The organism is Cutibacterium sp. KB22876 (assembly GCF_059728865.1).
Genome location: NZ_AP040858.1, coordinates 1 through 57,671 on the forward strand (window position 1 = coordinate 1; position 57,671 = coordinate 57,671).

53 protein-coding genes, 4 tRNA genes and 1 pseudogene (1 of these 58 running past the window's edge) are annotated in these 57,671 nt (G+C 63.4%); 15 read left to right on the plus strand and 43 right to left on the minus strand.

The genetic code is table 11. The features are described 5' to 3' along the window. Nucleotides 1–459 precede the first annotated feature (459 nt). From rpsQ to rpsJ, 11 genes are read right to left on the minus strand one after another with little or no spacing between them, the layout of a single operon-like run. Nucleotides 460–732, minus strand: a complete 273-nt coding sequence (gene rpsQ / locus AC6I1W_RS00005; protein WP_004809048.1) for a 30S ribosomal protein S17 — start codon at nt 730–732, stop codon at nt 460–462. A 2-nt stretch (nt 733–734) separates the two neighbouring features. Further along, complete coding sequence (gene rpmC, locus AC6I1W_RS00010) at nt 735–983, minus strand: 50S ribosomal protein L29 (protein WP_004809049.1); 249 nt, start codon at nt 981–983, stop codon at nt 735–737. Beyond that, nucleotides 983–1,402 (minus strand): 50S ribosomal protein L16, encoded by a 420-nt coding sequence (gene rplP, locus AC6I1W_RS00015; protein WP_002516060.1) that lies wholly within the window; start codon nt 1,400–1,402, stop codon nt 983–985. Before rplP ends, rpmC begins: the two co-directional genes overlap by 1 nt. Before the next feature lies 1 nt (nt 1,403). Then, complete coding sequence (rpsC, locus tag AC6I1W_RS00020; protein WP_497743510.1) at nt 1,404–2,213, minus strand: 30S ribosomal protein S3; 810 nt, start codon at nt 2,211–2,213, stop codon at nt 1,404–1,406. 1 nt (nt 2,214) lies between these two features. After that, nucleotides 2,215–2,676, minus strand: coding sequence for a 50S ribosomal protein L22 (gene rplV, locus AC6I1W_RS00025; RefSeq protein WP_021107861.1), 462 nt, complete (start codon nt 2,674–2,676; stop codon nt 2,215–2,217). A gap of 17 nt (nt 2,677–2,693) precedes the next feature. Continuing rightward, nucleotides 2,694–2,975 (minus strand): 30S ribosomal protein S19, encoded by a 282-nt coding sequence (rpsS, locus tag AC6I1W_RS00030; RefSeq protein ID WP_002544164.1) that lies wholly within the window; start codon nt 2,973–2,975, stop codon nt 2,694–2,696. 15 nt (nt 2,976–2,990) lie between these two features. Beyond that, entirely contained in the window at nt 2,991–3,827 is an 837-nt protein-coding gene (gene rplB / locus AC6I1W_RS00035; protein ID WP_015582163.1) for a 50S ribosomal protein L2, read from the minus strand. Nucleotides 3,828–3,853: 26 nt separating this feature from the next. Beyond that, the gene (rplW, locus tag AC6I1W_RS00040) at nt 3,854–4,162 is read right to left on the minus strand and encodes a 50S ribosomal protein L23 (protein ID WP_004809053.1); all 309 of its coding nucleotides are present in this window, start codon (nt 4,160–4,162) and stop codon (nt 3,854–3,856) included. Further along, a complete protein-coding gene (gene rplD, locus AC6I1W_RS00045; protein ID WP_065673151.1) occupies nt 4,159–5,064 on the minus strand; it encodes a 50S ribosomal protein L4, sunset domain variant in 906 nt (301 codons plus the stop codon). The genes rplW and rplD overlap by 4 nt, the downstream gene beginning before the upstream one ends. Next, nucleotides 5,061–5,732 carry a 50S ribosomal protein L3 gene (gene rplC / locus AC6I1W_RS00050; RefSeq protein ID WP_015582162.1) on the minus strand — a complete coding sequence of 224 codons (672 nt, stop codon included), beginning with the start codon at nt 5,730–5,732 and terminating at the stop codon, nt 5,061–5,063. The genes rplD and rplC overlap by 4 nt, the downstream gene beginning before the upstream one ends. Before the next feature lie 11 nt (nt 5,733–5,743). Continuing rightward, a complete protein-coding gene (rpsJ, locus tag AC6I1W_RS00055; protein WP_002514870.1) occupies nt 5,744–6,055 on the minus strand; it encodes a 30S ribosomal protein S10 in 312 nt (103 codons plus the stop codon). 560 nt (nt 6,056–6,615) lie between these two features. Here rpsJ and AC6I1W_RS00060 point away from each other — a divergent pair. After that, nucleotides 6,616–8,520, plus strand: a complete 1,905-nt coding sequence (locus tag AC6I1W_RS00060; RefSeq protein ID WP_065673152.1) for a 6-carboxyhexanoate--CoA ligase — start codon at nt 6,616–6,618, stop codon at nt 8,518–8,520. Nucleotides 8,521–8,577: 57 nt separating this feature from the next. On the opposite strand, the gene gltX is transcribed toward AC6I1W_RS00060, so the two are convergent. Beyond that, nucleotides 8,578–9,996 (minus strand): glutamate--tRNA ligase, encoded by a 1,419-nt coding sequence (gene gltX / locus AC6I1W_RS00065; protein WP_249361329.1) that lies wholly within the window; start codon nt 9,994–9,996, stop codon nt 8,578–8,580. 128 nt (nt 9,997–10,124) lie between these two features. Between gltX and AC6I1W_RS00070 the strand changes: the two genes are divergently transcribed. The 3 genes from AC6I1W_RS00070 to AC6I1W_RS00080 all read left to right on the plus strand — a co-directional run bounded on the left by AC6I1W_RS00070 (nt 10,125) and on the right by AC6I1W_RS00080 (nt 15,776). Then, on the plus strand, nt 10,125–11,822 hold the full coding sequence (locus AC6I1W_RS00070; RefSeq protein ID WP_117189709.1) for a glutamine--tRNA ligase/YqeY domain fusion protein: 1,698 nt from the start codon (nt 10,125–10,127) through the stop codon (nt 11,820–11,822). 103 nt (nt 11,823–11,925) lie between these two features. Further along, entirely contained in the window at nt 11,926–13,899 is a 1,974-nt protein-coding gene (locus AC6I1W_RS00075; RefSeq protein ID WP_493536990.1) for a bifunctional metallophosphatase/5'-nucleotidase, read from the plus strand. 215 nt (nt 13,900–14,114) lie between these two features. Further along, nucleotides 14,115–15,776, plus strand: a complete 1,662-nt coding sequence (locus AC6I1W_RS00080; protein ID WP_081302615.1) for an alpha/beta hydrolase — start codon at nt 14,115–14,117, stop codon at nt 15,774–15,776. A 160-nt stretch (nt 15,777–15,936) separates the two neighbouring features. Here the strand turns inward: AC6I1W_RS00080 and tuf are convergent, their stop codons facing one another. From tuf to AC6I1W_RS00125, 9 genes are all read right to left on the minus strand, one after another. Further along, nucleotides 15,937–17,130 (minus strand): elongation factor Tu, encoded by a 1,194-nt coding sequence (tuf, locus tag AC6I1W_RS00085; RefSeq protein ID WP_069102500.1) that lies wholly within the window; start codon nt 17,128–17,130, stop codon nt 15,937–15,939. Nucleotides 17,131–17,859: 729 nt separating this feature from the next. Beyond that, a complete protein-coding gene (gene fusA, locus AC6I1W_RS00090; RefSeq protein ID WP_016666118.1) occupies nt 17,860–19,953 on the minus strand; it encodes an elongation factor G in 2,094 nt (697 codons plus the stop codon). 132 nt (nt 19,954–20,085) lie between these two features. Beyond that, complete coding sequence (rpsG, locus tag AC6I1W_RS00095; RefSeq protein ID WP_004809065.1) at nt 20,086–20,556, minus strand: 30S ribosomal protein S7; 471 nt, start codon at nt 20,554–20,556, stop codon at nt 20,086–20,088. A 3-nt stretch (nt 20,557–20,559) separates the two neighbouring features. Continuing rightward, nucleotides 20,560–20,931, minus strand: a complete 372-nt coding sequence (gene rpsL / locus AC6I1W_RS00100) for a 30S ribosomal protein S12 (RefSeq protein WP_004809066.1) — start codon at nt 20,929–20,931, stop codon at nt 20,560–20,562. Between the two features lie 332 nt (nt 20,932–21,263). Further along, nucleotides 21,264–21,815: a hypothetical protein gene (locus AC6I1W_RS00105; RefSeq protein ID WP_489687019.1), complete on the minus strand. Its 552-nt coding sequence runs from the start codon at nt 21,813–21,815 to the stop codon at nt 21,264–21,266. A 436-nt stretch (nt 21,816–22,251) separates the two neighbouring features. Further along, entirely contained in the window at nt 22,252–26,133 is a 3,882-nt protein-coding gene (locus AC6I1W_RS00110; protein WP_117189704.1) for a DNA-directed RNA polymerase subunit beta', read from the minus strand. 167 nt (nt 26,134–26,300) lie between these two features. Then, entirely contained in the window at nt 26,301–29,780 is a 3,480-nt protein-coding gene (gene rpoB, locus AC6I1W_RS00115; protein ID WP_004809074.1) for a DNA-directed RNA polymerase subunit beta, read from the minus strand. 179 nt (nt 29,781–29,959) lie between these two features. Continuing rightward, nucleotides 29,960–31,144, minus strand: a complete 1,185-nt coding sequence (locus AC6I1W_RS00120) for a hypothetical protein (protein ID WP_138774622.1) — start codon at nt 31,142–31,144, stop codon at nt 29,960–29,962. A gap of 4 nt (nt 31,145–31,148) precedes the next feature. Next, nucleotides 31,149–31,361: a hypothetical protein gene (locus AC6I1W_RS00125; RefSeq protein ID WP_138774621.1), complete on the minus strand. Its 213-nt coding sequence runs from the start codon at nt 31,359–31,361 to the stop codon at nt 31,149–31,151. A 31-nt stretch (nt 31,362–31,392) separates the two neighbouring features. Here AC6I1W_RS00125 and AC6I1W_RS00130 point away from each other — a divergent pair, with 31 nt between their 5' ends. Beyond that, complete coding sequence (locus AC6I1W_RS00130) at nt 31,393–31,566, plus strand: hypothetical protein (RefSeq protein WP_171048663.1); 174 nt, start codon at nt 31,393–31,395, stop codon at nt 31,564–31,566. 245 nt (nt 31,567–31,811) lie between these two features. Here the strand turns inward: AC6I1W_RS00130 and rplL are convergent, their stop codons facing one another. The 16 genes from rplL to AC6I1W_RS00210 form a co-directional block, all read right to left on the minus strand. Further along, the gene (gene rplL, locus AC6I1W_RS00135) at nt 31,812–32,207 is read right to left on the minus strand and encodes a 50S ribosomal protein L7/L12 (protein WP_016666124.1); all 396 of its coding nucleotides are present in this window, start codon (nt 32,205–32,207) and stop codon (nt 31,812–31,814) included. Between the two features lie 13 nt (nt 32,208–32,220). Then, nucleotides 32,221–32,835 carry a 50S ribosomal protein L10 gene (rplJ, locus tag AC6I1W_RS00140; RefSeq protein ID WP_015582149.1) on the minus strand — a complete coding sequence of 205 codons (615 nt, stop codon included), beginning with the start codon at nt 32,833–32,835 and terminating at the stop codon, nt 32,221–32,223. A gap of 461 nt (nt 32,836–33,296) precedes the next feature. After that, nucleotides 33,297–33,995, minus strand: coding sequence for a 50S ribosomal protein L1 (rplA, locus tag AC6I1W_RS00145; RefSeq protein ID WP_117189702.1), 699 nt, complete (start codon nt 33,993–33,995; stop codon nt 33,297–33,299). Nucleotides 33,996–34,069: 74 nt separating this feature from the next. Next, the gene (gene rplK / locus AC6I1W_RS00150) at nt 34,070–34,501 is read right to left on the minus strand and encodes a 50S ribosomal protein L11 (protein ID WP_016666126.1); all 432 of its coding nucleotides are present in this window, start codon (nt 34,499–34,501) and stop codon (nt 34,070–34,072) included. 235 nt (nt 34,502–34,736) lie between these two features. Then, nucleotides 34,737–35,639, minus strand: coding sequence for a transcription termination/antitermination protein NusG (gene nusG / locus AC6I1W_RS00155; protein ID WP_065673162.1), 903 nt, complete (start codon nt 35,637–35,639; stop codon nt 34,737–34,739). A gap of 23 nt (nt 35,640–35,662) precedes the next feature. After that, nucleotides 35,663–36,322, minus strand: coding sequence for a preprotein translocase subunit SecE (gene secE / locus AC6I1W_RS00160; RefSeq protein ID WP_065673163.1), 660 nt, complete (start codon nt 36,320–36,322; stop codon nt 35,663–35,665). A gap of 93 nt (nt 36,323–36,415) precedes the next feature. Beyond that, nucleotides 36,416–36,488: transfer RNA gene (locus AC6I1W_RS00165), tRNA-Trp, on the minus strand. Nucleotides 36,489–36,596: 108 nt separating this feature from the next. Beyond that, complete coding sequence (locus AC6I1W_RS00170) at nt 36,597–37,793, minus strand: LCP family protein (RefSeq protein ID WP_065673164.1); 1,197 nt, start codon at nt 37,791–37,793, stop codon at nt 36,597–36,599. A gap of 132 nt (nt 37,794–37,925) precedes the next feature. Further along, nucleotides 37,926–39,191, minus strand: a complete 1,266-nt coding sequence (locus tag AC6I1W_RS00175) for an aspartate aminotransferase type Ic (RefSeq protein WP_117189701.1) — start codon at nt 39,189–39,191, stop codon at nt 37,926–37,928. A gap of 101 nt (nt 39,192–39,292) precedes the next feature. Beyond that, the gene (locus AC6I1W_RS00180; protein ID WP_065673166.1) at nt 39,293–40,423 is read right to left on the minus strand and encodes a UDP-N-acetylmuramate dehydrogenase; all 1,131 of its coding nucleotides are present in this window, start codon (nt 40,421–40,423) and stop codon (nt 39,293–39,295) included. Beyond that, complete coding sequence (locus AC6I1W_RS00185; RefSeq protein ID WP_117189700.1) at nt 40,420–40,836, minus strand: MaoC/PaaZ C-terminal domain-containing protein; 417 nt, start codon at nt 40,834–40,836, stop codon at nt 40,420–40,422. Before AC6I1W_RS00185 ends, AC6I1W_RS00180 begins: the two co-directional genes overlap by 4 nt. Continuing rightward, complete coding sequence (locus AC6I1W_RS00190) at nt 40,833–41,261, minus strand: FAS1-like dehydratase domain-containing protein (RefSeq protein ID WP_117189699.1); 429 nt, start codon at nt 41,259–41,261, stop codon at nt 40,833–40,835. Before AC6I1W_RS00190 ends, AC6I1W_RS00185 begins: the two co-directional genes overlap by 4 nt. 116 nt (nt 41,262–41,377) lie before the next feature. Continuing rightward, entirely contained in the window at nt 41,378–41,548 is a 171-nt protein-coding gene (gene rpmG / locus AC6I1W_RS00195) for a 50S ribosomal protein L33 (protein WP_004809087.1), read from the minus strand. A gap of 56 nt (nt 41,549–41,604) precedes the next feature. Next, a tRNA-Met gene (locus AC6I1W_RS00200) sits at nt 41,605–41,679 on the minus strand. Nucleotides 41,680–41,742: 63 nt separating this feature from the next. After that, nucleotides 41,743–41,815 (minus strand) — tRNA-Thr (locus tag AC6I1W_RS00205). Between the two features lie 204 nt (nt 41,816–42,019). Further along, nucleotides 42,020–42,100 (minus strand) — tRNA-Tyr (locus AC6I1W_RS00210). Nucleotides 42,101–42,264: 164 nt separating this feature from the next. On the opposite strand from AC6I1W_RS00210, the gene AC6I1W_RS00215 reads away from it, so the two are divergent. Then, a complete protein-coding gene (locus AC6I1W_RS00215) occupies nt 42,265–42,681 on the plus strand; it encodes a GNAT family N-acetyltransferase (protein WP_231128473.1) in 417 nt (138 codons plus the stop codon). A 53-nt stretch (nt 42,682–42,734) separates the two neighbouring features. Further along, nucleotides 42,735–43,628, plus strand: coding sequence for an exodeoxyribonuclease III (locus AC6I1W_RS00220; protein WP_016666135.1), 894 nt, complete (start codon nt 42,735–42,737; stop codon nt 43,626–43,628). A 1-nt stretch (nt 43,629) separates the two neighbouring features. Here AC6I1W_RS00220 and AC6I1W_RS00225 read toward each other — a convergent pair whose 3' ends face one another. After that, nucleotides 43,630–44,565, minus strand: a complete 936-nt coding sequence (locus AC6I1W_RS00225; RefSeq protein ID WP_117189715.1) for an enoyl-CoA hydratase/isomerase family protein — start codon at nt 44,563–44,565, stop codon at nt 43,630–43,632. 197 nt (nt 44,566–44,762) lie between these two features. Between AC6I1W_RS00225 and AC6I1W_RS00230 the strand changes: the two genes are divergently transcribed. The 3 genes from AC6I1W_RS00230 to AC6I1W_RS00240 are packed head-to-tail and all read left to right on the plus strand — an operon-like array spanning nt 44,763 to nt 47,358. Next, the gene (locus AC6I1W_RS00230) at nt 44,763–45,683 is read left to right on the plus strand and encodes a metal ABC transporter substrate-binding protein (RefSeq protein ID WP_117189698.1); all 921 of its coding nucleotides are present in this window, start codon (nt 44,763–44,765) and stop codon (nt 45,681–45,683) included. Then, entirely contained in the window at nt 45,680–46,420 is a 741-nt protein-coding gene (locus AC6I1W_RS00235) for a metal ABC transporter ATP-binding protein (RefSeq protein ID WP_117189697.1), read from the plus strand. Before AC6I1W_RS00230 ends, AC6I1W_RS00235 begins: the two co-directional genes overlap by 4 nt. Then, entirely contained in the window at nt 46,417–47,358 is a 942-nt protein-coding gene (locus tag AC6I1W_RS00240; protein WP_063279880.1) for a metal ABC transporter permease, read from the plus strand. The genes AC6I1W_RS00235 and AC6I1W_RS00240 overlap by 4 nt, the downstream gene beginning before the upstream one ends. On the opposite strand, the gene AC6I1W_RS00245 is transcribed toward AC6I1W_RS00240, so the two are convergent. From AC6I1W_RS00245 to AC6I1W_RS00265, 5 genes are read right to left on the minus strand one after another with little or no spacing between them, the layout of a single operon-like run. Then, on the minus strand, nt 47,265–47,939 hold the full coding sequence (locus AC6I1W_RS00245; protein ID WP_171048662.1) for a metal-dependent transcriptional regulator: 675 nt from the start codon (nt 47,937–47,939) through the stop codon (nt 47,265–47,267). The genes AC6I1W_RS00240 and AC6I1W_RS00245 overlap by 94 nt on opposite strands. A gap of 16 nt (nt 47,940–47,955) precedes the next feature. Then, a complete protein-coding gene (mptB, locus tag AC6I1W_RS00250) occupies nt 47,956–49,545 on the minus strand; it encodes a polyprenol phosphomannose-dependent alpha 1,6 mannosyltransferase MptB (protein WP_117189714.1) in 1,590 nt (529 codons plus the stop codon). Next, complete coding sequence (locus AC6I1W_RS00255) at nt 49,542–49,850, minus strand: 4Fe-4S binding protein (protein ID WP_065673174.1); 309 nt, start codon at nt 49,848–49,850, stop codon at nt 49,542–49,544. The genes mptB and AC6I1W_RS00255 overlap by 4 nt, the downstream gene beginning before the upstream one ends. Next, nucleotides 49,847–50,461 (minus strand): NADH-quinone oxidoreductase subunit C, encoded by a 615-nt coding sequence (locus AC6I1W_RS00260; RefSeq protein WP_065673175.1) that lies wholly within the window; start codon nt 50,459–50,461, stop codon nt 49,847–49,849. Before AC6I1W_RS00260 ends, AC6I1W_RS00255 begins: the two co-directional genes overlap by 4 nt. Continuing rightward, nucleotides 50,458–50,856 carry an NADH-quinone oxidoreductase subunit B family protein gene (locus AC6I1W_RS00265; RefSeq protein ID WP_065673176.1) on the minus strand — a complete coding sequence of 133 codons (399 nt, stop codon included), beginning with the start codon at nt 50,854–50,856 and terminating at the stop codon, nt 50,458–50,460. Before AC6I1W_RS00265 ends, AC6I1W_RS00260 begins: the two co-directional genes overlap by 4 nt. A 161-nt stretch (nt 50,857–51,017) precedes the next feature. Between AC6I1W_RS00265 and AC6I1W_RS00270 the strand changes: the two genes are divergently transcribed. From AC6I1W_RS00270 to AC6I1W_RS00290, 5 genes and pseudogenes are all read left to right on the plus strand, one after another. After that, nucleotides 51,018–52,970: a 2-oxoacid:acceptor oxidoreductase subunit alpha gene (locus AC6I1W_RS00270; protein ID WP_065673177.1), complete on the plus strand. Its 1,953-nt coding sequence runs from the start codon at nt 51,018–51,020 to the stop codon at nt 52,968–52,970. Between the two features lies 1 nt (nt 52,971). Next, a complete protein-coding gene (locus tag AC6I1W_RS00275) occupies nt 52,972–54,057 on the plus strand; it encodes a 2-oxoacid:ferredoxin oxidoreductase subunit beta (protein ID WP_270236272.1) in 1,086 nt (361 codons plus the stop codon). A gap of 358 nt (nt 54,058–54,415) precedes the next feature. Continuing rightward, a pseudogene (locus tag AC6I1W_RS00280) lies at nt 54,416–54,628 on the plus strand (thrombospondin type 3 repeat-containing protein); the annotation flags it as partial. Between the two features lie 943 nt (nt 54,629–55,571). Then, entirely contained in the window at nt 55,572–55,724 is a 153-nt protein-coding gene (locus AC6I1W_RS00285) for a hypothetical protein (RefSeq protein ID WP_493536989.1), read from the plus strand. A 104-nt stretch (nt 55,725–55,828) separates the two neighbouring features. After that, on the plus strand, nt 55,829–57,671 hold the 5' portion of the coding sequence (locus AC6I1W_RS00290; protein ID WP_270236271.1) for a M13 family metallopeptidase. It continues 140 nt past the right edge of the window; the window shows 1,843 of its 1,983 coding nt (coding positions 1–1,843); it begins with the start codon at nt 55,829–55,831; its stop codon lies off the right edge, out of view.

Here is a 57,671-nt window from a genome sequence, read left to right on the forward strand (position 1 = left end):
GCAACCGCTTCGCCCGCACGCGCTACAGAGGCGCAACTGCTTACCAACGGCGCAGGTCGAGAAGGGAGCCGAGGCGCAGGTGCGCGACAGTGGCGCAGATAATCGGAGGCGGCGCAACGGGACGCCGGTCACTGACGCTACAGAAGACTAAGCCGTCACCCCCCTGTCGCAAGTGAACAGGAATGGCGCAGGTGCTCAACCGCGGCGCAACTGAGCACAGGTGGCGCAGGTAAACAACGACGGCGCAAATGGCCAGAGGCGGCGCAACTGCGCATACTTGGCGCAGCTGGCTCGGGGCTTCATGGAGAAGTGGCTCACGTCAGTCACGTGACGCGCATCCGTGCCACGTCCTCACTCCCACACGCGCCCACTCCCCCGCGACCACAAACACAACAAAGCGACCCACCCTCTCGGATGGGTCGCCTTGCAGCAAAACCTGGTGATCAACTCACCAGTGGGTCACTTAGCCTTCTCGACGATCTCGAGCAGACGCCAGCGCTTGGTGGCGGACAGCGGACGGGTCTCCATGATCCGCACGCGGTCTCCCATGCCAGCCTCGTTCTTCTCGTCGTGGGCCTTGAGGCGCACAGACTTGGTCATGACCTTGCCGTACAGCGGGTGCTTGACACGGTCCTCGACCAGGACGGTGATCGTCTTGTCCATCTTGTCGGACACGACCAGTCCCTCACGGACCTTGCGGCGGGTCGTCCGCTCAGCGGTGTTCTCGCTCATGCTCAGGCCTCCTTATCGTTCTCGGGATTGGCAGCGTCAGGATCATCGACGATGTTGAGGTTGCGCTCCTGGAGCACGGTGTAGACGCGAGCGATGTCCTTGCGGACCTCACGCAGGCGAGCCGTGTTCTCGAGCTGGCCGGTCGCCGACTGGAAACGCAGCCCGAACAGCTCCTCCTTGAGTTCGCGAACCTTGTTGCGCAACTCTTCACCGGAAAGCTGGCGCAGCTCAGCAGCAGAAAGCTTGGGCATCAGTTGTCACCGCCTTCACGAGAGATGAAACGAGCCTTCATCGGCAGCTTGTGGATGGCCAGACGCATGGCCTCGCGGGCCACGTCCTCCGGCACACCCGACAGCTCGAAGAGAACTCGTCCGGGCTTGATGTTGGCGATCCACCACTCAGGCGTGCCCTTACCGGAACCCATACGGGACTCGGCGGGGTGCTTGGTCATCGGGCGGTCCGGGTAGACATTGATCCACACCTTTCCACCACGCTTGATGTAGCGGGTCATGGCGATACGAGCGGCCTCAATCTGACGGTTGGTCAGGTACCCACCCTCGGTGGCCTGGATGCCGTAGTCACCAAAGGCCAGCTGGGTGCCGCCCTTGGCAGCGCCAGTCCGCTTGGGATGGTGCTGCTTGCGGTACTTCACTCGACGAGGAATCAACATGTCAGGCTCCTGCGTTCTCGGTCTGCGGGGCCGGGGTCTCGGCGGACTGCTGCTTGGCGGCCTCGGCGCGACGATGTCCACCGCGACGGTCGGGACGATCACCCCGACCACGACGGCCACCACGTCCACCGCGACCGCCCTGGGCGGCCTGGCGAGCAGCCTTCTGGGCAGCGCGCTCAGCACGGGTGCCAGTGACGTCGCCCTTGTAGATCCACACCTTGACACCGATGCGGCCGAAGGTGGTGCGGGCCTCGAAGAAGCCGTAGTCGATGTCAGCGCGGAGGGTGTGCAGCGGCACACGACCTTCGCGGTAACCCTCGGAACGGCTCATCTCGGCACCGCCCAGACGACCGGAGCACTTGATACGGATACCAAGCGCGCCTGCGTTCATGGCGGACTGCTGGGCCTTACGCATGGCGCGACGGAAGGCGACACGGGCAGCGAGCTGCTCGGCGATTCCCTGGGCGACCAGCTGGGCATCGGTCTCGGGGTTCTTGACCTCGAGGATGTTCAGCTGAATCTGCTTGCCGGTGAGCTTCTCGAGCTCACCGCGCACGCGCTCGGCCTCGGCGCCATTGCGCCCGATGACGATGCCCGGGCGGGCGGCGTAGAGGAAGATGGTCACGCGCTCGGAGCGACGCTCGATCTCGATGGACGAAATACCGGCGCGCTCCAGGTTCTTGTGGAGCCACTCCCGGATCTTGACGTCCTCACCCACGAGCTCGGCGTACTGCTTCTCGGCGTACCAGCGGGTCTTGTGATCGGTCGTCACACCGAGACGGAAACCATGGGGGTTGATCTTCTGGCCCATGTCAGGCTCCCTTCTCGGTCTCGGACTTGGCTGCAGCCGCCGGGCGACCCTTCTTGGCCTTCTTGGGGGCCGGACGGGCGTCCTTGGGCTCGACAACCACGGTGATGTGGGCGGAGCGCTTCAGGATTCGGCTGGCGGATCCCTTGGCGCGGGGACGGATGCGGCGCATGGTGACGCCCTCGTCAACGAAGGCCTGCGAGATGTACAGGTCTTCGGCGCGCAGACCCTCGGTCTGCTCGGCGTTGGCCATGGCCGAGGCGATGACCTTGCGAACCGGCTCAGCCGCGGCCTGCGGCTGGAACTTCAGCATGTCCACCGCGTCAGCGGCGTCCATTCCGCGAACCAGGTCGACAACGCGACGACACTTGCTGGCGCTCATCCGGACGTGACGCGCGATGGCGTACGAGCCGGGGCGATCGCCGAGCAGGGCGGCGCGACGGCTGGGCCTCTCAGTGTTGCTCATGAATCAGATCCCTCTCGTCAGCGCCTGCGCGCCTTCTTGTCGTCCTTCACGTGACCCTTGAAGGTTCTGGTCGGGGCGAATTCTCCGAACTTGTGCCCGACCATCGACTCGGTCACGAAAACCGGGACGTGCTTGCGACCGTCGTGCACGCCGATGGTGTGCCCGATCATGTCGGGGGTAACCATCGATCGACGTGACCAGGTCTTGATGACGTTGTGCGTGCCCGCCTCGTTCTGGGCAGTGACCTTCTTGGCCAGATGCTCGTCGACGAAGGGGCCCTTCTTCAGACTGCGTGGCATGTCTCAGACTCCCAATCAGCGCTTCTTGCCGGACTTGCGGCGACGCACGATGAGACGGCTGCTCGCCTTGTTCTTGTTACGGGTACGACCCTCGGGCTTGCCCCAGGGGCTCACCGGGTGACGACCACCAGAGGTACGACCCTCGCCACCACCATGCGGGTGGTCGATCGGGTTCATGACCACACCACGGACGGTCGGGCGGATGCCCTTCCAGCGGTTACGGCCGGCCTTGCCCCAGTTGATGTTGGTCTGCTCGGCGTTGCCGACCTCGCCAATGGTGGCGCGGCAACGGATGTCCACCATGCGCATCTCACCAGAGGGGAGGCGCAGGGTGGCGTACTTGCCCTCGCGGGCGACCAGCTGCACCGACGCGCCAGCGGAGCGACCCATCTTGGCGCCACCACCCGGACGCAGCTCCACGGCGTGAACCGTGGTACCGACCGGGATGTTGCGCAGCGGCAGGTTGTTGCCCGGCTTGATGTCGGCCTCGGGGCCGGACACCACGACGGTTCCCTGGCTGACGCCATCGGGGGCGATGATGTAACGCTTCTCACCGTCGGCGTAATGGAGCAGGGCAATGCGAGCAGTGCGGTTCGGGTCGTACTCGATGTGAGCGACCTTGGCCGGCACGCCGTCCTTATCGTAACGCTTGAAGTCGATGATGCGGTAGGCCTGCTTGTGTCCACCGCCGATGTGGCGGGTGGTGATGCGGCCAGTGTTGTTGCGTCCACCGGTCTTGGGCTTGGCAACGAGCAGGGACTTCTCAGGGGTCGAGCGGGTGAGCTCGACGAAGTCCGACACGCTCGAGCCGCGACGGCCCGGAGTGGTGGGCTTGTGCTTGCGGATACCCATTGGTACTTCGTTCCTTCTCTCGCGGCTCAGGCGACCGGGCCGGTGAAGATGTCGATGCGATCACCCTCGGCGACGGTCACGATGGCACGCTTGGTATCGGGACGCTTGCCCATGCCGAAGCGGGTACGGCGTGCCTTGCCCTTGCGGTTCATCGTGTTAACCGAGGTGACCTTCACACCGAAGATCTGCTCGATCGCGATCTTGATCTCGGTCTTGTTGGCAGTCGGCTTGACCAGGAACGTGTAGGTGTTCTGGTCGAGCAGGCTGTAGCTCTTCTCGGAGACAACCGGGGCGAGGATGATGTCCCGGGGATCTCGGATCTTCAGCTCGCTCACTTGGCGTCCTCCTTGTCGGAGTCAGACTTGACGGCGTTGACGAAGCCAGCGGCCTCAGCAGCCTCGGCGGAACGGAACCACACCTCAGCGATGGTGCGTCCGTACCAGGGCGACGTCGGGGCGTGGAACTTCTTGGAGTCCTCGTTGCCCTTGATGTCGAATCCGGCCGGCGGGTTGTCTCCGCGGAAGGAGTCCTCACCGTAGGGATGCTGGTCCGCAACGTTGGTCTCCGGGACCTCTGACTCAGCGGCCAGGGCCTGGGTGCTGGCGCTGCGAGCACCCACGAAGGCGTCAAGTCCGGCCTGGCTGAACACGATGGTCCGCGCGTTGACGACGTCGTAGGTGTTGAGCTGATCGGCGGCCAGGACGTGGACCCCGTTGAGGTTGCGCACGGACAGCCAGGCGACCTCCTCGCTGCGATCCAGGACGACGAGCACCTTGCGGAGCTCGGCGAGACCGGAGAGGACGGCCTTGGCCTGCTTGGTCGAGGGCTTGTCACCGTCAACCAGGGAGGTCACGACGAAGATGCGATTGTCGCGAGCCATGTCGGACAGAGCACCACGCAGAGCAGCGGCCACCATCTTCTTGGGGGTGCGCTGAGCGTAGGAGCGCGGCTGCGGACCGTGAACGGTGCCGCCACCGACCCACTGTGGTGCACGGGTCGAACCCTGACGGGCACGACCGGTGCCCTTCTGACGCCACGGCTTCTTGCCGCCACCGGAGACCACGCCACGAGTCTTCGTGGCGTGGGTGCCCTGACGGGCAGCCGCGAGCTGGGCGATGACGACCTGATGGATCAGGGGAATGTTGGTGTTCGCGTCGAAGACGTCACCGGGAAGCTCAGCCGATCCGGCCTTCTTGCCCTTGACGTCAAGGACGTCGATGGTCTTGGTCTCATTCATGCGGCATCCCCATTCTTGGCGGCCTTCTTGGCGGCGCTGCGGACGACGAGCAGGGACCCCTTCGGGCCGGGAACGGCGCCACGGACCAGCATGATCCCACGCTCGGCGTCGACGGAGTGAACCTGCAGGTTCTGGACAGTCACACGCTCGGCACCCATGCGGCCAGCCATGCGGAGGCCCTTGATGACCTTGCCTGGCGTCGAGCAGCCGCCGATGGAGCCCGGCGAGCGGTGCTTGCGGTGCACACCATGGGTGGCACGCAGGCCGCCGAAGCCGTGACGCTTCATGACGCCAGCGGTGCCCTTGCCCTTGCTGGTGCCGGTGACGTCGACGAAATCGGACTCGGAGAACACGTCAGCGGTGATCTCCTGGCCCAGGGTGTACTCAGAGGCATCGGCGGTACGCAACTCGACGAGGTGACGTCGAGGGGTCACGCCGGCCTTCTCGAAGTGGCCGGCCTCCGGCTTGGTGACCTTCTTGGCCTTGACGGCTCCGATACCAAGCTGGACGGCGGAGTAGCCATCAGTCTCGGGGGTGCGCACCTGGGTGACGACACACGGCCCGGCCTGGATGACGGTCACAGGAACGAGCTTGTTGTGCTCGTCCCACAGCTGGGTCATGCCGAGCTTGGTGCCCAGCACGCCCTTGACAGTGCGTTCATTGGTCATGGTGCTCAACCTCACGGAAGCTTGATCTCGATGTCGACACCGGCCGGCAGATCGAGACGCATAAGCGAATCGACCGTCTTCGGGGTCGGCTCGAGAATGTCGATGAGCCGCTTGTGGGTGCGCATCTCAAAGTGCTCGCGGCTGTCCTTGTACTTGTGGGGCGAACGGATCACACAGAAAACGTTCTTCTCAGTCGGCAGCGGCACCGGGCCGGCGACCTTGGCACCCGTGCGGGTCACCGTGTCGACGATCTTGCGCGCCGACGAGTCGATGACCTCGTGGTCGTAGGCCCGCAGCCTGATGCGGATCTTTTGTCCCGCCACAGTTGTTCCTTCTACTCGTCTCTGCCGCGTCCAAGATTCCCTGACATGGGAGTCCGGTACGCCCAGAGGGTTCCGGCGTGAGGAGCGAACTCCTCATTGGTCCCAACCTGACGGTTTCCAACTGGTGTGAAAACCGGGAGGTCACATCACCCCTCCCCGACCCACGCGCTCGGGCGTGTCGCGCATCACAAGCCGCAGGACGCCCACCGCTCACCAGTCATCGAGGACCCCGTGAACACTGTGGATTTGTCTGCCGACTTCCGATGCTGACCCGCTCCCGTGGGCCCGGCAGCGGACTCACCGTGGTGGTGACACCTCTGCCGTCGGGCTTCAGTGGCCGGGCTCGACCTCAAGGATCATGAGCGTGACGCACCGCAGCCCCGTTCGGAGCAACTTGTACAGTCTGTCACCGATGAACCAACAAGGCAAATCGGAATGACGGCCTCTCTGAACCCCAGGGAATTGAATGGTGTTCAATGTTGAGCGGTCGCCAACGCCGAGGAGTCATCATGTCAAATCCATCGCAAACACCTACTGCCACGCCTTGGTGGAGTGTGCGGATGCGCGCGACCGGAATCATCGACGGGGAGCCGTACCACGTCAGCGGAGCCGAGTCGCTGGTGTCTCCGGACATGATCGGGCAGACGTTGACGGGGCTCATCCATCGCGCGCTCTCCCCTGGTCACACCGTCGAGGCTCGGCAGGTGCGACTCAGCCTGGATCAGCTTGACGCCGATCCCGCTGTCATCCCTGCCCTGCCCGCAGACATCAACGAATGCATCGACATCGACTCCGCACATCACCACTTCCTTGACGTCTTGTCCCGATTCGTGCCCAATCCGGAGGAGATCATGCGCATTCTCACCGCCGGACCGACGATGCGTGGGGCTGCCATGGTCGAGGTGGGCAGTGGACGACGATTGGAAACCGATCCCTTGCGTGGCGTTCGTGTGACTCGATTCGGGGATCTCACGGAATCTGCCCCGGGGACGTCCTTGGCTCACAAGAGGCACCATCATGAAGCGGTCCTCCTCGCGAGCAAGGTTGCTGCTGCACCCGGAGTTCTCGCGGAACTCTGCATCTCCGACGATCCCCATTACACCCGTGGCTATGTCTGCGTCGACGGGGTGTACACAACCGTGACGAACGTCAAGGCCGATGGGGACCCCAACGGGGGCCGCGTCATTCTTGTCGACACCTCGTGCGCAGATCCCGCCATGGTCACGGACTGGCTGGAGAATCACCCCGTTCTCATCGGACCTGCCACCCACTCTCCCAGTACTGACACCACCACGTCCTGGCATGACCACATTCGATCCCGTCTCGACTCGTGGCGGGCTTCCGGCCTCGAGCGCCATCCACGCACCTTCTCGTCGTCTCAGATTCCTGACGCCATCACCACCGACGGTCCTGCCCTGCTGTTCTCCTCCTCCGATTACCTCGGCATGTCCACGGAGCCGGCCGTCCAGGAGGCCATGATCAACGTCATCAGTAAGCTGGGATGCAGTTCTGGCGGCTCACGCCTCACGACAGGAACCTCGGTGGCACACCACCATGCTGAACACGAGATCGCCACATGGTTGGGGTATCCCCGGGCAGTCCTCATGGCCAGCGGCTATCAGGCAAATGTCGCGACCATGCAGCTGTTGGCAGGTCCTGACGTCACCGTCGTCTCCGATGCGGATAACCATGCCAGCCTCATCGACGGGTGCCGGTTGGCTCGGGCGCGCACGGTCGTCGTCCCTCATGCTGACCTCGATGCCGTCGACCATGCCCTTGATCACGTCACCACCGAAAGAGCCATCGTGCTCACGGAGGGGGTCTACTCCATGGGAGGTGACGTCGCTCCCGTTGCTGACCTCGCCCGGATCGCACGTCGTCACGGCGCCTTGACCATCGTTGACGACGCCCACGGGATAGGCACTGTCGGGCCCACCGGGCGTGGCGTCACCGAAGGTTTGCCCCAGGAACTGCGACCGGACATCCTGCTGGGAACGGCCAGCAAGGCCCTGGGCGTCGAGGGCGGTTTCGTCTGCGTCTGCGAGACTCTGGCAACACTGATTCGAAACTGCGCTCGAGGATACGTGTTCTCCAGCGCCCCCTCCCCCGCCGTCGTAGCAGCCGTGGCGGCATCCGTGCATCAACTACGAACTGACGTCTCTCCCGTCCAGAGGCTCCAGACCACTGTGGCCCGCGCGCGCCGTGCACTCTTCGAAGCCGGGCTCATTCCCGCCCCTGCAGCCAATGATCTCGGTCCGATCATCAGGGTTCCGGTGGGTCCCGAGGATCGTGCCGTCGCGGCGCAAGAGGAGTTGGGACGACGGGGACTCATGATCGGCGCCATCCGCTACCCGGCAGTCCCCAGGGGCGAGGCGATCCTGCGGGTGTGCCTGACCGCTGCACATACCGATGCACACATTGATGCGCTGGTCGACTCACTGCGCGACGTTCTCAACACCGTCTGAAAAAGAGGGTGCATCCGAGATCACCTCAGACGCACCCTTCTCCCTGAAGAATTCCGATCACTTGGAATCCAGCTCGGCGCAGAACCGCTCCATACGACGAAGGGTCGACTCCTTGCCGAGGATCTCCATGGCCTCGAACAGTGGCGGGGACACCCGCGAACTGGTGACGGCGACGCGGATCGGGGCGAAGGCGAGACGCGGCTTGATACCCATCTCGTCGCAGAGTTTGGTGCGCAGCGCAGCCTGGATGGCATCGGCGGAGAAGTCGTCAAGACCCTTGAGGACCTCGGTGGACGCCTGCTGAATCTCGTCGGCTCCTGCCTTGAGCTTGGCCACGGAATCCCCGTCGAAGACCAGGGCATCGTCGTCGATCAGCAGGAATGCCAGCTTCGGCAGTGCCTCCGACAGCAGCACCAGACGCTCACGAATGAGTGACATGGCGGCGTGGATGATCTCACGGTCCTCACTCGTCAGATCACGACCGAGCACCTCCTGGGCCTGTCCGGTGCGATCGGCGTACTCGAGCACGCGATCGGTGAGGTCCTCGGCGTCAAGACTGCGGATGTACTGGCCGTTGAGCCAGTCAAGTTTGGTGACGTCGAAAACCGGCCCGCCGGTGGAGACGCTCGCCCAGTCGAAGCGGGACACGAAGGAGTCGAGGTCCTCCATCTCCTGGCCCTCGGCGATCGTCGGGTATGCCAGCAGCTGCAAGAAGTTGCGCAGCGCCTCGGGCAGGTAACCCTGTTCACGGAACCACATCAACCGAGCAGCCGGGTTCTTGCGCTTGGAGATCTTGGACTTGTCGGTGTTGCGCAGCAGTGGCATGTGCGCGAACCTCGGCACCTCCCAACCCAGCCACTTGTAGAGCAACAGGTGCTTCGGCGTCGAAGAGATCCACTCCTCACCACGAACGACGGTGTCGATGCCCATGAGATGGTCGTCGACGACGACGGCCATGTGGTACGTCGGGAATCCGTCGGCCTTGAGGATGACCTGGTCATCGGGACGTGGGGCGTGGACCTTGCCGCGAATGAGATCGTCGAACTCCAGCTCGACGTCCTCAGGGATGAGCATGCGCACGACGGGTGTCTCGGTGAAACCCGGCAGCTTGGCCCGCTCCTCCTTGGACATGCCCAGACACATGCGGTCGTAACCGGAGTCCGAGGACTTCGCGGCCGCGCGCTCCTCGCGCAGTGCCTTGAGCCTCTCCTGGGAGCACCAGCAACGGTAGGCGTGACCAGACTCGATGAGCTTGTCGACGAGCGGCTTGTAGGTGTCCAAACGCTCAGACTGCCGGTACGGTTCGTACGGTCCACCGACCCGCGGCGACTCGTCGGGGGACAGACCCAGCCAGTCGAGGGTCTCGTAGATCTGTTCCTCCGAACCCTCCACCAGACGGTTGCGGTCGGTGTCCTCGATGCGCAGCACGAACTGGCCGCCGGTGCGCTGGGCCCAAGCCTTGTCGAACAACGCCATGTAGGCCGTACCGACGTGAGGGTCTCCGGTGGGCGAGGGGGCGACGCGTGTGCGCGCGGGATGCAACTCAGTCATGATGCCTCGGAGTCTATCGGGAAGTACCGACAGACTCCGGTAAGGTTCCCGCCATGGCAGAACCCATTGGAACCTCGGCCGAGTCCGGCTCGGACTTCATTCGTCAGGTCGTTCGCGCGGACAACGAACAGGGCACCTATGGAGGACGGGTCCAGACCCGATTCCCACCCGAGCCCAATGGCTACCTGCACATTGGCCACGCCAAGGCCATCGTCACTGACTTCGGCGTCGCGGAGGACTTCGGCGGCATCTGCAATCTGCGTCTGGACGACACCAACCCGGGCACCGAGGAGGTTGAGTACGTCCAGTCGATCATCGAGGACATCGAGTGGCTCGGCTACTCCCCCGCCCACGTCGTCCACGCCTCCGACTACTTCGACAAGCTGTACGAGTGGGCCCAGTACCTCATCCGCGAGGACCTGGCCTACGTCGACGACCAGTCCCCCGAGACGATTCGCGAGCAGAAGGGCGGCTACGGCAAGCCGGGCATCGAGAGCCCCTACCGCGACCGTCCCGCAGCGGAATCCCTCGATCTGCTCGAGCGGATGCGCAACGGCGAGTTCCCCGACGGCTCCCGCTGTCTGCGCGCCAAGATCGACATGCAGGCGGAGAACATGTGGCTTCGTGACCCCATCATGTACCGCATCCGCCACCAGGCCCATCACTCGACCGCCACTACGTGGTGCATCTACCCCACCTACGACTGGGCCCACGGTCAGTCCGACGCCATAGAGGGTGTGACCCATTCGCTGTGTTCCCTGGAATTCAACAGCCACCGACCCCTATACGACTGGTTCCTCGCCCATGTGCCGCTCGACGCCCCGGCCCCCAAGCAGCGCGAGTTCGCCCGTCTCGAACTGACCCACACCATCACCTCGAAGCGTCGCCTCAAGTCCCTGGTGACCGACGGCGTCGTCGACGGTTGGGACGACCCCCGCATGCCCACCCTGCGCGGGATGCGTCGTCGTGGCTACCCGGCTGCCGCCATCCGTGCCTTCTGCCAGGCCGTCGGTACCACCAAGAACAATTCCGTGAAGGCCATCGAGGAGTTCGAGTCCTTCGTGCGCCGCGAGCTCAACGCCACCACGCAGCGCCGCATGGCCGTCCTGCACCCGCTCAAACTGGTCCTCGACGGCTGGCCTACTGACGAGAACGGCAACCCGGTCGTCGAATGGTTCGAGCTCGTCAACAACCCGGAGAATCCTGATGACGGCACCCGGCGCGTCCCCTTCACCGGTGAGCTGTGGATCGAAGCCGACGACTTCCGCGAGGACCCGCCCCGCAAGTTCTTCCGTCTCTCCCCCGGTCGCGAGGTGCGTCTGCGTGGTGCCTACCTGGTGACGGCCACTGACGTCGTCAAGAACCCTGACGGCACCATCACCGAGGTTCACGCCAGCTATGACCCGGAGTCCCGCGGCGGCACCGCCCCCGACGGTCGCAAGGTGAAGTCGACGATGCACTGGGTGTCCGCCGCCCACGCCGTGCCGGTGACAGCGAACCTCTATGACCGTCTCTTCACCGCCGAGATTCCCGGATCGGAGAGCGGCGAGGCCCTCGACGACCTCAACCCGAACTCGCGCGAGACCCTCACCAACGTCATGGCCGAACCGGCCCTGGCCGAGGTGCTCCCCGGCGAGGTGGTGCAGTTCGAGCGGCTGGGGTACTTCGCGGCGGATCAGGACACCACGGTGTTCCACCGCACCGTTGGTCTGCGTGACGAATGGGCCCAGCTGCAGAGGCGTCAGGGCTGAACAGGTGTTGTTGACGGCAGCAATCCATCAAATTGTCACCCGTCCGTCACTTCTTTCGGCAAAGATGGTACCGCTTTCCTATCCCGTTAGAAGGACACCATCCATGCATGACAACCCACTTGGTACGAACCTGTCGCGTCGCGCCGTGCTGGTCGGCACCCTGGGGACAGGGCTCGCGATGACTGCCGTCGGGAATTCCTTCGCGTCGCCGTCGACGTCTTCCGCTCCCGCCACCGCAGGCTCTGCTGCCGGTGCCGCAGCACTGACGGTGCTCGCCACCACGGACATCCACGGTCACGTCTACGACTGGGACTACTTCGCCGACGCTCCCTACTCGCCGTCGGACAAGGGGCGGTCCTCAGCTCCGTTGGGCGTGAGCCGGGTGGCCACCATCGTCAAGCAGGTCCGCGCCGAGAAGGGGGCCGACTCCGTCGTCACGCTCGACAACGGTGACACCATCCAGGGCACCCCGCTGACCTACCTCTCTGCCAAGCAGCCCGAGAAACTTGGCCGCACCGAGGTCATGGCCCGCGCATTCAACCTCGTTGGTTATGACGCGGCCAACATCGGCAACCACGAGTTCAACTACGGACTCAAGGAACTCAACCGCTACAAGAACGACCTCGACGCCCCACTGCTGTGCGCCAACGTCATCGACCTCAAGACCGGCAAGCCGCTGACCCAGGGCACTCTCATGCTCACCAAGACCGTCGACGGCCACCGGGTCAAGGTCGGCGTCGTCGCCGTCACCACCCCTGGCTCGATGGTCTGGGACAAGGCGAACCTCACTGGCAACGTCGACATCGCCGACCCGGTCAAGACCGCTGCGAAGTACTCGGTCAAGCTGCGCAAGGAAGGGGCTGACGTCGTTGTCGTCCTCGTCCACGCCGGATTGTCGGAGGACCAGGCCACCCCGGTCTACAAGGGTCTGCCGGAGAACAACGCCACCGTCCTGGCTAAATCCGTTCCCGAGGTCGACCTCGTCGTCATCGGTCACACCCACCAGGACGACCCGGTCGAGATCATCGACGGCATCTCGGGCCACAAGGTCGTCATCACCCAGCCCGACTACTGGGCCCGTTCGGTCTCCCAGGTGACGATCCCGCTCGACTTCTCCGACGGCAAGGTCTCCGTGCTCCACGACAAGGTCGCCGTGAAGCCGCGTTACACCCGTGACGTCGAGGAGGACAAGGAGTTCGCCTCTGACCCCGAGCTGCAGGCCAGCCACAAGGCCACCGTCACGTACGTCAACTCGGTCGTCGCCACCTCGACGACGAAGCTGACCACCGAGCGCTCGATGGTTGAGGACACCCCGATCCTCGACTTCATCGGCAAGGTCGAGGCCGACACCGTCGCCAAGGCGATCAAGGGTGGCAAGTACGACGGTATTCCGGTCATCGCCCAGGTCTCGCCGTTCTCACGCACCGCCGCCTTCCCGAAGGGCGATGTCAAGATCAAGGACATCGCTGGCCTGTACGTCTTCGACAACACACTGGCAGGCCTCCTGCTCACCGGTAAACAACTCAAGGACTACCTGGAGTACTCCGCGAAGTACTTCAAGCAGGTCAAGAAGGGCGCCATCGTCAACCCGGCTCCGGCCAGCGAGGGCGGCGACACCCAGGCTGACTACCAGGGCAAGCCGGTGTGGGACTACAACTACGACGCCGTCACCGGTGTCAAGTACTCCATCGACGTCTCCAAGCCGGTGGGCAAGCGCATCCTGGGCCTGTCCTGGCAGAGCAAGCCGGTCACCGACGACCAGAAGTTCGTCCTGGCCATCAACAACTACCGCATGAGCGGTGGCGGCGCCTACCCGCACGTCGCGGAGGCCCCGGTCGTCTGGGACGAGATCCTCGAGATCCGTCAGCTGCTCATCGACACCGCCTCGAAGATGAAGACCATCGATCCGAAGGACTTCTTCGATCGCAACTGGTTCCTCACCACGACTGGGGAGACCTGGCCGGCCACGGGCAAGCCCGGCAACGGTACCAAGCTCGGCGACGGCACGAAGCCCGGCAACGGCATCATGCCCGGTTCCGGCGATCGTCCGACCACGTTGCCGCGCACCGGCGTCTGACCGGTTCCGACAACAGTTGAGCCTCGGCCCACCCGACTTGGTGAGCCGAGGCCCTTCTTGTCCTCACGACGTGGAAGAGTGTCCCGTGGCACCTGGAGACGGCAACCTCCACCACTGACAGATGAAAGGACGCAGCGCTGACAACCCAAATCGTTCCACGGGATCCCAGGCATGGACTCCCGGCTCGGCTGGGCAACCGACGTTGGCCGGCAAGGGTGCTGCGCCGTGCCAGCATTGCTGGCCTCGTCTTCGCCCTTTTCGGTCTGTGGACCGCCCTGACACCGTCCTTGGTCCCCCGGACCTGGTGGATGGTGGCCATCAACGTGTGGTTGTCGACCCTTCTCGCCTATGGGGTCGGAGGGCTCATCGGGCGGATTTCCCGGTGGCTGGCTGAGATCACGCGCTTGCAGGTGATGATCTCAACTCATGCGGTCCGGGGCATCCGACGTAGCTGGTACGCCATTCTCGCCCTGATATCGCTGTGGATGTTCGTGTGGTGCACGAGACAGCAAAAGCACGTTTCAGAGGAAGTCGGTCTGCCACGGAAGGTCTTGGTCGCGCAGACCAGTGGCGTGTTCACGGGGCTGATCCTTTTCACCGCGACGGTACTGCTCATCCGCCTCATCGCTCATGGCATCCGAAATCTGTACACCGGCGTGCACCGTCTCATCGCCCAACCGGTACTGGCAATCGTCGTCGTGGTGCTGAGCATCTCACTCCTGCTCTGGGCCACGAACAATGTCATCGTCAGGACGACGGCCAACGGTGTTGCCCACGTCATGGCTGAGACCAATGCGCAGACGGCCGCCGGACGGAAACCCCCGACGTCGCCTCTTCGGTCTGGATCCTCCGCCTCACTTCAGACCTGGGACAGCCTGGGCCGGGAGGGCAAGGATGCCGTCACTGACGGCCCCGACGCCGCCATGATCGAAAAGGTCACCGGTCAGTCGGCCAAGGAGCCCATCCGCGTCTACGCCGGACTCAATTCCCGTCGTGACTACGTCGCCGAGGCGAATGGCGTTCTCGCCGAGCTCATCCGTACTGGGGCGTTCAATCGCAAGGTGCTCGTCGTCCAGAACGGCACCGGGTCCGGCTGGATCGAGGAGTGGTCGGTGTCGGCCGTGGAATATCTCACCGGCGGTGACTGCGCGACGGCCACGATGCAGTACTCGTACCTGGGCAGCGTCGGGGCCTTCCTCCTGGACCGCGAATCGCCCAAAGAAGGTGCCCAGGCCCTGTTCAGCGTCATCCACGACTACTGGGCCACCCTGGCCCCCGAAACTCGTCCGAAGCTCTACACGAGCGGTGTGTCCCTGGGTTCTTACGGTGGTCAGTCCGCCTTCCCATCCATCGACGACATGATCGCCAAGGTTGACGGCGCCGTGTGGGTCGGAACCCCCGGGTTCACGCCGATCTGGAAGGATTTGGAGGCGAACCGACGAGAGGGGTCCCCCGCCATCGTCCCCGTGATCGACGATGGCCGAATCGTGAGGTTCATGGGTAATCCGGGCGAGATCTACCACGACCATTGGGGAGCCGCCTATCCTCCTTGGTCAGCCCACACACGCATCGCCTATGTACAGCACCCGTCCGATCCGGTGACGTGGTGGTCCCCCGAGATGATCTGGTCAGAGCCCGACTGGATGCGCGAGCGCGCTGGAGACGACGTCAATCCCCACATTCAGTGGACGCCATGGTCGAGTTTCTGGCAGGTCACGGCCGACATGGCCTTGTCGACGACTCCGCCTGGTGGGCATGGGCACAACTACCACAGCGAATTCATCCCCATTTGGTCGGCAGTCCTCGGCATTCACTGCGATCGTCACACCATGGATGCCATCGCGAAAGCGATCCCCAAGACCTCAGCTCCTCGGTGATCGCCGCGTCTGTGGGGGCTGATGGCGCGCGCCATCCCCTCGCAGCTGGTTGGTTGCCACGAATGTGGACCACGTCTTGCCCGGCCTCCTCCACCCATATCCAGACATGCAACGAGGTCCGCCCCCATGGGGACGGACCTCGTCAAAAACTCAGATCACATCACTTGATGATCTTGGTGACACGACCAGCACCGACGGTGCGACCGCCCTCACGGATGGCGAACTTGAGCTGCTCCTCCATGGCGATCGGGTGGATCAGGTGGACGGTCATGTCGGTGTTGTCACCCGGCATAACCATCTCGGTGCCCTCGGGGAGCTCAACAGTGCCAGTCACGTCCGTGGTGCGGAAGTAGAACTGGGGGCTGTAGTGCGAGAAGAACGGCTTGTGACGGCCACCCTCATCCTTCTTCAGAACGTAGACCTGGCCCTCGAAGTCGGTGTGCGGGGTGGTGGAACCGGGCTTGCAGAGGACCATGCCGCGAACGACATCCTCCTTCTTGGTGCCACGGAGCAGAACACCGACGTTCTCACCAGCGCGACCCTCGTCGAGGATCTTGCGGAACATCTCGACGCCGGTGACGGTGGTCTTCTGAATCTTGTCGTGGATACCGACGATCTCGACCTCCTCGCTGGTCTTGACGACGCCGCGCTCAACACGACCGGTGACAACGGTGCCACGACCGGTGATGGTGAAGACGTCCTCAATCGGCATGAGGAAGGGCTTGTCGAGGTCACGCTCAGGCTGCGGGACGTACTCATCCACGGCATCCATGAGGTCGAGGATCGACTGGGTCCACTTCTCGTCACCTTGGAGGGCCTGGAAGGCGGAGATGCGAACGACCGGGCAGTTGTCACCGTCGAAGTCCTGCGAGGTCAGCAGCTCGCGAACCTCCATCTCGACGAGCTCGATGAGCTCCTCGTCGTCGACCATGTCGCACTTGTTGAGGGCGACGACAATGGCCGGCACGCCCACCTGGCGGGCGAGCAGGACGTGCTCACGAGTCTGGGGCATCGGGCCGTCGGTGGCGGCGACCACGAGGATGGCGCCGTCCATCTGGGCAGCACCAGTGATCATGTTCTTGACGTAGTCAGCGTGACCGGGGCAGTCAACGTGAGCGTAGTGACGATTCTCGGTCTGGTACTCGATGTGAGCGATCGAGATCGTGATGCCGCGCTGACGCTCCTCGGGAGCCTTGTCGATCTGGTCGAACGGCGACTCCTCGTTCAGCTCCGGGTACTTGTCGTGCAGCACCTTGGAGATCGCCGCGGTGAGGGTCGTCTTGCCGTGGTCGATGTGTCCGATGGTGCCGATGTTGCAGTGCGGCTTGGTCCGCTCGAACTTGGCCTTTGCCACTGGGGCTCCTTCTGGAATGTCGCCCGCTTGTGCACGGGACGCGTCATGTGGATATTCCTGGGAGGTTCCCAGGAACGTTTCTGGACGGGCCCCCGACCAGAGGTCAGGGAACTTGTCCTATTGTTCTGCAGCAGTCCGTGATAGTCAAACCAAGGGCGACATGAGGTCCTAACTCCCTCGCCGTATCCATGAACAACAGCGGTGCGTCGAGCCAACTGACTCGGCGCACCGCCAACCAGAACCGCCACGAGCTACCCAATCCGTCAACTCGGAACACGTACCGATCAATTCAAATTTTCATTCTTCGTCACCGGCAGCAGGTTCGCATAGGCGAAGCCGACGAACTCGGCCTGGGCCAGCGCTGCTCATCCCCAGAACATCGGGGTCGCAAGATTAAAGGCACTTGAGGGATTACTACGCCGTGTCGTCTTGAGCTTCCGTTCCACCTCGACGAACCGATTGGGCCGCCCATCTGCCATGGCCACGCCGCCGAGCCTGGCCCGGAGCCATAAGTACAGCGCCACCGTTCCACGGAGTTCCGGGCTGTGGAATGGGCTTCGAACTATCCTGTGGACCACCCTGGAGCCCCGGCGCCAGAGCCTGCCTGGGGCGGGTAGGACGCGAACTCGGAAGCTGAGGGGATTGACCCCGCAGGGCCATTCACGACAATCGGCCCGGTTCCACATATGTGGAACCGGGCCGATGCGTCAATCAACTATACCAGCAAGCTCACTTGCCTCCGTTGGCCGCGGCGATGATCTCGTCAGCAACGGTGGACGGGCACTCGCCGTAGGAGTCGAACTCCATCGAGTAGGTCGCCTGTCCGGAGGTCTTCGAGCGAAGGTCACCGACGTATCCGAACATCTCGGACAGCGGGACCAGGGCGCGCACGACCTTGTTTCCGTGCTCCTCGACCATTTCCTGGATCTGGCCACGACGGGAGTTGAGGTCGCCGATGACAGTACCGAGGTAGTCCTCGGGGGTGGTCACCTCAACGGCCATCAGCGGCTCGAGCAGACCCGGGCTCGCCTTGCGAGCGGCCTCCTTGAAGGCCATCGAACCGGCGATCTTGAAGGCCATCTCGGAGGAATCGACCTCGTGGTAGGCGCCGTCGAGCAGGGTGACCTTGACATCCTCGACCGGGTAGCCGGCGAGAACACCGAACTGCATCGACTCCTGGACACCGGCGTCGACCGACGGGATGTACTCCTTGGGGACGCGACCACCGGTGACGGCGTTGACGAACTCGTAGCCGAAGCCAGGCTCCTGGGGCTCGATCGCGATGATGACGCGGGCGAACTGACCAGAACCACCGGTCTGCTTCTTGTGCGTGTACTCGTACTTCTCGACCGGCTTGCGCAGGGTCTCGCGGTAGGCCACCTGCGGCTTGCCGATATTGGCCTCCACATGGAACTCACGCTTCATGCGGTCGATGAAGACGTCCAGGTGAAGCTCGCCCATACCGGCGACGATGGTCTGGCCGGTCTCCTCGTCGGTGTGGACGCGGAAGGTCGGATCCTCCTCGACGAGACGCTGAATGGCGTTCGACAGCTTCTCCTGATCGGCCTTCGACTTCGGCTCGATGGCCTGCTCGATCACGGGAGCCGGGAAGGTCATCGACTCAAGGATGATCGGGTTGCTCGGGTCACAGAGAGTCTCACCAGTGGTGGTGTCCTTGAGGCCCATGACGGCGCAGATCATGCCAGCACCGATGCTCTCGATCTCCTCACGCTTGTTGGCGTGCATCTGGTAGATCTTGCCGATGCGCTCCTTCTTGCCCTTGGTGCCGTTGAGCACCTGGTCGCCAGCGTGCATGACGCCGGAGTAGACGCGCACGAAGGTCAGCTTGCCCAGGTGCGGGTCAGAGGCAATCTTGAAGGCCAGGATCGACAGCGGCTCGTCGTCGGAGGGACGACGCTGCAGTTCGACGGACTCGTCACCAGGCTTGAAGCCGGAGATGGCCGGGACGTCGAGCGGGGAAGGCAGGTAGTCGACGATGGCGTCGAGCAGCGGCTGCACACCCTTGTTCTTGAACGAGGTGCCACAGGTGACTGCGGTGAAGGCGGAAGCCAGCACACCGCGACGAATGGCGGCCTTGAGCTGGTCGATGGTCACCGAGTCCGGATCCTCGAGGTAGAGCTCCATGAACTCCTCGTCGTTCTCGGCGACGGTCTCGAGCATCTCGGCACGAGCGGCCTCCACCTCGTCCTTCATGTCGGCCGGGATCTCCTCGGTCTCATAATGAGCCCCGAGCTCAGTCTCGCCACGCCAGGTCTTGGCGTTCATCTCGACGAGATCAACGATGCCCATGAACTTGTCCTCGGCACCGATCGGCAGCTGCAACAGGACCGGGATGGCGTGCAGACGATCCTTGATGGTCTGCACACAGTGATCGAAGGAAGCACCGGTGCGGTCAAGCTTGTTCACGTAACAGATGCGCGGAACGCCGTACTTGGCGGCCTGACGCCACACAGTCATGGACTGCGGCTCGACGCCGGCGACACCGTCGAACACGGCGACAGCACCGTCAAGAACACGCAGGGAGCGCTCCACCTCAACGGTGAAGTCCACGTGTCCGGGGGTGTCAATGATATTGATCTGGGTGTCGTGCCAGAAGGTGGTGGTCGCGGCGGAGGTGATGGTGATGCCGCGCTCCTGCTCCTGCTCCATCCAGTCCATGGTGGCGGCACCGTCGTGGACCTCACCGATCTTGTACGACTTACCGGTGTAGTAGAGGATGCGCTCGGTCGTCGTCGTCTTGCCGGCATCGATGTGGGCCATGATGCCGATGTTGCGAACCTTGTTCAGGTCAATTTTGGCCACTGTTCTTGACCTCAAATCTTGGAGTTAGTGGTCTTCGTATGATGCTCGACGCAGATGAACCTGCGGTGAACCGCGAGGTTTTCTGGGCTGGACGTGATGGTGCCCCCTTCCCGACGGGAAGGGGGCCAGCAATCACCAGCGGTAGTGGGCGAAGGCGCGGTTGGCCTCAGCCATCTTGTGGGTGTCCTCACGGCGCTTCACGGAAGCACCGAGGCCGTTGGAGGCATCGAGGATCTCGTTCATGAGACGCTCAGCCATGGTCTTCTCACGACGCTCACGGGAGAAGGCAACCAGCCAACGCATGGCCAGGGTGGTCTGGCGAGCGGGCTTGACCTCGACCGGCACCTGGTAGGTGGCACCGCCGACACGACGGGACTTGACCTCCAGGGAGGGCTTGATGTTGTCGAGCGCGCGCTTGAGGGTCTGCACCGGATCGGTGTTGGTCTTGGCGCGGCAACCCTCGAGGGCGGTGTAAACGATGTTCTGGGCGACAGTCTTCTTGCCGTCGAGAAGGATCTTGCTCACGAGCTGGGAGACGAGAGGAGATCCGTAGACGGGATCGACCATCACTGGGCGCTTCGGCGCGGGTCCCTTACGAGGCATGGATCACTTCTCCTTCTTGGCGCCGTAACGACTACGGGCCTGCTTGCGGCCCTTGACACCCTGGGTGTCGAGGGAGCCGCGGACGATCTTGTAACGCACACCCGGGAGGTCCTTCACACGACCGCCACGCACGAGCACCATCGAGTGCTCCTGGAGGTTGTGTCCGACACCGGGAATGTAGGCCGTGACCTCGATGCCCGACGACAGGCGCACACGGGCGACCTTTCGCAGAGCCGAGTTCGGCTTCTTCGGCGTCGTGGTGTACACACGGGTGCACACGCCACGACGCTGCGGCGAGCCCTTGAGGGCAGGCGTGTTGTTCTTGCTGATCTTGTCAGTGCGGCCCTTGCGGACCAGCTGCTGGATTGTAGGCACCGGCTGGTATCTCTTTCCGTCTGGTGGGTTCGGAATTCCCTGGCTGTGCACCCCTCCATCGCTGCGTCGGGATCACCGCTGCCCCTCGCTGCAGATTGGGAGTGCCGTGCGAACTCCGCACGGGCAGACCTTCTCGCAGCAACTCGAGTGGTCGTTTGTCGCCATGCCAGGGCACGCACAAGTATCCGGTCGAACCGGACACGCGTTAACAGCGTATCTCCCGGGTTTCAGGGGGTCAAACTCAGCGACGCTGCGAGGAGGCGCACCGGGGGCGCCACGAAACCCCATGGAAATCAAACTCCACAGATGAAAAGCGCTGCGTCCGCAGCTCCTCAGGCACCCGTTCGAGGAAGGGCCACCGGGCGAGACACAGGAGCACCCACGCCGCCCGCAGCCAGGAAGTTACCATGGCCCTTGTCGTTGACCTGTCCCCTGATCGTTCCGTTGACGCGAAGGCTGCCCATGGCATGCATGGAGGGGAAGACGATCGGCGGAATGCTCACCGTCCCACCCTCAATCTTCGGCAGGACGATGGGACGTCCACTGACGTCGGGAAGGGTGATGGTGCCGCCCTTGACGTCGGGAAGGGCGATCGTCCCGCCCTTGACGGTCGGCAGGATGATGGGGCCAGCACTGACGTCCGGCAGGTAAACGGTGCCGCCACGAATCTCCGGAGGCACGATGCCCCGATGGTGAGTCGGCAGGCTGACGCCAACACTCACATGCACCGATGCACGATGAGTCGGGCGGGCATCCGCAGTGGCCCGGGATGTCGGAACGGGAACGGGAGCAACCTGGTGCGCACTTGCCCCCGGAGCCGTCCCTACGAAAACGGCCAGTCCCAAGCATGCTGCAACCATCCCCGTCAGAGCTGTTCGCTTCATCCCGCTATCCCCTCGTAACACAGCAAGCACCTTAGCAGGCGTACCACCGCAGTCTACGCCTCCAATCACGCCTCGCCAGTCCGTCGTAGTACCACCGAGCGGCGCACCGATCCGGCCTGCGCTCCAGACGGCTGATCAGTAAACTTGGCAGCAGCCTGGCCCCTCGACGCCCCCGCCGACTGACCACCATGCTGACCACCGGCAACCCAGGTGTCAGTCACAGGTCCATAAACGACGGCCTTGCCAGCGGAGATCGCAGCTTGCCGATCCCCCGCATGAACATGCAGAGATCCTCCCCGGCCCCGTCACCTCGACAAAGTCGAGATCAATAGCACCGATGTCAAGGACAACGGCACCCTGACCGACGTTCAGGCCTCATACAAAAGCCTCTCCTCCCCACGTGGGGAGGAGAGGCTTTCGCAGCCGGGTCCTAGCCTCAGCTCAAATCACCCAGATCCAGATCGTCGAGCGGAACAGCCGCGCCCGACCCCGAACCGAAGTCGTAGTCGAACGGGTCGTAGTTCATCGTGAACGCAGCAGCCTTGGCTTCCGCGGTCGGCTCCACCCTCATGTTGCGGTAGACCTCCAGGCCCGTTCCGGCCGGGATGAGCTTACCGAGGATGACGTTCTCCTTGAGGCCGACCAAGGTGTCCGTCTTGCCGTTGATGGCGGCATCGGTGAGCACCTTCGTCGTCTCCTGGAAGGAGGCAGCCGACAGCCAGGACTCGGTGGCCAGCGAGGCCTTCGTGATGCCCATGAGCACCGGACGACCCTCAGCCGGGCGACCACCCTCGGCGACAGCCTTGCGGTTGGCGTTTTCGTAGGAGTTACGGTCCACCAGCTCTCCAGGCATCATCTGGGTGTCACCGGACTCGATGACGGTGATGCGGCGAAGCATCTGGCGAATGACAATCTCGATGTGCTTCTCGTGGATGCCAGCGCCCTGGGTGTTGTAGACCTTCTGAACCTCCTTGACGAGGTACTCCTGCACCCGGCGAACACCGGAGATACGCAGCACGTCCTGCGGGTCGGCGGTGCCACCCATGAGCTGCTCACCTGCGGCAACCCGCACTCCGTCACGAATGACACGGTGAGTGCCGTCGAGGTCGAACTCGAGACGGGCACGGCGCGGCAGCACGTACTCCACGTCCTCCTCGCCGTCGTCACGTACCAGGACGAGCTTGCGACGGTTGTCGGACTCGTCGATGCGGATGACACCAGCGGCCTCGGCCAGCGGCGACTTGCCCTTCGGGCTACGGGCCTCGAAGAGCTCGACGACACGGGGAAGACCCTGGGTGATGTCGTCACCAGCGACACCACCGGTGTGGAAGGTACGCATCGTCAGCTGGGTGCCAGGCTCACCAATCGACTGAGCAGCGATGATGCCGACGGCCTCACCGACGTCAACCAGGTGACCGGTCGACAGTGAACGTCCGTAGCAACGAGCGCAGCAGCCCTGGGCTGCAGTGCAGGTGAGCACCGAACGCACCTTGATCTGCGAGATACCAGCAGCGATGAGCTTGGAGATCTCCTCGTCACCGAGATCGGAGTTGGCCGCCACCACGACATTGCCATTGGCGTCGAGGGCGTCGGCAGCCAGGCATCGGGCGTACACCGCGGTGTCCAGCCCCTCGGCGCGCACCAAGTTGCCGTTGCCGGCGTCGACAGCAATGGTCTTGGGCATGCCACGGGTGGTGCCACAGTCCTCCTCGCGGACGATGACGTCCTGGGACACGTCGACCAGACGACGAGTCAGGTAACCGGAGTCAGCGGTACGCAGAGCGGTGTCAGCCTGTCCCTTACGACCACCGTGAGTGGAGATGAAGTACTCCAGAACCGTCAGGCCCTCGCGGAAGTTGGACTTGATCGGACGAGGAATGATGTCACCCTTCGGGTCAGCCACCAGACCGCGCATAGCGGCGATCTGACGCATCTGGGTCATACTGCCTCGAGCGCCCGAGTCGACCATCATGTGAACCGGGTTGGTCTGGGTGAAGTTGGCCTCCATGGCGGAGGTCAGCTCAGCAGTGGCCTCGGTCCAGATCTGGATGAGATCCTGACGACGCTCCTCCTCGGTCACGGCACCACGGTCGTACTCTCGGTCGACCTTGGCGGCGCGAGCCTCGTACCCCGCCAGAATCTCCGGCTTGGTCGGCGGGGTCTGGACGTCGCCGATGGAGACGGTCACGCCGGACAGCGAACCCCACTTGTAGCCGATGTTCTTGAGGTTGTCGAGGACGTGGGCCACCTCGAGCTGGGTCATCCGCTCGCTGAGGTCGTTGACAATCTTGCCAATCTGCTTCTTGCCGACGAGGTAGTCGACATACGGGTAGTCGTCCGGCAGCACCTCGTTGAACAGGGCCTGTCCCAGGGTGGTGTCGAGGATGACGGAGCCGTCAGCGCGAACCGTCTCGCCGTGCGGCGGCACGACGCCCTTGAGACGCAGCTTGATCTTGGCACCGATCTCGAGCTCGCCGAGATCATGGGCCATGATTGCCTCGGCCAGCGAGGAGAAAGCACGTCCCTCACCCTTGAGGCCGTCAAGGGCCATCGTCAGGTAGTAGGCGCCGATGATCATCTCGTGCGAGGGCAGGGCGACCGGGCGACCGTCAGCCGGTTTGAGGATGTTGTTCGTCGACAGCATCAGGACGCGGGCCTCGGCCTGGGCCTCAGGGCTCAGCGGCAGGTGCACAGCCATCTGGTCACCGTCGAAGTCAGCGTTGAAGGCCGAGCAGACAAGCGGGTGAAGCTGGATGGCCTTGCCCTCGATGAGCTGGGGCTCGAAGGCCTGGATACCCAGACGGTGCAGGGTAGGTGCACGGTTCAGCAGAACCGGGTGCTCCTTGATGACCTCCTCGAGGACGTCCCACACCACGGGACGCTGGCGCTCGACCATGCGCTTGGCGGACTTGACGTTCTGGGCGTGCTCGAGGTCGGCCAGACGCTTCATGACGAAGGGCTTGAACAGTTCTAGGGCCATGGCCTTCGGCAGACCGCACTGGTGCATCTTGAGCTGCGGGCCCACGACGATGACCGAACGGCCGGAATAATCGACTCGCTTACCGAGCAGGTTCTGACGGAAACGACCTTGCTTGCCCTTGAGCATGTCAGACAGCGACTTGAGCGGACGGTTGCCCGGCCCACTCACCGGACGCCCACGGCGACCGTTGTCGAACAGTGAGTCGACGGACTCCTGGAGCATGCGCTTCTCGTTGTTGACGATGATCTCCGGGGCGCCGAGGTCAACCAGCCTCTTGAGGCGGTTGTTTCGGTTGATGACGCGACGGTAGAGGTCGTTCAGGTCCGAGGTGGCGAAGCGGCCACCGTCGAGCTGCACCATCGGGCGCAGATCCGGCGGGATGACCGGGACGCAGTCCAGGACCATGCCCTCCGGCGAGTTGCCGGACTCGAGGAAGGCCTGCACGACCTTGAGGCGCTTGAGGGCGCGGGTCTTCTTCTGGCCGCGGCCGGTCTTGATGATCTCGCGCAGCTTCTCGGACTCGGCGGCGAGGTCGAAGTCGTGGAGACGACGCTTGATCGCCTCGGCGCCCATCGAACCCTCGAAGTACTTGCCGAAGCGCGACTTCATCTCGCGGTAGAGGATCTCGTCACCCTCAAGGTCCTGAACCTTGAGGTTCTTGAAGCGATCCCACACAGCGTCGAGACGATCGATCTGGCGTTGGGCCCGAGTCTCGATGTGCTTGAGCTCCTTCTCGGCGCCGTCCTTGACCTTGCGACGGGTGTCAGCCTTGGCACCGTCGGCCTCGAGCTGAGCCATGTCCTCCTCGAGCTTGACCCGGCGGGCCTCCAGCTCGGAGTCACGACGCTGCTCCATGCGGGAGCGCTCGGTCTGCACCTTGGCCTCCAACGACGGCAGGTCGCGGTGGCGAGCCTCCTCATCGACGGCGGTGATCATGTAGGCCGCGAAGTAGATGACCTTCTCGAGGTCCTTCGGGGCAATGTCGAGCAGGTAACCCAGACGGGAGGGAACTCCCTTGAAGTACCAGATGTGGGTCACCGGGGCGACCAGCTCGATGTGTCCCATGCGCTCACGACGCACGTTGGAACGGGTCACCTCGACGCCACAGCGCTCACAGATGATGCCCTTGAAGCGGACGCGCTTGTACTTGCCGCAGTAGCACTCCCAGTCACGGGTCGGGCCGAAGATCTTCTCGCAGAAGAGGCCGTCACGCTCGGGCTTGAGGGTGCGGTAGTTGATGGTCTCGGGCTTCTTGACCTCGCCGTGGCTCCACGCACGGATCTGGTCGGCCGTGGCCAGGCCGATCTGCAACCGGTCGTAGTAGTTGGTGTCCAGCACGATTGTTCTCTTTCCCCCACCTGGGTGGGTGGTAGCCCCTCCTCGTCAGGAGGGGTTCCAGTCGGGGTGTCTGTGTGGGGCGGGTTGTCCGGGCCCGTCCCCACCCCCGTCAAACGGACTGTGTTCAGGGACCGGGGCGACGTCGTCGCCCCGGCAGAATGGGCAGGTCAGTCGGCCATGGCGTTGTCGGCACCGGGGCGACGCCCGATGTCGATACCCAGACCGGACCGGGTGTCCTCGTCGGAGGTGCGCAGATCGATCTCCTGGCCCTCCGAGTTGAGCACCTCCACGTTCAGGCAGAGCGACTTCATCTCCTTGACGAGTACCTTGAAGGACTCGGGGATGCCCGGCTCCGGGATGCTCTCGCCCTTGACGATCGCCTCGTAGACCTTGACACGGCCGGGAACGTCATCGGACTTGATGGTGAGCAGCTCCTGCAGCGCCCAGGCGGCGCCGTAGGCCTCCATGGCCCACACCTCCATCTCGCCGAATCGCTGACCACCAAACTGGGCCTTACCACCAAGGGGCTGCTGGGTGATCATCGAGTACGGACCGGTGGAACGGGCGTGGATCTTGTCGTCGACCAAGTGGTGCAGCTTCAGCATGTACATGTAGCCGACACCCACCTTGGACGGGAAGGGGTCGCCGGTACGACCGTCGAAGAGGGTGGCCTTGCCGTCGGCGTCGACGAGCATGTCGCCGTCGCGGGTCGGGTGACCGTACTGCAACAGACCGGTGATCTCCTCCTCCGTGGCACCGTCGAAGACCGGGGTGGCCAGACGGGACTCCTCGGGGACGTCGATGAGACCGACCTCGCGCAGACGCTCGGCCCAGTCGCCCTCGGCTTGGGTGATGTCCCAGCCGGAGTGGGCGATCCAACCGAGGTGCATCTCGAGCACCTGACCGACGTTCATACGGGAAGGCACACCCAGTGGGTTGAGGATGATGTCAACCGGGGTGCCGTCCGGCAGGAACGGCATGTCCTCGACGGGCAGGATCTTCGAGATGACACCCTTGTTACCGTGACGTCCGGCGAGCTTGTCACCGATCGAGATCTTGCGCTTCTGAGCGACGTAGACGCGAACCATCTGGTTGACTCCGGGGGCCAGCTCGTCACCGTTCTCGGCGTCAAACACGCGCACGCCGATGACGGTGCCCTCCTCACCGTGGGGAACCTTGAGGGAGGTGTCGCGGACCTCGCGGGCCTTCTCACCGAAGATGGCGCGCAGCAGACGCTCCTCAGGAGTCAGCTCGGTCTCGCCCTTCGGGGTGACCTTGCCGACGAGGATGTCGCCGGTACCGACCTCGGCTCCGATGCGCACGATGCCGTTCTCGTCCAGGTTGGCCAGCATGTCCTCGGAGACGTTCGGGATGTCCCGCGTGATCTCCTCAGCGCCCAACTTGGTGTCACGGGCGTCGACCTCGTGCTCCTCGATGTGGATCGAGGTGAGGACGTCGTCGGAGACGATGCGCTGGGACAGGATGATGGCGTCCTCGTAGTTGAGGCCCTGCCACGGCATGAAGGCGGCCAGCATGTTGCGGCCGAGAGCGAGCTCGCCCTTGTCCGTCGACGGGCCGTCAGCAAGCGGGGTACCGACCTCGACACGCTGCCCCACCGTGACCAGCGGACGCTGGTTGATACAGGTACCGGCGTTGGAGCGACGGAACTTCTCCAGCTTGTAGGTCTGGTAGGTGCCGTCGTCGCAGGCGATGTCGATGAGGTCAGCGCTCACCGACAGGACCGAACCTGCCTTCTCGGCGAGGGTGACGTCACCGACGTCAACCGCACAGCGGTACTCCATACCGGTTCCGACGAACGGAGCCTCGGTACGCACCAGCGGCACGGCCTGACGCTGCATGTTGGCGCCCATGAGGGCTCGGGAGGCATCGTCGTGCTCGAGGAACGGGATGAGGGCGGACGCCACCGACACCATCTGGCGCGGGGAGACGTCCATGTAGTCGACCTCGGAGTTCGGGACCTCGTCGGCCTCGCCGTGACGTTGGCGCACCAGGACGCGATCATTGACGAAACGGCCGTCGTCATCGACCTTGGCGTTGGCCTGGGCGATGACGTGACGATCCTCCTCGTCCGCGGTCAGGTAGACGACCTGGTCGGTGACCTGCCCGTCGATGACCTTACGGTACGGGGTCTCGATGAAGCCGAAGGCGTTGACGCGGGCGAAGGAGGCCAGCGAACCAATCAGACCGATGTTCGGACCCTCAGGGGTCTCAATCGGGCACATACGACCGTAGTGCGACGGGTGGACGTCTCGAACCTCCATGCCGGCGCGGTCACGGGACAGACCGCCGGGTCCCAGGGCCGACAGACGACGCTTGTGGGTCATCTCGGCCAGCGGGTTGTTCTGGTCCATGAACTGCGACAGCTGGGATGTTCCGAAGAATTCCTTGATCGCGGCTGTCACCGGACGGATGTTGATCAGGGTCTGCGGGGTGATGGCCTCGATGTCCTGGGTGGTCATGCGGTCACGCACGACACGCTCCATCCGACCAAGACCGGTACGCAGCTGATTCTGGATGAGCTCGCCGACGGTGCGCAGACGGCGGTTGCCGAAATGGTCGATGTCGTCGGCCTCGACGACGATGTCGTCGCGTCCCTCGCGCGGGAGCATTTCGGTGCCCTCGTGCAGGGCGCACACGTAGTGGATCGCCGCGACGATGTCGTCGATCGTCAGCACCTGTTGGTCGAACGGCAGGGACAGACCGAGCTTCTTGTTGATCTTGTAACGACCAACCTTGGCCAGATCGTAGCGCTTCGGGTTGAAGTAGTAATTCTCGAGCAGCTGCTGGGCGGCGTCACGGGACGGCGGCTCGCCAGGACGCAGCTTCTTGTAGATGTCCAGCAGCGCCTGATCCTGAGTTTCGACGCCGTGATCCTTCTCGAGGGTCTGACGGATCGACTCGTAGTCGCCGAACTCCTCGAGGATGCGGTCAGCGGTCCAGCCGAGGGCCTTGAGGAAAACGGTGACGTTCTGCTTGCGCTTACGGTCCAGACGAACTCCGACGGTGTCGCGCTTGTCAATCTCGAACTCGAGCCAAGCGCCACGCGACGGAATCACCTTGCACGTGAAGATATCCTTGTCGGAGGTCTTGTCGGCGGTCTTCTCGAAGTAGACACCCGGGGAACGCACCAGCTGGGAGACGACGACACGCTCGGTGCCGTTGATGATGAAGGTGCCCTTCGAGGTCATGAGCGGGAAGTCACCGATGAAGACCGTCTGGGACTTGATCTCCTCGGTCTCGTTATTCATGAACTCCGCGGTCACGAACAGCGGGGCCGCGTAGGTGGTGTCGCGATCCTTGCACTCGTCGACGCTGTGCTTGGGATCCTCGAAACGATGATCCCGGAAAGACAAGGACATCGTCTGGGAGTAGTCCTCGATCGGGGAGATCTCCTCAAAGATCTCCTCGAGGCCGGACTTGGTGTTGATATCGGTGCGTCCCTCTGCAAGGGCGGCGTCCACATGGGACTGCCATATCTCGTTGCCAACAAGCCAGTTGAACGACTCAACCTGCAAGTCGAGAAGGTTGGGAACCTCCAACGGCTCGTGAATCTTGGCGAATGAGATTCGTCCCGACTGGGGCGAAATGGCGTTGGTGTTCTTCGACGCAGTGCGCGTGGCGGCCAATGTGCGGTCCTTCCGAGAACTCCTACAACCGACCCGTCGGCCGGCCTGGGGGCATGACAAACCGCCCATGTCAAGCATGGGCGATCGCTGGCTATGGTGCAAGGAATGAGTCTACGACATTATCACAAATAATGCAACCACAATCAGGGCGACCCAGCCATCGGAGGAAGACGAGGGGCTCACCCGACGAGTTCTCGCCACAGCCCGAGGAGCAACGGATCGACCGGCGTTCCGACGAACGGGTGATACCACCCTTCGATCACATGACCAGCCAAACAGTTATTCCCGACCTGGCGGGGTGTGTCGTCGCCCGGAGCCCACCACAGGGTCGTTGTGATCGGTGCGTCCCCTCTTTCGCGGCGTACCACGGTGGCACTGTGGTACTCCTGGGCCCGGTCAGCCGGGCGATGTGCCGGCAGCAATGGGCCATGGTCGATGATGACGAGGTGGTCACCCTCCGCACTGAGATGATGCAAGGAGCGATGAGGACGAGCCGTACTTCCCCACCCAGCAAGGATTTCGGCGTCAGTGACGATGAGAGTCGCACCGGGGTCCAGTTGTGCCCGGCCCTCAGCGGTGGACCTGACGGTGAGCAGTGCACAGGTTGGTAGCGCCGGGGCACGGAGGCGACGCAACTGGCCGTTGACGATCTCAGCCACCGGATCACCGGCCACTTCCCCACACAAGATCTTGGCCCCAGCCACGTCCTCGGTGACGAGGGTGGGATGGCCGACGTGGGTCCGACCCAAGGTCACACCATTCCAACCCTCCGGTAGGCCAATCCCCTCGGGAACGCAGTCGACGGCCTCCAGATCAGCGGTGCCCTGCCACCAGTCATCACAGATGCCAGCACATTCGCGCATGACGACGCTGCCGCCTCGACGACCGACGACCAGCAGGTATTCTGCCGGGGCTCCTTGCGGAACCGGGATCGGTAGATGGGCACCGGCCCACTCGGGATCCTCGGGGAGGGTGACCGAACCCTGGTTCTCGGGCAGGTCCTCGGAGAACTCCTGGCACCACTGACTCGGCACGGCACGGATGAGGGCTGCCAGTATCTCCGCGAGCTCCCCCTCGGGTTCGACGATCAGCCACGGCAGGGCCGGGCACCCGGACGGTAGGACCCGCACACCGGATTTGTCCCACACGACGAGGATCGGCCCTTCCCCACCCAGCAGGACTCCCCCACAGCCCAGATTTCCGTCGCTGGACCGCCAGTCGTCCAGCGGGCCAAGGACGACAAGATCTCGGCCACCAGCAGTGACCACCCCAATGGGATCAGCCCCACAGACACCAGACCCGCGCAGCCAGTCAACCTCAGGGCCACCAGCCCAAGGCCATTGCTCAATCCTTGTCCCGGTCATGACGTCACCCCGCAATCGCGATCATTTTCCCGCGTAGTGGAACACCGCTCGCGGTAACAGACACCACGAGGTCAGACTTACCACGTGGATCACCCTTTTTGACTTTCCACGCGCTGCCACCGTGGCCAGCGGTGTCCTTGTCAATCCAGTACTGCTTCTTGGGCTCTTGGTAAGCTGTCCGCCCCTTAACCTTGACCGAGAACTTACCAACGTCCACTCGATTAACTTTGCCAGGGACCACCAATCGCATGGGCAAAACAACCGATCCGCCCCCAGCGCATGCCGGAAACACCTGCCCCTGCGTCGATATGGTCCCGGTCCTGGCCACTTCGACCGGTGCTCCAGCCGGATTGCACGGCATCGCCCCAGACGGCACCATCCTCATGGGCTCGCTGCCGATAACCGGAGGCTCGCTGGCTTGAGCCATCGGCATCACTGCTGCGCTCATCGCCAGGACAGCTCTGTAGCAAGCCCTCCAATAATGGTCTTTCGCATTGTCCCGCCATCGCTTATAGACATCACCGAAGCTCCCTGAGCCGGAGCATCGGTCAGCTTGTTGGGAATACATCCCATCTCGGTCAGGGAGAAGACTAAAATACGATTGCGCCGCCCCACAAGGGGGCGGCGCAAAGTTTTTCAGTCGCCACTTCGGGCGGCCCTCACCGGGTCACTTGAGGGTGACGGTGGCACCGGCGGCCTCGAGAGCCTCCTTGGCCTTCTCGGCGTCTTCCTTCTTGGCCTTCTCGAGGACGGGCTTCGGAGCGCCCTCGACGAGGTCCTTGGCGTCCTTCAGACCCAGGCTGGTGAGGCCACGGACCTCCTTGATGACCTGGATCTTCTTGTCGCCGGCCGACTCGAGGATGACGTCGAACTCGTCCTTCTCGTCCTCAGTGGCAGCGGCCTCGCCACCGGCAGCCGGAGCACCGGCAGCAGCGGCGACAGCCACGGGGGCGGCAGCGGAGACGTCGAAGGTCTCCTCGAACTGCTTCACGAACTCGGAGAGCTCGATGAGGGTCATCTCCTTGAAAGCGTCAAGGAGCTCTTCGTTGCTGAGCTTCGCCATGATGGGCGTCCTTTCACTCGTTGGTGTTGTCCTGGGCGGCGGACGCCTCAGGGGTCTCGGTTGTCTTGGGCTCCTGGTCGGAAGCCTCTCCAGCTCCACCGATCACGGACGGATCAGCAGCAGCCTTCTCCTGCAGGGCGCCGAGGCCGCGGGCGGCCTTGGACGGCAGGGCGTTGAAGACCACAGCGGCCTTCGTGAGGTTGGCTTTGAGGCCACCGGCGAGCTTGGCGAGGAGGACCTCACGGGACTCGAGATCGGCAAGCTTCTTGACCTGGTCGGCGTCGAGGACGTTGCCGTCCATCACGCCGCCCTTGATGACCAGGAGCGGGTTGTCCTTTGCGAAGTTCTTCAAACCCTTAGCCACGGAGGCCACGTCACCGTTGATGAAGGCGAGGGCGGTGGGGCCGACGAGCTGCTCGTCAAGTCCCTCGATACCCGCCTCCTTGGCGGCAATGCGGGTCAGGGTGTTCTTCGCAACGGCATAGGTGGCGTCACTCCCCAGTGAACGGCGCAGATCCTTGAGCGCCGACACGGAGAGACCGCGGTACTCGGTCAGCACGGTGGCGTCGGCCGAGGAGAACTTCTCCTTCAGCTCAGCGACCGCGGCGACCTTGTCAGGCCTAGCCATTGGGTCTCCTTCCCACTTCTCGTACGTCATGCTGGCAGCTGGGCTGTCAGCACCGGAGCCGCAGGGAGGACAAAAGAAAACCCCGGTGCACAGGCGCACGACGGGGTAGCAGAGCATCTCGGCGTTCACCTGCGCGGGCCATCCGTCACTCCGGGTGCTTGGCGGGAAACCCGGCCAGCGGTCTACGGCAACTTGTACAGCGTAACTGACGGAGAGCGGTAGACCAAATTGAGCGGAAGGCCCCCGTTGCCCGCACCAGCGACACGGGCCAACCACTCTCGGCATCACCCATGCCGTGCGGGGGAAGGCCTCGTCCAGGTCACGGACGCCGACGTACCAGTCAGCCCCGAAGACGGAGTTGGTGCAGATGTTGTCCGCATCTGGTCCTTTGAGTGATCCCCTGACATCACAGAACGGCCCCCGCAGCACCATGGCTGCAGGGGCCGTCGTCAGTCAGTTCGTCACTCAGCGACGCGAGCGGAGGCAGGATCGATCTGCACGCCCGGACCCATCGTCGAGGAGACGGTCACCTTGCGCAGGTAACGACCCTTGGCGGAGTTCGGCTTGAGACGCAGGATCTCGTCGAGAGCAGCGTAGTAGTTCTCAGCCAGCTTCTCCGACCCGAAGGACACCTTCCCGATGAGGAAGTGGAGGTTGGCGTAACGATCGGTACGGAACTCGATCTTGCCACCCTTGATGTCAGAGACGGCCTTGGCAACGTCCATGGTGACGGTGCCGGTCTTGGGGTTCGGCATCAGGCCGCGGGGACCGAGGACGCGGCCCAGACGACCGACCTTGCCCATCATGTCCGGGGTGGCGACCACGGAGTCGAAGTCCAGGTATCCGCCCTGGACCTTCGCGATGAGGTCGTCGTCACCGACCTCGTCGGCGCCCGCAGCACGGGCGGCCTCGGCCTTCTCACCGGTGGCGAAGACGAGGACCCGTGCCGTCTTGCCAGTGCCGTTGGGAAGGTTGACGGTACCGCGAACCATCTGGTCGGCCTTCTTGGGGTCGACGCCGAGACGGATGGCCACGTCGACGGTCTCGTCGAACTTTGCCGACGCACCGGATGTGACTATGGCCAGACCCTCCTCCGGGGAGTAGAGCTGGTCGAAGTTCACCTTCTCAGCGGCTGCGCGATATGCCTTACTGCGCTTCATGTCTGGTTCCTTTCACCAGGTGTGGTGAGGGCAGCGCGTGCCCCTCCACAAGAACTGTCTGTGGGTTGTGAGCTTCAGGCCTCGACCTCGACGCCCATGGAGCGGGCGGTGCCGGCCACGATCTTCATGGCGGCCTCGACGTCGTTGGCATTGAGGTCAGGCATCTTGGTCTCGGCGATCTCGCGGGCCTGATCCTTGGTGATCTTGCCGACCTTGTGGGTGAGCGGGTTCTCGGTGCCCTTCTTGATTCCGGCAGCCTTCTTGATGAGCTCAGCAGCCGGCGGGGTCTTGAGGACGAAGCTGAAGGTGCGGTCCTCGTAGATGGTGATCTCAACCGGGACGACGTTTCCGCGCTGTCCCTCGGTCTGAGCGTTGTAGGCCTTGCAGAACTCCATGATGTTGACACCATGGGGACCAAGAGCGGTACCGACTGGCGGGGCCGGGGTGGCCTGTCCAGCCTGGAGAGCGACCTTGACGAGAGCCGCTACTTTCTTCTTAGCAGGCATTGATGGGTCCTTCTTTCGGTCGTGACGGCATCGGTTGATACCGCCAGTGCGAGTCCGGGCGTGACGAGCATCCGGACACAGACGCACCGATCAAGTCTAAGCGACTCGGCCGGTGGGTCCAAAATCAAGGGGGCGTCGGTGTGACCAGCAGGCATCACACCGGTGCTCGGCCAGCCGAAAGACGACGCGAGCCGAACCCATCACGGTCCGGCTCGCGTAGAGAATCGAAAAATTCTCAGATCTTCTCGATCTGGTTGAACTCGAGATCCACCGGGGTGGAACGTCCGAGGATCTCGACCAAGGCCTTGACACGCTGGTTGTTGGTGTTGATCTCGGTGATCTGAGCCGGGACGCCGGCGAAGGGACCATCGGTGATCTGCACCGACTCGCCGACCTCGTAATCAGCGACCTCGACCTTCGGCTTGGCCTTGGGCGAGGGGGCCTTGTCGGCGTTCTCGTGGGCGACCTTGGCGACGACCGACGGCGTCAGCATCGTGACGACCTCGTCGAAGGTCAGTGGGATCGGGGTGGTCGACTGACCGACGAACCCGGTCACCGACGGGGTGTGACGCGCAATGCCCCACGAGTCGTCGGTCAGGTCCATGCGCACCAGCACATAACCGGGCAGGTACACCCTGGTGATCGTGCGGCGGGTGCCGTTACGGATCTCGACGACCTCTTCGGTGGGGACGACCGTCTCGAAGATGTAGTCCTCCATGTTGAAGTTCTGCACGCGGGCGTCGAGGTTCTGCTTCACCTTGTTCTCCATGCCGGAGTAGGTGTGCAGCACGTACCACTCGCCGAACTTCGAGGACAGTTCGTCGCGCAACTCCTCAATGGCGGCGTCGACGGCGTCCTGGTTGCCGGCATCGGCTGGCTCGTCCTCGTCGGACTTCTCCTCGTCGTCGGCAGCCTGGCCGATACCGAGGTTACGGGCGATGTCGTCATCCGAGGCTTCCTCGGACTTGTCGTCACCGAAGTCGAGGTTAATCTCAGGCTCCTTGGCGGAGTCCTCCTCGCCGAGATCTCCGAGGTCAATGTCGACCTGGTCGTCCTTCTTCTCGGTCTCGTCAGGGGTTAACACGTCGAGGTTGATCTCGACGTCGTCGTTCTCGCTGAAATGGGGGCTGTCAGTCACAGATCAATTCTCCAATGTGATCGTCAGTTGCCAAAGAGCTTGATGATGATCCATCCGAAGAGGACGTCCAAGCCACTGACGTAAGCGATGATGAGCAGAACGAAAACAAGGACGACGAGGAAGTACTGGCCCAGCTCGTCGCCGGTGGGCCACTTGACCTTGCGCAGTTCGGCAACCGACTGTTTCGTGAAGGTCACCGGGCCGGTGCGATGGCTGCCCTGTTCGGCAGCCTTCTGCTTGCTGCTCTGCTTGCGGACGGGGGCCTTGGTCAACTCGCGCTTCGGCCCAGGGCCAGCAGGCTTGGCAGCAGAAGCAGCTGCGGGCTTCCCGTCCACGGCGTCAACTTCCTTGGCACCCTTGCGCACCGGCTTGCCATGTCGAGCTGGCTTGCCAGCGGCGTCCTTCTTGCGAACCGGACGGCTGGAACGAGCGGAAACTGCAGCCTTCTCGGCTTCCTCGAGCTGCTCGGGATCGTCGACCACCATGTCTTCGGGGTCGGCCTTGTCAGGAGTCTTGTCGACGACATCGTCAGGAGTCGTCAACTCCTCAGCCTCGGGATCGACGACGTCGTACTCCTCAGCCTCCGTAAGGTTGCGGGATGTAAGATCCTCCCCCCTCGGAGACAGCTCGCCCTCGACGGAAGGATCGTCTCCGTCACTGAGGTTTCGCTTCTCGTCGGTCACGCTGTTCCTTCGGGTCCTGCCTGACGGTTGGTTCCGTGGACCAGGACTTCGCCACGGCTGCGCACCAGGGATACGCCCCGCACATGCGTCTCGCAGGGCACGAGGGACTTGAACCCCCAACCTGCGGTTTTGGAGACCGCTGCTCTGCCAATTGAGCTAGTGCCCTTCGGCGCTGCCTGGTGGGCAACGCCAGCACAGGGAGTATAGGAGAGGATTCGGTCTCACGTCGAATCAGACTCGCAGGTCCTCTCCAAAACTCCCCGCCGGTCATCCATCACGCAGGGTGTCTGGCCGCGTACTGGTCCATGGTGTCAGTCCTCATCGCTTGTGCCAACTCCTGCATACCGGCCTCATCGACGATGTCGTACTGCTGACCGTCTTTCGACCTACCAAAACCCTTGATGGGAGCCTGCAGGGAGACGACGTCAGCCCCGGAGTCAAACTTGAGGCTGGTAGCCAACTTGCGCACCTCCTTGTTGGTGAGCGCGTCGTCGACCGTCATCGTGGAACCAACGTCGGACACCACCTCGGAGAACTTCTTCGGATTCGTCAGTGTGCCGGCCGAGAAGATCTTATCAATCATCGTGGTGAGGACGGCTCGTTCGTTAGCGGCACGGTCCAGGTCGCCGTGCTTGAGGCTCTTACGCTCGTGGACGTACGCCAAAGCAGCATCCCCCTCAAGGGTCACGTTGCCCTTGTCGAAGTGATGACCCATGCTGTCGAACTCCTGCGGGTTGTAGACCTGGATGCCACCAAGGTCTCTGCTGAGCTGCTTGAACCCGTTGAAGTCGATGACGGCGCCGTGGTCCATCTTGACGTTGGTCAGCCCCTCCAGCACCTTGATCGTCAGAGGCATGCCACCCCACGAGTAGGCGGCGTTGATCTTGGCCTTGGAATCCTTCTTGACGACGTCATTGGCCGGGATCGTCACCCACATGTCACGCAGGAAGCTGATGAGGTAGAGCTTCTCGCGATCGGCGGGCAGGTAGGCAATCATGAGGGTGTCAGAACGGCCACGATCCCATCCGCGGGAGTCCGACCCGGCGAGGACGAAGGTCTGTGCACCGGTCTCGACCGACGGCGGACGAGTGCCCTGAACCGCCACCGGGGCGCGATTGACGTTGTTCATACCAACATTGATCGACCGCAGGTAGTAGGCGATGATGCCGACGACGATGAGCAGCAGCGCCAGGACGATGACGAGGAAGACCTTCGGCCAACGACGCTTGCGTCTGGCCGCCGTTGCCGATGCCGCACGGTCCTCATCATCGTCGTCGGAGTGCTCCTCGAGAAGCTCATCGACGGTGGCGTCCTCCTCGTCCGGGTCATAACCGCGCCGTCCGGCAGTCGGCTCAGCATCCCCGGCGGGGAGTCCACGACGAGGTGCCTCGCTGGCGTCAGGGTCGACGCCGTTCTCGCCCTCGAAATCGTCCGGGTCGTCGAACAGATTGAGTCCGTCGTCGTGAGCCACGGGTATGCCCCCTCCTGCTGGAACTCAGCGGACCAGTAGGCCTTCAGGATACGCAACGCCAACGGCCCCACACACTTCTCGCACGTGCGAGGCCAGCATAAGGGGTTTCGCCGAATTGCAGAAAGGCCTCTCTCAGCTGGCGAGAAGCTTCTCAGCGGCTGCCAGCAGGACGCAGGTCGAGACACCTTCCATGGCCTCTCGCAGCTCGCCCATGCTAGGGAAGGACGGCGCCAGACGGATGGTGCGATCGTGCGGGTCATCGTGCAGCGGATGAGACGCCCCGGCCGAGGTGAGGGCAATGCCGGCTTCCTTGGCCAGGGCTACCACGCGAGAAGCCGTGCCATCCATGACGTCGAGGGTGATGAAGTAACCGCCGGTCGGATGGGTCCACGTGGCGACCCCACGACCGCCGAGGCGGTTGGTGAGGATCTCGTCGACGAGGGCGAACTTCGGGGCGAGCATCTCGCGGTGGGCACGCATGAGCTTGCGAACACCCTCGGCGTCACCCAGGTACTTCGCGTGACGCAACTGATTGACCTTGTCAGGGCCGATCGAGCGGATCCCCGCATGTCCCAGGTACCAGTCCAGGTTGGCCTTCGAGGAGGCCAGGAAGGAGATGCCGTCGCCGGCGAAGGTGATCTTGGAGGTCGAGGCGAGCTCGAAGACGCGGTCAGGGTTACCAGCCTCCTCGGCCCACTGCAGCACTGGCAGCGGTGGACGCTCGGTGTCGGTCAGGTGATGCAGGGCGTAGGCATTGTCCCACCACATACGGAAATCGGGGGCGGCAGGCATGGACACCAGGGCACGAACGGTCTCCTCGTCGTAGACGACGCCGTTCGGGTTGGCGTACATCGGCACCACCCACATGCCCTTGACGGACGGGTCGGCGGCCAGTTTGGCCACCTCGTCGACGTCAGGGCCGTGCTCCCCCAGTTCCACCGGGATCATCTCGATACCGAGGTGCTCGCAGATGGCGAAGTGGCGGTCGTAGCCGGGGACCGGGGCGATGAACTTGACGTTCTGGCCGAACCACGGCTTCTCACCCGCGATGCCATGGACGAAGGCGAACATCGCGAGATCGTGCATGATCGACAGGCTGGAGTTGTCGGCAGCGATGATGTGATCGACGTCGACCCCCAGCAGTTCACCGAAGATACGGCGAATCTCGGTGAGTCCGCGGTTGCCTCCGTAGTTGCGGACATCCTGGCCGTCCTCGGCGTGGGAAGGGATATCAATCGTCAGCAGGTCCGCGTTGAGGTCAAGCTGTGCCGGGGAAGGCTTGCCGCGGGTGATGTTGAGAGAGACACCACGGGCGACGAGCTCGGCATGCTCATCGCTCAGCTGCTCGTGCAGGGCGGACAGGTCATCGGGGGACAAGTCGGTCAGCGGGGTCAGCATAGGCCAATTATGGCCCCTGGGTCCGCCACAATGACAGGCGACCCTCCACACCCGGCCATACGAGGTTGGAGGGTCGTCGGTCTGGACGAGTTCCATCGACCTCAGATGGCGCAACCGACGAGGCGTGGTTCAGGCACCAAGGTGATGCCGTACGCGTCGCGAACTCCCTCGATGATGGTGCGCGCCAGAGCAGTGAGGTCGTCGGAGCTGGCGCTGCCGCGGTTGGTCAGGGCCAGCACGTGCTTGGTCGACAGGCTAGCCGGGGAGTCCTCGGCCACCATGAACCCCTTGCCGTATCCGGCGTGGTCGATGAGCCATGCGGCGCTGGTCTTCACACGACCATCAGGCTGGACAAAAGCGGGTGCAGCCTCCGGAACCTCGTCGGGAGCCACCAACGGGTTGGTGAAGAAGGACCCCGCACTCCAGGTGTCGTGGTCATCAAGGTTGAGGACCATGCCCTTGCCACCACGCACCTCCAGGACGGTCTCGCGGACCTCGGAGGTGTTGGCCCTCTCTCCTGACTCGACCCCCAGACGACGCGCCAGCTCGGCATAGCGCACCGGGAGCGACCGAGTACCGAGGTTGAACTGCATGGTGACGTCCAGGACGACATAGCGGTCTGGTTCGGCCTTGAACCGGCTGGAGCGGTAGCCGAAGCCGCACTGGTCCGCGGTGAAGGTGCGCTGGGTGTCATCGACACGGTCCCAGGTACGCACCCGGGCGATGAACTCGCAGACCTCCACGCCATAGGCGCCGACATTCTGGATCGGCGTCGAGCCGACGAGACCAGGTATGCCGGAGAGGAACTCCGGGCCGATCCACTCCTGCTCGATGGCGTGGACGACGAAGTCGTCCCAAACCTGACCGGCGGCAACCGTCACCAGAGCACCACCGCATGAGGACACCTCGGCGGACAGTCCCGAGGTCGCGACACGCACGACGGTGCCGTCGAATCCATCGTCGCCGACGAGGACGTTGGAACCGCCTCCGAGCACAAGACAGGGCTCGCCGCGTCGATCGCAGTCGCGGACGGTTTGCAGGAGCTCGTCATTGGTCGTGGCGATGACGAGATGACGAGCCGGGCCACCCACTTTGAACGTCGTGAGCGGGGCGAGCGGGACGTCGTCCCCTCCGATGAGGGTGGTCGTCGCGCCAATCGCCTCGTGATGGATGGTGCTGCATGCCTCGGTGGGGTCGTCGTCCTCGTAGGGACCGATGACAGTGGTACTCACTGCTCCCCCTGCTTGATGACGACCTCAACTCGTCCGAGAACGGACTGTCCGCCGCACTTGACGTCGACGCCAAGGGTCGCGGTGTCATCAACAACCCTGCGAACCGTGGCGGCGACCTCGATGGACGCCCCCTCCTTGGTGTCGGGGACGAGCACCGGGCGGGTGAAGCGAGCTCTCTGGGACAGTACTTGCTCAGGCCCCCCGACCCACTCGATGACAGCACCCAGGGCCGCCCCCATCGTCCACATGCCGTGGGCGATGACGCCGTCCATGCCGGCCTCCCGGGCAGCACGGTCGCTGTAGTGGATCGGATTGAAGTCCCCTGACGCACCGGCATAGCGGACCAAGGTGGTCCGGGTGACACCGATGACTCGCGGCCCGAATGTCTGACCTTCCGTCAGCTGCGCGCTCATGCATTCGCCTCCGGACGGGTGTGCCACAAGGTCGAGGTGGCGTTGCCGAGATGCTCGCCATTGACATGGTCCAAGGAGACGTCGATACCGATGATGTCGGTGTTGCCCCGGGTACGAACCGAGGTGATCCTCAAGCTCGAGGTGACCTCGTCACCCTTGTGGAGCGGACGGATCCAGTTGAAGGACTGATCGGTGTGAATCATGTGCTCCAGCTGGAGGCCAAGCTGCTCGTCGTCGAACAGTGCCTCCCACGCCCGGGACGCCAACACCATGGCAAATGTGGGTGGAGCAATGGGGTCGTCACCCCGGTAGGCCGGAGCAGTGTCGCCCAAGGCGGTGGCGAGCTCCCGGATCTTCTCCGCGGTAACGAGGTAAGGGTCTGTCGTCGGATACGTGCGCCCGACGTCATCAGGACTGATCGGCATGTCGTTCAGGCTATCCCAGACCTCCGACGCCACAGAACTCTTAGGAACGAGCGAAAAGACGAGGAGCCGCCCTCAGGTGACCCCTCGTCAAAGGTTCTTGGATTGAAAACCCGACGTCAGCGGGTCTCGCGATGCGCGGTGTGCTTGTGGCAGCGCGGGCAAAACTTCGCCATCTCCATGCGATCAGGATTGTTACGGCGGTTCTTCTTGGTGATGTAGTTGCGCTCCTTGCACTCGGTGCAGGCGAGCGTGATCTTCGGGCGAACGTCGCCGGACTTCTTGGCCATCTTTCCTACTTTCGAGCCGTGTGGAGTGTGCGCTCCCGAGTTTCCCCGGTTTGTTTTGGTAGCGGAGGCGGGAATCGAACCCGCGACACAGCGATTATGAGCCGCTTGCTCTACCCCTGAGCTACCCCGCCATGTGATCCTCGGCGCCCATTCGGACCCGGCCCACCGGGCGAGTGGGGCCGATTCACACTCAGAGCCCCCAAGCAGAATCGAACTGCTGACCTTCTCCTTACCATGGAGACGCTCTGCCTACTGAGCTATAGGGGCAACGAATGAGAAAACTACACGAGCTTCCAGTCGTTGGCAAATTGGAACCCGAATCCCCTGACCCCGGAATGAAGCCCCTCGTGGGAACCGGTAATCAATCGAACCAGGTCGTTTCGCCTCCACCGTTTCCTCGACCGAACGAGTCGGCCAAGAATCCTGCCTTGGCGAAACCAACCCCCGAATCCATCCGACCCGGGGGTTGCGTGGCAGGTGTTGGATTCGAACCAACGTAGGCGAACCGACGGTTTTACAGACCGCTCCCTTTGGCCACTCGGGCAACCTGCCTTGCTGGCGCGAGCCAGCGATCGAAAATATTAGCAGGCATGCCGGCGTCGTGACCAATCCGGCCCGTCAACAAGCCCGACGAACCAGCCAGGACCACCGCATGTGGCCCTGTGATGAGGCTCCCCGTCCGCACGCCGAGTTGTACGATGTTGTACGATGCCGACATGTCAGGCGTCTCCTATGACCATCAGCACCCTCACATCGAAGAATTGATGACCCTGTACAACTCGGTTGGCTGGACCGCCTACACCACCCACCCGTACAAGATGGAGGGGCTGCTCGACCGAGTCGACCAGGTGCGATGTGCCAGGACCGACGGTGAACTCATCGGTTTCTCACGAGCCATCTCTGACGGCGTCCAGGTCGCCCTCATCCAGGACCTACTGGTTCATCCGAAATGGCAGCGACATGGGATTGGCTGCCACCTGCTGACGTCGATGATGGAGCACTACTCGGGGCTGCGCCAGATCGTCCTACTCTCCGACGACATCCCCGAGATCGTCGCCTTCTACGAGTCGTGTGGACTCCATGACATCGCCCGCGAGGAGGGAAAGGCCTTCGTCAGGTACCTCTACGAGTGATGCCGGAACAGTCGTCGCGTCACTGCGTCGTCACCCTGTGACAGACTCTCCCCATGCGCATCGCCAGCTTCAACGTGAACGGCATCCGAGCTGCCCTGAAACGGGGATTCTCCGACTGGATGGAGACCCGTGACTGCGACGTCATCGGCCTGCAGGAGGTGCGCTGCCGTCCCGCCGATCTCCCGGAGGGGGCGTTCGGCGATCGTCACGTCTCCTGGGCGCCGGGTTCGTTGGCCGGGCGCAATGGCGTCGCCCTGCTCACCCGCACTGCTCCGGCCGAGGTGAGATCCTGGGGCACCCACCTCGTCATGACCCCCGGAGAGACACCCAATCTCGACGAGATCCGCACCGGAATCACCGATCGACTACCAGCTGAGCTGCTTCCCTTCGCTGACGAGGGGCGCTACATCGAGGTTGATCTCGCCGACGCACCCGTCACCGTCGCCTGCCTGTACCTGCCCAAGGGAGCCACTCCGGACCCCAAGGACGAGAAGTCCATAGCCAAGCAGGACCGCAAGATGACCTTCCTTGCCGGGTTCCGTGAGTACCTGGCGACCCGACGCCAGGAGTGCGCGGCCCAGGGGCGTCATGTCCTTCTCATGGGCGATTTCAACATCGCCCATGAGAACGCCGACCTCAAGAACTGGAAGTCCAACCAACGCAACGAGGGATTCCTGCCCGAGGAGAGGCAGTGGTTCGACACCATCCTGTCTCCCGAGACCCTCGTCGACGTCGTGCGCGCCCAGCACCCTGACGTCGACGGTCCCTACTCCTGGTGGAGCTGGCGCGGCAAGGCCTTCGTTAATGACGCCGGATGGCGTATCGACTATCACCTGGCCTCACCGGAGCTGGCGAGGAAGGCCGTCACGGCCGAGATCGACCGCGACCCCTCTTACGCCGAGCGCACCTCCGACCACGCGGCTGTCGTCGTCGACTACGACCTGTGACTCAGGACGGGTCGAACATCTCCTCAACACGACGCACGGGGACGCCGGCCAGACTCTCGTGTGACCAGTGGGGGTTGCGGTCCTTATCGACCAGCTGAGCCCGCACCCCCTCACAGAAGTCCGAGTCGCGCATGAAGGAGCGCCCCAAGGCTCGATCAGTCTCCAAGACCTCAGCGAGTCCTGACGCACTCTCTGCCTTGATGACGGCTGCCAGCGCGACGGCCACCGACAACGGGCAGCGGGTCGCGATGTGCTCAGCGGTCTTGCGTGCGGCTTCCTCCGGGCGATCAGCCAGTCGACGACACACCTCAACCGGATCGTCGGTGTCGTAGCACTCCTGAATCCACACCGCGTCGCGGGCCAGCTGGCATGCGACTGGATCGACGTCAGCAGGATTGCCGTCGGCGTCAACGACCTCGTCCACCAGACCAGCCCACAGCGCCGAGGCTGCGTCGATGGAGGCTCCCGTCATGGCCAGGTGGCGCCCGACATGCCGTGGGGCGCGGGACAGCTCGAAAGACACACCGACGTCAGGCCACAGCCCAATACCCGTCTCCGGCATCGCCAGAACGAGGTCCTCTCGTGCCTCGACCTGCTTGAGGCGAAGGGCCAAACCAAGACCACCACCCATGGAGATCCCGTGCAGATGCGCGGTTCCGGAGTGGACCGCCGCGATCGCCGCATCAACGTCGTACTCGAAATCCAACCAGTCGCCGGCAGCCTCGGGATCTTCCAGAGCCAGCGACCTGAGCTCACGGATGTCAGCCCCGGAGCAGTAACCGCGCTCTCCCGCGCCTGACAGGTCGATACTGCGCGGCGAATCCTCGACGGCCTTCCCAATGGCCGCCAGCATCTCGCCGGACAACGAATTGATGGCTCGGGGGCGATCCAGGGTGATCGTCACATCGTCGGTACCGCTGATCTTCACCTCATCCATGACCCCAAGCCTGCCACCTTGCCGAATCACCACCCAGAAAAGCTGGTTGGCGAAGGCGTTCACCGATGGCGGGGACATGTCTCCTGCACCCATCCCACCAGAAACTCACGGTGGCACCTGCCCTCCTCACGATGTAGCCTCGGCTCGAACTTAGGTCCACCGAACTTTTAAGTTTTCACAGCTCAAAGGAGGCCTCCATGCATCGCTCCCTTCACGCCATGGTCATCGGGCTCGTCGCGGCAGTCGCGCTCGCCCTAACTGGCTGCAACGCTGCCAATCCCCCGAAATCGCACGACAAACCCGTCGTCCTCACCACCTTCACCGTGTTGCAGGACATTGCGAAGAACATTGCCGGCGACGACCTGACGGTCGAGTCGATCACCAAGCCCGGCGCCGAGATCCACGACTACGAGCCCACCCCCGACGACATCAAGAAGGCGTCGAAGGCCGATCTCATTCTCGACAACGGGCTGGGCCTGGAGCGCTGGTTCCAGAAGTTCGTGGAATCCGCCGACGTCCCGCACGTCGTCGTCTCCGAGGGCGTCAAACCGATGAATATCGCCGAGGACGAATACGCCGGCAATCCGAACCCGCACGCCTGGATGAGCCCGAAGAATGTCCAGATCTACACTGACAACATCGTCAAGGCCTTCAGCAAATTCGACCCCGACCATGCCAAGGACTACAAGTCCAATGGAGACACCTACAAGGAGAAACTCCAGAAGGTCACCGATGACATGACCCACCAGTTGTCCGCCCTGCCGCGCAATGAGCGTGCCCTGGTCAGCTGCGAAGGCGCCTTCTCCTACCTCGCTCGGGACACCGACCTGACCGAGAAGTACCTCTGGGCCGTCAATGCCAATCAGGAGGGCACACCGAAGCAGATCGCTTCGGCGATCGACTTCGTCAGGAAGAACAAGGTTCCGGCCGTGTTCTGCGAATCCACGGTCTCCCTCAAACCCATGAAGCAGGTCGTCAACTCCACCGGGGCGAAATTCGGCGGCACCCTCTACGTCGATTCCCTCTCCAAGGCCGACGGACCGGTCCCGACCTACCTCGATCTCATCAACTACGACGCCCGCACCATCACCGCTGCCCTCACCGGAAAGAAGTCATGACCGGATGTGTTGACGTCGACCATCTCTCAGTGCGCTACGGGGAGGTGGTCGCCTTGTCGGACGTCACCGTCTCCGTCGAGCCGGGTCGCGTCACCGGTCTCATCGGGATGAACGGGTCAGGCAAGTCCACCCTCTTCAAGGCGATCATGGGGATGGTTCGGCCCGAGCATGGCCGGGTCCTCATCGACGGCGACTCCCCCGCCAAGGCCCGTCGTCACGGCATCGTCGGATATGTCCCACAGGCCGAGGACGTCGACTGGTCCTTCCCGGTGTCGGTGCGCGATGTCGTCATGATGGGCCGCTACGGCCAGCAGGGATTCACCCGACGGCCACGCGCCGAGGATCGCGAGGCCGTGGCAGAAGCCTTGGAACGGGTTGAGCTGGCCGACCTGACGGATCGTCAGATCGGCCGGCTGTCGGGCGGTCAACGCAAACGCGCCTTCGTCGCTCGTGGTATTGCCCAGGGAGCTCGCGTCATGCTCCTCGACGAGCCCTTCGCCGGGGTCGACAAACGCAGCGAGGCGACGATCGTCAGACTCCTGCGTGACCTTGCCGACCAGGGAAGAACCCTCATCGTGTCCACCCATGACCTCCACGCCCTGCCCGACCTCGCCGACGACGCGGTCCTGCTGCTGCGCACCATCCTGTTCCACGGACCGGTCGCCGAGGCACTACGTCCAGAAAACCTCGCGTTGACCTTCAGGGTCGACGTCACCGAATCCGGGAGGATGGCATGAATGCCCTCGTGTGGCTCACCGAACCATTGAGTTACCAGTTCATGGTTCGCGCCCTGACGACCAGCGTCGTCGCGGCCGTCGTCTGTGCCCTGCTGTCGTGCTGGCTCGTGCTGGTCGGATGGTCCCTCATGGGGGACGCCGTCTCCCACGCCGTACTACCTGGAGTGGCTCTGGCCTACATCCTCGACCTGCCCTTCGCCCTCGGCGCCGTGGTCTTCGGCTTCCTCGCCGTCATCCTGATCGGGGTGGTCCGCGGCACCAGCCGGGTCAAGGAGGACGCTGCGATCGGCATCGTCTTCACGACGATGTTCGCCCTCGGTCTCATCCTGATCTCGACGACCCCGAGCCAGACCGACCTCAATCACATCATCTTCGGCAATGTGCTGGGCATCACGAAGGCCGACATGGTTCAGGTAGCGATCCTGGCCGGGATCAGCCTGCTCGTGCTGCTGCTCAAGCGTCGGGATCTCACCCTCTACGCCTTCGACCCCGTCCATGCCCACGCCATCGGCCTGTCCCCGCGCCTCCTCGGGGCTCTCCTGCTCGGGATGCTGGCACTGACGGCGGTCGTCGCCCTGCAGATCGTCGGGGTCGTTCTCGTCGTGGCGATGCTGATCATTCCGGGAGCGACGGCTTACCTGCTCACCGACCGATTCTCACGGATGCTCGTCATCGCGCCGAGCCTGTCAGCGCTGTGCACGGTAGTCGGCATCTACCTCAGCTACTGGTCCGACGTCTCCCCCGGCGGCCTGGTCGTCGTCGTGCAGGGCGTGGCATTCCTGCTCGTATACCTCTTCAGCCCGCGCCACGGCGTCGTCACGCGGGCGCGTCGCCACAGGCGATCTCAGCCCTCGACGCTCACCCAGACGGCGTCAGTCGCTGAACGGCCCAGCGGTATGGCCCGATCGGCCACGGTCACCTCGATCGAATCGGAGTAAGGGGCACCCGGGCGCGGCTCCATCCGGGTACCAACGCCGATGCCGCATTCAGCCAGGAACTGCAGGAGACCGGGGTCACCGTCAGCCACCCTCTCGACGCGCACGACCACCCCGGGGTGGACGGCCGACAGCTGCACCGCCCCGTCCGGATGCTCAATGTCCCCGGCTCGGCTGGGAATCGGGTCGCCGTGGGGATCCTTGGTGGGGTACCCGAGCAACTCGTCGATACGGTCGACCATGAAGTCGGAGACAACGTGCTCGAGGGCCTCGGCCTCCTCATGGACCTGATCCCAGCGGTATCCCAGGATTTCTGCCAGGAAGGTCTCGATGAGACGGTGGCGGCGCACCATCGCGACGGCGTGTTGGGCGCCTTCCTCGGTCAGGGCAACTGACCCATACCGGGTGTGCTGAAGCATCCCCTGTTCGGTCAGCTTTCGAACGGCCTCGGAGACGGTCGAGAGCCGCACACCCACCTTGGCAGCCAACATCGAGGTGCCGACGGGGTCGTCAGACCACTCCTGGAGATTCCAGATCGCCTTGAGATAGGTCTGGGAACTCGCAGTCAGACTGGTCACAGACATGGCAGCAGAATACCGGTCACGACTGTTCGTGAGCTGTGTGCCGATGCGGAACGTGGACATCCTTGTGCGTCCACCCTTGTCCCAGGCTGCGCTCGTGCCAGACCAGTCGGGCTGCCAGCACCAGGACCAGAGCGACCCCAAGGGCCACTGCACTATTGCGCCACGACAGGTTGACGGCGTCGAAGGACAGCAGGATGACGGTGGTCCACACTGCCGGGCGCACGTACCGGGCGGCTTTGTCGATCAAGGGCAGCAACAGCGCTCCCCACAGCACGTACCAGGAGTGCAGGGCGGGCGCGCACAGTGCGACGGCAAGGAATCCCAGGGCCAGGAAGGACAGCGGCTTGCGGGGCAGCAGACGGATCGCCATGACGACGAGGAGTGCGGCTCCCACGAGCACGCCGATCGCCTGGGCGATGGGGATGACGGCAGCCGCCGCCTGGTGGGCCCCGAAGAGCCCGAGAATCATGCGCACCCCCATGCCGACGAGGGTGAATGGCGAAACCGTCAGCACCATGCCCGGGACATCGACGGCGTGGTACCAGCCGAATCCCAGACCGGATGCCCATGAAATACCCGCGAACACCGCCACCGAGACAGCGAGCGACCACACCGCTCTCCCCAGGGCTGGGAAGAGGTGACGGGGATGCCACGACTCCATGGGATGACGGATGAATGGCAATGCCACCGCGACCATGAGGGCCGGCTGCTTGACGGCCGCCGCCGCCCCGACGAGGACTGCTCCGACGAGCCACGACCAGCTCGTCATGCATGCCAGCCACAACCCGATGACGACCAGCCCCATCATGAGGGAGTCGTTGTGGGCTCCGCCGATGAAGTCGACGACGAGGATCGGGTTGAGGGTGGAGAACCATGCGGCAAAGTGCGGGTCCCGGCCGACTCTGCGGGCCACCCGTGACATCAGCAGGCCAATGGCGATGACGCCGAGAACGGCTGGGATCCGCATGAACACCGCGGACCAGTATGGGTTGTCACCGGTGAGATGGACGATCAGGTGCTGCACGGCCAGGGCCAGCGGGCCATAGGGGGTCTTGGTGTACCGCCATTCCTGGGCCACCTGGTCGGCGAAGGCCCCCGGCAGCAGACCTGGGTACCCCTCATAAGGGCTGATGTCGTTCTCCAGCAGCCACCCCTGCGCAGCGTAGGAGTAGGCGTCGTGACTGAAGATGGGTGGGGCGAGCAGGAAGGGCAGGCCCCATACGCCGAGGACGGCCCACGGGCGCAGCCCGGCGCGGATTCCCGGACGATGCTTGAAGTACCGACGCACATGCTTGGGAAGCGGCTCGGCGCCGAGGTCACGGGGCTCACGGCCGGGACGCAAGCGAAGCCAGGAATCCACCAACAGACCGACACCGACAAGGACGAGGAGGGTTCCGACGATGCGCCAGGTCGAGCCACGCAGCCCGGCCTCGTCGAGCCGGGACCACCACGGTGAGTTCAACGGTAGATATGCCGGGGTCAGGGATCCGGCCGTGATGAGAATCGTCCCGACCAGTCCTTCCAGGACCGACCGGGACCGCCAGGCGCGCAGGTAGGCAACCCACTTGAGTTGGATGCGTCGACGCCAGCCAACCGGCTGCTTCACCGGCCACCGTCCGATCCCCACGCGCTGACGAGGTCCGTTCTCGTCTCCGAATCCGGTACCCGCTCGTCATTCCATGACAGGGCGTCAAACGGACACGACTCGATGCACATCCCGCAGTACATGCACAGTCCCCAGTCGATGGTGAATTCGTCGAGGACGGCGACGGTGCGGGGACGACGGGCGTCTGAGTCGGGAACGGATTCATTGTGGGCGTCGATGGTGATGCACCAGGCCGGGCATGTCCGGGCGCAGATGACGCAGGAGGTGCAGGCATCAACGTCGAGGTCGATGGCGGAATGCCTCATACTCGCCTCCTTCGTCCTGCCTGCCCTCGTCTGGTTTGTGTGGCTCCGGTATCTCGTCCGGCTCTCGATTGTGGACGTCGCCCTGACATGGCCGCGACGACCTCGACGTCAGAAATGTCCTCGCCGTCCTTGATGCGTTGCCAGGTGTCGGGGTCGGGAACACCGGCCGGCAGGGCACGGCGTCGGCTCGCTGAGGTCGAGGGGCCCGGGCCGGCCACGCCGGGCCACGTCGTCTCGGCTCGTTGCGCCAACACGACCTCCTTGCGCAGCGGCGGCTTGGGTGCGTCGCGGATGAGGAGGGCACGATTGTCAGCTCCCGGGCCGACGAAGGTCACCCCGAAGGAATCGTGGATCTCTCGCTGATACCAGGCTGCTCCCGCCACGGCGTCGACGACGGAGTCGAGGCTCCCGCCATCGCGTGGCACACGAGTGGAGACGGTGACGTCGTCGCCGTCATGGTTCTCGCATCGACAGACGACGATGATGTCGGGGTCCTGTCCGCGTTCGCCCACCCCGTCGATGGCCGTCAGATGGGCCAGCCACGGATGGGTGGACATCGCCTCGGCGACGGCGTCATGCCACCTATCTGCAGGAACATCGATGGTCGTCATGCTGCCTCCCGGGAAGAGGACAGGAAGCCGGTGAGAGCGTCCGGGGCCGGCGGGCAACCCGGGATCCAGTGATCAGCCTCGACACCGATCGCGGGGAGCCCGTCGACGACTGCCGCCGAGTCCCAATAGGGGCCACCGGCGCAGGCACAAGCCCCGAAGGCCACGACGTCGACTGGATGGTCCTCACGCAAGGTTTCAATGGTCGAGCGCACCACCGGCGCCAACACCGTCGAAATGGTTCCCGACACCACCGCGACGACCGGCGCCCCCGAGGGGGCGTCCTGACAGGTGGAGGCCGCAGTCGGCACTGCCGCCCCGCTCTCGACCCCACAACAGGCGAGGGCGAGGTCGACGACGTACACGGACTTGTCGGCGAACCAGTCGATGAACTTCACCGGGCCATCGTACCGACGATGTCGTCCAGCCAGATCTGTGCTGCGGGTAGGCGTCAACCCTGACGGTGGCCAAGTTCGACGAGCAGCGGCGCGATGGTAGCGTTGGGAGCCGGTTCCGAAGCATCCGGACGCGCCTCGCGGGTACGACCATTCGTCACCACGTGACACGTCCCCACCGGAGTCCCGCGACGAGAAAAGAGGTCAGAGTGCCTTCCACCGACACGGCACATCACACCACTGACGAGCGAGAGGTCCAGTCCCTCGACCGAGTCGTCATTCGATTCGCCGGCGATTCCGGCGACGGCATGCAGTTGACCGGTGACCGTTTCACCGCTGAGTCCGCCATCCATGGCAATGACATCTCCACCCTGCCGAACTTCCCTGCCGAGATTCGTGCTCCCCAAGGCACCATCCCCGGCGTCTCGAGCTTCCAGGTGCATTTCGCCAATTACGATATCGCCACCCCGGGCGACCAGCCCGACGTCTTGGTGACCATGAACCCGGCTGCCCTGGCCGCCAACCTCGGCGATCTTCGCCGCGGCGGCCTCATCGTCCTTGATTCCGCCGAGTTCACCGCGAAGAACTTGAAGAAGGTCGGATACGCCGAGGATCCGCGTCACGACGGCACCCTGGAGTCCTACCAGGTCGTCGAGCTGGACCTCACCGGTCTGGCCGTGGCCGCCGTCGAGCCCTTCGGCCTGGGCCGCAAAAACTCCGAACGAGCCAAGAACATGTTCGCCCTGGGGCTGCTGACCTGGCTGTACGGGCGTCCGCTCGGCCCCTCCGAGAAGTTCCTGGCCGGCAAGTTCGCCTCCAAGCCGGAGATTCGCGATGCCAACATCGCCGCCCTCAAGGCCGGACATGCCTACGGCGAGACCTGCGAGCTGTTCCGGGTCCGCTACGAGGTGGCCCCGGCACCAATGCCCGAGGGCACCTACCGTCAGATCACTGGCAACCTCGCCACCGCCTACGGCCTCATCACCGGTGCCAACCGGGCCGGGTTGCAACTCTTCCTGGGCTCATACCCCATCACTCCGGCCTCCGACATCCTGCACGAGCTGTCCAAGCGCAAGTCCCACAACGTCGTCACCTTCCAGGCCGAGGACGAGATCGCCGGTGTCAGCTCCGCCATCGGCGCCTCCTTCTCGGGTTCCCTGGGCGTGACGACGACCTCCGGACCTGGTATGAGCCTCAAGTCCGAGGCCATCGGCCTGGCCGTCATGACCGAGCTGCCGCTCGTCGTCGTCGACGTACAGCGTGCCGGCCCGTCGACCGGAATGCCGACCAAGCCTGAGCAGGCTGACCTGCTGCAGGCGATGTTCGGCCGCAACGGTGAGTCCCCCGTCCCCGTGCTCGCGGCCAAGTCCCCGTCGGACTGCTTCGACACCGCTCTGGAGGCTTGCCGGGTGGCCGTGACCTACCGCACCCCGGTCATCATGCTGTCCGACGGCTACCTCGGCAACGGCGCGGAGCCGTGGAAGGTGCCGGACCTCGACGAGATCCCGCACATCGACCCGAACTTTGCCACCGAGCCCAACTCCTCTGCTGCCGACGGCTCACCGCGATTCATGCCGTACCACCGCGACCCGGAGACCCTGGCCCGTCCGTGGGCCTTGCCCGGGACCAAGGGTCTGGAGCATCGCATCGGCGGTCTGGAGAAGTCGGCTCGCACCGGCGCCATCTCCTACGACCCGTCCAACCACGAGGACATGGTCGCCACCCGAGCCGCCAAGGTAAAGGGCATCGCCAAGACCATTCCGCCGACCGTCGTCGACGATCCGTCCGGTGACGCTGACGTCCTGGTGCTGGGTTGGGGTTCCACCTACGGTCCGATCACCGCTGCGGTGCGTCGAGTCCGTGCTCGCGGCCTGTCCATCGCTCAGGCCCACGTGCGTCACCTCAATCCGCTGCCGGAGGACCTGGGCGACCTGCTGCATCGTTACCGCCGAGTGGTCGTCCCCGAGATGAACACCGGCCAGTTCGCCATGTTGTTGCGTTCGAGGTATCTCGTCGACGTCAAGACGATCTCGCGGGTGCGCGGGCTACCGATCTCCCCGGTCGACCTGTGTGAGGAACTGTGCCAGTACTGCAACGACGAGACCGAGGAGGCCTGAGATGACTGACATCACCACCGAGGATCGTCCCGCCGGACTTGCCGGTGTGCCACTGGCGATCGAGCCGCTGAAGCGTCGTGACTTCGCCTCCGACCAGGAGGTGCGCTGGTGCCCCGGCTGTGGCGACTACGCGATTCTGTCCACCTTCCAGGGTGTGCTGCCGGATCTGGGCATCGCCAAGGAGAACGCCGTTGTCATCTCGGGCATCGGTTGCTCCTCGCGCTTCCCGTACTACATGAACACCTATGGCATGCACTCCATCCACGGCCGTGCCCCGGCCATCGCGACGGGGGTGGCAGTGTCTCGCCCGGATCTGGCCGTCTTCGTCATCACTGGTGACGGTGATGCTCTGTCCATCGGCGGCAACCACCTCATCCATGCCATGCGCCGCAACGTCAACCTGACGATCCTCATGTTCAACAACCGGATCTACGGACTGACGAAGGGCCAGTACTCCCCCACATCGGAGGCTGGGAAGGTCACCAAATCCTCGCCGATGGGTTCAATTGACGCCCCGTTCAGCCCGCTGGCCGTGGCCCTGGGTGCCGGATGCTCCTTCGTGGCTCGAGCCGTCGATTCCGACCGCAAGCACCTCGCCCAGGTGCTCACTGCGGCCGCCAAGCACCGCGGTACCTCCTTCGTCGAGATGTACCAGAACTGCCCGATCTTCAACGATGGGGCGTTCGATGACTACAAGGGTCCGGAGGCCAGCCAGCACCTCATCCGCCTGGCCGACGGCGAGCCCGTTCTCGTCGGGGCCGATGGTTCTCGCGGCGTGGTGCGCGACCCCGTCAGTGGCGAGTTGACGGTGGCTGACGTCGCCGAGGTGGGTATGGACCACGTGCTCGTCCACGACTCCCACCGTGCTGACCCGTCGCTGGCCTTCGAGCTTGCTCACCTGGATGACGGCGTCATCGTCAGCCAGACCCCGGTCGGAATCTTCCGCGACGTCGAGCGTCCCACCTATGACGATCAGGCTCGCGCCCAGGTCACGCTCGCCGCTGGTGACGCCACCGACCAGGAGTCCCGCGACGCCGCTCTGGCCACTCTGCTGGCCGGGAACGACACCTGGGAGGTCCAGGGCTGAAACTTCCGGGGCCAGGAATGGGTCTTGGCCCCAAAGCCTCCTGGCGCCGGCACGTGCTGTGTCGTGTGTGTTCCTAGAGGCTTGGGGTGTATCTTTTCTTCTGTCAGTCCAATGGGTGGGTTGATCCCTTGGGGATGTGGAGAAGTCGGTGGGAATCCGGCGCTGTCCCGCAACCGTGACCATGCCGCAAGGTGTGGAAGCGGAGTACCAAATTACCGTGGAGATTGGTTTCCTGTTCCGTCGAGGGTTACGGATCGTCACCGACGCTTGCTACGCCCGTGCTGCCCGCGGCTCCCCTCGGAACGCTTCCAAGGAGGGGCACATGGTGGTGAAATCGACGACGATGTGCGGGCCAGTGGTGAGCGCATATCGGGCTCATCTTCGTATTAATGATGACAGTGGCGCCAGTGGCACTCTCACCTTCCCCATCGAGGTGACCCGTGATGGTGATGGTGTCCCCGATGCCCGGGATAACTGCCCCACGATCGCTAACCCGGAACAAGTTGACTCCGACCACGATGGCGTAGGAGACGCCTGCAACCCCCACACCGCCACGAAGGCACCGCGATGACCACCCACAACAGCACAACCAGGGAGCAGTACCGTCGCGCACCCCTCAACGGCCTCATCATCGGCACCATCGTCGGAGTTGTCTGGCCTACGGTATTCGGGATACTTCATGTGCGAGAAACGCTAGTTCTCGTTCCCAAGGCGTACCCCCCTGTATTTACCATGTCGCTCATTTTCCCTCTGGTTGGGTGGCTCACAGGATTGTGGGAACGGAAGATGTACACGTGCGATAACCCGGAGAACCGGAGACTCAAAGCCAAAATCATAGGTGCTGTCATGGCGACTTTCGCTGGCATACTCATGTTCTCGACCGAGTTTTTCCTATTTACGGATCGTATATTTCTTAGCAGTGTGGAAGCAGCAGTACACCCGATTCCGTTAGCAGTGTTTCCTTGTGCTGGACTGGCTCTCAGCGATATCGGGATCAGACCCAAGAACAGCGAAGCCCCTTTTTATTCTTAGCACGAGTATTGCTTCAGTGGTCACGCTTTTCATAACCGCGGCGGCGTGGGTCTATTTATACTCAGTTATGATGATATTTTTCTTTGGGCTCTGATGGTTTGTACTGTTTGAGTGGCGACATTGGCGAGTGTGGAATTGCTGCCACCCTCCATGCATCCATGTTACGCAACTAGACCGTCCGTCATCCTTCGTCAATACACGAGGCAACCATGCCTATTCACGACAACACGACTAGGGAACAGTGCCGCCACGCACCCCTCAGCGACCTCACCATCGGCACCATCGTTGGAGCGCTCTGGACGGTTGAGTTTTTACTACCTTTCTTATTTCCGATGGGCGGGTATTCACAGAACATTAAAATGGCTTTTATTGCCCTGACATTACCTGTACTTGGGTGGATAACTGGCCTATAGGGCAGAACAGCCTGCAATTGCACAACTCCGGTGAAAAAGAAACGCAGAGTCAAGACGACCGGAATCGCCATGACAACCACCATCTCTGGACCATTGACATCCACCCCACAAGCGCAGCTGGCAAGACTCGTTGACAGCGCAAACGCATCACCTACCAATGATGGCAACGCTGCACTGGCAACTCTCCTTACCGGAACCGACACCTGGCAGGCCCAGGGGTGACACCCAGTTGATGTCCTAGTCACGTACGATCAACATCTACAATCGGCGGACTACATCGAGACGATGGCCGTACCACCGTCGTGAAGCCTTATAGGCTGGGCCCCATGACCGCCACCTTCGAGGACCGTGATCCTTCCGTCCGTCCAGCCGACGACCTCTTCCGCCATGTCAACGGGTCGTGGCTGTCGGCAACAACGATCCCCGACGATCAGGCGAGCACCGGGTCGTTCCGGGTTCTGCGCGACAACTCCGAGGCCGCCGTCCGCGACATCCTTGCTGAATTGAGCTCCGGCGACGCTCACGAGTTGCGGCAGGCGGCCAGCGAGTCAACCGACCACGAGGTCGAGCTCTTGGCCGAATTGTACCGCCGCTTCATGGACGCCGATGCGGTCGAGGATGCCGGCACCGGCCCCCTGGCCCCGATCTTGGCACGCATCGACCGCGTGACGACGACGTCCGAGTTCATGACATTGCTGGGCCAGCATTACCGCGAGTCCTTGGGTGCCCTGTTCTACCTCGCCGACGAGTCGGACCCTGCCGACCCCACGCATTACGTACCGTGGATGGGCCAGGCTGGGCTTGGCCTGCCCGACGAGGCCTACTATCGTGACAACGACAAGGCCGAGATTCGCGAGGCCTATCAGAGCCACATTGCCCAAATGCTCACCCTGGCCGGGCTGGATGACGCCGACGACCAAGCGTGGATCATCCTGGATCTCGAGACCGAGATCGCATCTCACCACTGGGATCAGGTCCGCTGCCGAGATATAACGGCGGCCTTTAATCCGAAGTCTTTTGATGAGCTGTCGAAGGCTCATCCAGGTCTCCACCTGGACCTGTGGAGAGAGGGCGCGGGCATCCCACAGACCGTGCTGGCTACCATCATCGACAACCAGCCCTCGTTCTTCGACGAGGTCGAACCAATGCTGACCGATGAGCGCCTTGACCAATGGAAGTCGTGGGCTCGTTGGCATGCCATTTCGTCTTTGGCCCCGTTCCTCACCTCGACCTTCGTTGACGAGAACTTCGATTTTTACGGTCGTGTCCTCAACGGCACCCCTGCGCTCAAAGCGCGGTGGAAGCGTGGTGTCTCCTTCGTCGAGTCGACCATGGGTGAGGCGGTTGGCAAGCTGTACGTCGCCCAGCATTTCCCACCGGCAGCCAAGGAGCGGATGGACAACCTCGTCGCGAATCTGCTGGCGGCATACCGTCAATCCATCTCGACGCTGACGTGGATGGGCGAGGCGACTCGAGCTGAGGCTCTCAACAAGCTTTCGGCTTTCCGTCCGAAGATTGGGTACCCCACGCGCTGGCGCGACTTCTCGAGTTTCCAGTTGCCCGACGGTGGTTTGGTTGACGCCGCCTTGGCCTGCAGCTCATTCCAGCTCGATCACACCATCGAGAAGCTCTCGCGCCCCATGGATCCTGACGAATGGCTGATGTTCCCCCAGACGGTCAATGCCTATTACCACCCATTGCGCAATGAGATCGTCTTCCCGGCGGCCATCCTGCAACCGCCATTCTTCGACGTCGAGGCTGACGACGCCGTCAACTATGGCGGGATCGGTTCGGTCATCGGCCACGAGATCGGTCATGGTTTCGACGATCAGGGCTCGACGTGTGATGGCAAGGGTCTGTTGCGTGACTGGTGGACGATCGACGATCGCGCGGCCTTCGAGGAGCGCACCAAGGGGCTCATCGCCCAATACAACGAGCTGATCCCCACGCAACTCGGCCCCGACGGCCCGCACGTCAACGGCGAGTTGACCATCGGAGAGAACATCGGGGACCTTGGCGGGGCTGGAATCGCCTTCAAAGCCCTCCAGATTTCCTTTGCGGGAGCCGAACCCGAACCGATTGAAGGCCTGCCGTGGCAGCAGCGGTTCTTCTTGTCTTACGCTCGAATTTGGCGCGAAAAACAGCGCAATGAGTCCCTGCGCACCCAGA

Bases quoted from the DNA above. Each gene is read 5' to 3' on its own strand.
- rpsQ (WP_004809048.1), bottom strand. From the start codon at position 732: ATGAGCGAGAACACCGCTGAGCGGACGACCCGCCGCAAGGTCCGTGAG.
- rpmC (WP_004809049.1), bottom strand. From the start codon at position 983: ATGCCCAAGCTTTCTGCTGCTGAGCTGCGCCAGCTTTCCGGTGAAGAG.
- rplP (WP_002516060.1), bottom strand. From the start codon at position 1,402: ATGTTGATTCCTCGTCGAGTGAAGTACCGCAAGCAGCACCATCCCAAG.
- rpsC (WP_497743510.1), bottom strand. From the start codon at position 2,213: ATGGGCCAGAAGATCAACCCCCATGGTTTCCGTCTCGGTGTGACGACC.
- rplV (WP_021107861.1), bottom strand. From the start codon at position 2,676: ATGAGCAACACTGAGAGGCCCAGCCGTCGCGCCGCCCTGCTCGGCGAT.
- rpsS (WP_002544164.1), bottom strand. From the start codon at position 2,975: ATGCCACGCAGTCTGAAGAAGGGCCCCTTCGTCGACGAGCATCTGGCC.
- rplB (WP_015582163.1), bottom strand. From the start codon at position 3,827: ATGGGTATCCGCAAGCACAAGCCCACCACTCCGGGCCGTCGCGGCTCG.
- rplD (WP_065673151.1), bottom strand. From the start codon at position 5,064: ATGAATGAGACCAAGACCATCGACGTCCTTGACGTCAAGGGCAAGAAG.
- rplC (WP_015582162.1), bottom strand. From the start codon at position 5,732: ATGACCAATGAACGCACTGTCAAGGGCGTGCTGGGCACCAAGCTCGGC.
- AC6I1W_RS00060 (WP_065673152.1), top strand. From the start codon at position 6,616: ATGCGCGCGACCGGAATCATCGACGGGGAGCCGTACCACGTCAGCGGA.
- gltX (WP_249361329.1), bottom strand. From the start codon at position 9,996: ATGGCGTTGTTCGACAAGGCTTGGGCCCAGCGCACCGGCGGCCAGTTC.
- AC6I1W_RS00070 (WP_117189709.1), top strand. From the start codon at position 10,125: ATGGCAGAACCCATTGGAACCTCGGCCGAGTCCGGCTCGGACTTCATT.
- AC6I1W_RS00075 (WP_493536990.1), top strand. From the start codon at position 11,926: ATGCATGACAACCCACTTGGTACGAACCTGTCGCGTCGCGCCGTGCTG.
- rpsG (WP_004809065.1), bottom strand. From the start codon at position 20,556: ATGCCTCGTAAGGGACCCGCGCCGAAGCGCCCAGTGATGGTCGATCCC.
- AC6I1W_RS00105 (WP_489687019.1), bottom strand. From the start codon at position 21,815: ATGAAGCGAACAGCTCTGACGGGGATGGTTGCAGCATGCTTGGGACTG.
- AC6I1W_RS00120 (WP_138774622.1), bottom strand. From the start codon at position 31,144: ATGACCGGGACAAGGATTGAGCAATGGCCTTGGGCTGGTGGCCCTGAG.
- AC6I1W_RS00130 (WP_171048663.1), top strand. From the start codon at position 31,393: ATGGGCAAAACAACCGATCCGCCCCCAGCGCATGCCGGAAACACCTGC.
- rplL (WP_016666124.1), bottom strand. From the start codon at position 32,207: ATGGCGAAGCTCAGCAACGAAGAGCTCCTTGACGCTTTCAAGGAGATG.
- rplJ (WP_015582149.1), bottom strand. From the start codon at position 32,835: ATGGCTAGGCCTGACAAGGTCGCCGCGGTCGCTGAGCTGAAGGAGAAG.
- rplA (WP_117189702.1), bottom strand. From the start codon at position 33,995: ATGAAGCGCAGTAAGGCATATCGCGCAGCCGCTGAGAAGGTGAACTTC.
- rplK (WP_016666126.1), bottom strand. From the start codon at position 34,501: ATGCCTGCTAAGAAGAAAGTAGCGGCTCTCGTCAAGGTCGCTCTCCAG.
- AC6I1W_RS00175 (WP_117189701.1), bottom strand. From the start codon at position 39,191: ATGCTGACCCCGCTGACCGACTTGTCCCCCGATGACCTGTCCGCCCTG.
- AC6I1W_RS00185 (WP_117189700.1), bottom strand. From the start codon at position 40,836: ATGAGCGCGCAGCTGACGGAAGGTCAGACATTCGGGCCGCGAGTCATC.
- AC6I1W_RS00190 (WP_117189699.1), bottom strand. From the start codon at position 41,261: ATGCCGATCAGTCCTGATGACGTCGGGCGCACGTATCCGACGACAGAC.
- rpmG (WP_004809087.1), bottom strand. From the start codon at position 41,548: ATGGCCAAGAAGTCCGGCGACGTTCGCCCGAAGATCACGCTCGCCTGC.
- AC6I1W_RS00215 (WP_231128473.1), top strand. From the start codon at position 42,265: ATGTCAGGCGTCTCCTATGACCATCAGCACCCTCACATCGAAGAATTG.
- AC6I1W_RS00220 (WP_016666135.1), top strand. From the start codon at position 42,735: ATGCGCATCGCCAGCTTCAACGTGAACGGCATCCGAGCTGCCCTGAAA.
- AC6I1W_RS00225 (WP_117189715.1), bottom strand. From the start codon at position 44,565: ATGGATGAGGTGAAGATCAGCGGTACCGACGATGTGACGATCACCCTG.
- AC6I1W_RS00230 (WP_117189698.1), top strand. From the start codon at position 44,763: ATGCATCGCTCCCTTCACGCCATGGTCATCGGGCTCGTCGCGGCAGTC.
- AC6I1W_RS00235 (WP_117189697.1), top strand. From the start codon at position 45,680: ATGACCGGATGTGTTGACGTCGACCATCTCTCAGTGCGCTACGGGGAG.
- AC6I1W_RS00240 (WP_063279880.1), top strand. From the start codon at position 46,417: ATGAATGCCCTCGTGTGGCTCACCGAACCATTGAGTTACCAGTTCATG.
- AC6I1W_RS00245 (WP_171048662.1), bottom strand. From the start codon at position 47,939: ATGTCTGTGACCAGTCTGACTGCGAGTTCCCAGACCTATCTCAAGGCG.
- AC6I1W_RS00255 (WP_065673174.1), bottom strand. From the start codon at position 49,850: ATGAGGCATTCCGCCATCGACCTCGACGTTGATGCCTGCACCTCCTGC.
- AC6I1W_RS00260 (WP_065673175.1), bottom strand. From the start codon at position 50,461: ATGACGACCATCGATGTTCCTGCAGATAGGTGGCATGACGCCGTCGCC.
- AC6I1W_RS00275 (WP_270236272.1), top strand. From the start codon at position 52,972: ATGACTGACATCACCACCGAGGATCGTCCCGCCGGACTTGCCGGTGTG.
- AC6I1W_RS00285 (WP_493536989.1), top strand. From the start codon at position 55,572: ATGACAACCACCATCTCTGGACCATTGACATCCACCCCACAAGCGCAG.